Consider the following 55,773-nt stretch of genomic DNA (forward strand, 5'->3'; position numbering starts at 1 on the left):
AGGAGACCATATATGGGTATAGGTAATGTTTTTTATACATCCATTTCTTCTTGGCTCTATTAGATATAATGTTTGGTAAATAAAATTATTTTATATAATAATCGGTCACTTAAATTATTTTATATAATAACCGGTCATTACAATTATTTTTATAGATTATTAAGTTATTGGCACAACTTGTTGCAGTGAGTTAGGATCTTGCTCGTTTCTGAATGCTCGTTTAGTAAACCAGCTATAGGCAACGGGAGGTTGTCATGAACATTTTTATCAAGCTCAGTTTTTCTTTTCCTATCATTGTGGCAAGTAGTTTAGTCACATCAGCACTTAGTGCTGCCCCCCAAGCGTTAGTCCCCCCAGAAGTATTCTTAGAACAGCACAAGATAAAAATTGGCTTAAACAATGGTTGTTTAATTCCGAGTGCATGGCCAGTCGACAAGGCTGGTATATCTGACTGCGGTCGGTTAGACACATATTGGACCTACACAGAATATGGTCAGCTTATTACAAGAAGGAATTTAGCGCATGAATGGCAGTTTGGGTACGAATGCTTGACAGTGCCAGAAGGAGGTGGGGTGTTGTACACGGATACATGTGACATCAACAATACGCGTCAAAATTGGTACACCGATTATTCTCGGGTTGGTATACGCCTAAAAACAGGCAACGTAACATTGAGAAATCAATCGATATCGGTAACTCCGGAAGGGCTGGTTTCGATAAACCCGAGCTACCCTTTGGTCGTAGTACAAAATATGCAAGAAATGATCACCAAGCAATCACCAGGCTATACTCAGTTTTCATTAGATATCTATGCCAATAAACCCATCCCTGAAAATCACAGTCTTTATCCAACCTCTGCAGGCAATGTCTATTTTGGCAAAGACAGCGAATTGAGGACGTATAAAAATTTCTATAATGTCCATAAAAATACACTTTTTTCCAATTGGGGAGGTACCGTACGGTATACAGTTTGTTACATCAATCCATTGACAGATATTACGTCATGGGCGTGGGCTAAGGCGGGGGAATGCTCGATTGATGAACCAATCAGCGACAATTTACGCTGGGCATTTCGTCCCGATCCGAATACAAGTGGCTCAACACCACTTTACCACATCGAGCCTTCTCGCTTTTCGGGTAGGCTGGTTATGCAAAACTCGGGTACATACGCAAACTCTGGTTATGTTTCAGGTTCAAGGTATTCCAACCCATATAAAGTCGAGGAGTTTTACATTAGCTCACCGGGTGAGCTCGTAGCTAAATACTACGACAAAGTTGGTGTCGAGATTGGCGACATTCCTGCTCAGGAAGCGGCAAACGCTAAGATAATCCACGATGTTAAACAGTATTTCCTTGAGGACATTATTGGTGACTGTAATGCACAATGTTTGCTGAGACAGGTATCAAAGCGGTTGAGTCGTGTTGGCTACGCTCATACATGGCACCTTTTTCCAGTGACGTCGATTGAGGTGATGTCTTCTCTTTCAGGCAGAGAGAGCAGCGTAGCGGATGTTCACAGAAACAACGAAGTCTTTCGGGACAAAGTGATCAACACCATTAAGAATGGTCAACATATTATTGATCTGACAGTACTAGCGAGAATCGACGATTCTTGGATCACGAGGCTGCAAGATGCACTAAGAACGATTGAGATAAATGCACAACGAAATGGAACATCGCCTGTTGTTCGGATCTATGTGGGGCTAGGTGGTTTGGCGACGGGGTGGCCAGATTATGTGATTGATATTGTAAAACGGAAGCTCATCGGTCAAGGCTTTGTTTCTGAATCCGGGATCCCCGAAACACAGTGGAATACTCATCTGCAGGGCATATTAACTCAATTGGTTTCGAGTTTAACAGGTAAAACCAACATGCAGGTGTTCATTAGTGGGGGGAGAAAGAGCTTTTTGGTGCCAGATACAGGGCTCTTTGATCTCACATGGAATCACAGCAAGATTGTGGCGGTTGACGGGATAGAGGCTATTACTGGAGGGCACAATTTATGGGAGGAATATTTCGCAGAAACACCAGTCATTGATACATCCGTTAAGGTACAAGGTACGGCTGCGTATTTTACGCACAAAGTCGTCGACAAGATGTGGCGAACAGGGGACTTTAGGCACATGTTGAAATGGCAACACGGAGCGATAGCGTTAACTGATACTGTTCCATACGTTGAGCAACTTTTGCCCCTCCCACCTGTTATTTCTGGTGATATTGATGTGTTGATTTTGGATCAAGGAAATCCAATGACTATCGATGGCGCTGATCGATTTGATATGAAAGTAGGAGTTTTAGCGATGATATCAGCGGCTCAACAAGAGATCCTTCTTTCACAGCAGTCTCTCGTCAATCCATACAGTAAAAGTTGGTTCGGTGCATTGTTAAGAGATATCGACGAAGAGTTAGCCTACATGTTAGCCAAAAAATCGATTGAAGGGGTCGACGTGAAAGTAGTGATATCGAACTTGGTTGCCCCCTTTGATACCACATCTAATGCTTCGAATACTGATATTATTGGAGCCCTTTGGACAGCGGCAATCGACTCCGGCGTTACAAATGATGCAGACAGTCGACAAAAATTTTGCTCGCACTTTAAGCTAGGGAATCTCAGGATCGACCGTCAAAGTGAAACGTATCCCAACACAAACTACTCTTTTGCGAACCACTCTAAGGCGATAATGATTGACAAGAAACTCTTTTCGATTGGATCGCATAATGTTTATGAACAAAGACCCGCTTCGTTGATTGAAATGATGTATATTATTGCGAGTGAAACAGAAGCTGTGAAATACTACCAAGATTACTGGGCTCCATTGATCGGTAACTCTCAAAGAACTTTTGTGAGTAAAGAGCAATGCGTTAGGGCGATAACTTTCTAAATATATTGCGGTTATTGTGCCTTAAAGCGAAGCATATATGAAAGCCAGCAGAGATTCTGCTGGCTTCAGGGCTTCTGCTCTAAATTCAGGGGAGTGTTTAATTCTAGATTTCTTAGTTGCTATTGTTCATTTTGTAGTGATTGTACTCGCTATATACATCTAACTCGGTGTCCAAAACTGCTGGTACGGATCATTTTTCAATGTGATTCTACCAGAGATCGCAAGTACTCTGACGTCTCGAATAAATAACAATTTTTATGTGCTCAAACTTGTATCTTCAAGTTAATTGATTATAGAAAATGTAAGAGCCGCGATTGCGGCTCTTTAATCTTTTCTAACCTTATGAAACTACAAATAACGCCCTTCTAGATGCGCTCTGAAGTGATCAGCATTCAGCACTTCACCTGTGGCACGCTTCACCAAATCGTCGGTGGTGTGCAAGCAGCCTTGGCTCCATACTTTTTCTTCCAGCCATGTGAAGATTGGCGATAGGTCTTCGCTAGCAATAGCGCCTTCTACATCGACACTTTGCTTCATGCTTGCCATCATCTGAGCCGCGTACATGGCACCTAATGTGTAACTTGGGAAGTAACCAAAAGCACCATCTGTCCAGTGAATGTCTTGCATACAGCCATTGGTGAAGTTACCGCGAGTATCCAAGCCTAGGTAAGCTTGCATTTTCTCTGCCCAAAGCTCTGGTACGTCGGTGTGTTTGATTTTGCCATTCATCAAATCACGTTCGATTTCGTAGCGAAGAATCACGTGTGCAGGGTAGGTCAGTTCATCGGCATCCACGCGAATAAACCCTTTTTCAACACGGGTGTACAGCTTGTGGAAGTTCTCTGCTGAGAAAGTAGGATCGTCGTTACGTTGGAACTGCTTACGCGCTTTGTCTGCCAAAATTTGGATGAATGGCGTGCTGCGACCAATCTGCATTTCAAAAAAGAGAGACTGTGACTCGTGGATTCCCATTGATCGAGCTTCACCTACTGGTAAACCTGCAAATTTCTTAGGCAGACCTTGCTCGTAGCGTGCGTGACCCGTTTCGTGCACGGTGCCCATCATAGATTGGATAAAGTCGTTCTCATCGTAACGAGTTGTGAGGCGAACATCCGTTGGTACACCACCACAAAATGGGTGTGTACTTTCATCTAAACGACCATGGTTAAAGTCAAATTGCAGAAGCTTCATTACATCCAGCCCAAGTGCTTTTTGGTCTGCTGCACTGTATGTGCCAGTTGGCATGATAATATCTTCTTTAGCTTGCTTATCGATGACTTGGTTGATCAAGTCTGGAAGCCATGTTTTTACGTTGCTGAACACGGACTCCAGTGATTCCGTTGATACACCCGGCTCGTAGAGGTCTAGCATTGCATCGTAAGGTGTTTTCCCTGTCGCTTCAGCACGGATCTGCGCTTCTTCCTGAGAAAGTTTAACCACTTCAGCCCAGTTTTTTTCAAAGCCGTTCCAGTCGTTTTCGCCACGTTGGGTACGCCATGCGTGTTCACATTTTGAACCTGCTAATGATTTGGCTTCTACCAGTTCTTCAGGTAAGACGGTTTCTTGCTGCCAAATGCGCTTCATTTCAGCTAGGCTGGCTGTTTCGTCCGCAGACAAGGATTCAGATCCTGCTTTATCAAACCACTCAGCTAATTCTGGTTTATTAGAAAGCTGATGCAGGTGCACCGAAAGCTCGGCTAGCGCTTCAGAGCGTGCTTCACTGCCACCAGCGGGCATAACGGCTGCTGCGTCCCAGCCACAGATTGCCTCTAGGTGCTCAAAGCGAGAAATTTTTTTATTGTGTTTTACCAACTTGTCGTAGTAACTCATGGCTGTCCTTGTTACATAGGGGCTTGTTATTGTTGACGCCAACTATAGCAAGGCTTTAGCCTCAAATCATCGGGCGAAATGGTAAATAATTATTGTCCTGTGAGCTGAGCCAAAATGCTCAAAATTTGGGACTGAGCGCGATTTGCGGTATAAATTCAATGTCGTTGAATTTTTATGGAAAAGTCATGCAAATACTGAACATTGAAGCCTTTTTAGTTGCGATTACGATTCTTACATTAACACCGGGTCTGGATACTGCTGTTATAGTCAGAAATACAAGCCGCTCGGGTACGCAACATGGGCTGTTAACCAGTGTTGGGATTTGTTGTGGTTTGTTTGTTCATGCGACGTTTTCAGCGATCGGTATTTCTGCGATTTTATTGCAATCCGCTGAGTGGTTTATGGCACTCAAGCTTATAGGGGCAGGCTATCTTATTTGGTTGGGAATAGGTTCAATTCGCTCTTTGTTTCAAGCTCGCACTTCTTTGCCTAGCGAAATAGAAAACGTGTCGGGTATCACCCGTTTGGCAGTGTTACGAGAAGGCTTTCTTTCTAATGTACTGAACCCTAAAACCGCAGTTTTTTACTTGGCATTCTTACCACAATTTATCGACCCGCAAGGCAGCGCTGTCGCTCAATCCATGTTTATGGCAGGAATACACTTTGTTATTGCCATGGTTTGGCAGGGTGGCTTAGTGGTTATGGTCAACAAAGCCAAGGAGTTACTGAGCAGCGACACATTTCTAAAAGCGGTAGAAGGCGCAACTGGCGCTGTCTTAATAGGCTTAGGTGTTAAGTTGCTTGTCGACGAGAGTTAAGGCTCTCGCCAACCCAAAGCGACTACGTTGAAGTAATAACACCTGTATTAGAACGAGCTGTCTTCTCAAAGAAGAGTTTGGTTTCTTCCACAACCACATGCCTTAAAGCGATGAGCCCTATTAGGTTAGGTATTGCCATCAGCCCGTTCACAATATCGGCAATCAGCCAAATCATGTCCAGCTTTAAGAAGGCACCAGAAGCTACCAACACAACGAATACTATTTTGTAGGGCAATACGGCTTTAGTGCCCATTAGGTACACCACACAGCGCTCGCCATAGTAGTTCCAGCCTAAAATCGTGGTGAAAGCAAAGAAGATAAGCCCAATCGATACCAACATAGGTCCGAAAGTGTCGGAGTTAAGCCCCATGGCGAATGCCGATGTTGTCATCTCTGCGCCAGCGAGATCACCTTGCCAAGCTCCCGTCAAAATAAGCGTTAATCCTGTCATTGTGCAGATGATGATCGTGTCGAAAAAAGTGCCTGTCATCGAGATCAGCCCTTGCTTGACACAGGAATCTGTTTTGGCCGCTGCCGCTGCAATTGGTGCACTTCCTAAGCCCGACTCGTTTGAAAAGACACCGCGAGCGATACCAGATTGAATAGCCAACATGATGCTTGCGCCTAAAAAGCCGCCAGTTGCTGCGGTATTTGTAAACGCCGATTCTAGAACAAGCTGAATAGCCGGTATTACTTGGCTTGCATTCATCAGTAATACGCTGACACAAGCGCCAATGTACAGTAATGCCATGGAAGGAACGACTTTACCCGCTACGCGAGCAATGGACTGAATACCGCCCAAAGTAACAAACGCAACGAGTAGGGTAAGTACAACGGCTGCTATTTCTCGTGGCAAACCAAATGAAAGCTGAGAAGCGTCTAAAATCGCATTCACTTGTGGGAATGTGCCGATTCCAAAACAGGCAACGCCCAGCGCAAAGATGGCGAACATTGTCGCTAAAAACTTAGATCCCACGCCATCACGCAAATAATACATCGGGCCGCCAACCATCTGGCCGTTGCTGTCTTTTTGGCGATATTTTACGGCGAGTAAACATTCTGCGTATTTAGTTGCCATTCCAAACACGGCAGCCAACCACATCCAAAACAGCGCGCCCGGCCCGCCTAATTTTATGGCTGTTGCGACACCCACAATGTTACCGGTGCCGATGGTGGCCGATAAAGCGGTACACAGCGCAGCAAAGCTAGATACGTCACCAGAGCCCGTATCTTTGCTAAACACCATTTTTAACGCCTTGGGTAAATAGCGAAATTGAAGAATGTTCAGTTTGAATGTGAAATACACGCCTGTTCCTACTAGCAGGATCAGTAGCGGTGGTCCCCAGACCAAGTTATCAATGGTCAGTAAAATGGAATGCAGTTCTTGCATGGTTTCCCCTTAATTAATAAAACATAAGGAGAAGAGAGAAAGGGGGCGTCTACTCACAAGAGCAGATCCCAAAATGGGTTATTCACCAAAAGGTTTGGTTGAAATGGTTGCCTTTCACTCCTCTGTCCTTTTGCCTGAGAGTTTCACTTCTGTATAACCAAGTAATCTTTAGATCACTTGATAGAGAAGCTTGCTCCTTCGGCGACCGATTTAACGGTTCTCTCCAGAGGTTCCTCCAACAACAGTCCTCGCCAATTCAAGATTGAAAATCTGGAATTTAGCACCTGAAAGATTTACTTCTTCGGCGGGTTATACTCACTTAAATTGAAAAGTTAGAGTAAAACCTCTCTCCTGCTGTCTTCACTGGAACAAAAGTCTTTCGACTTTAAGCTGCGCATCGTACAAAAAGAAAAAGACGATGTCAGTAGCGGAAAATCTGTTTGCGCAAATAACGAACAAAGCAAACGATTAGTGAGGAAAGAAATGATGGAAATCAAGTTGTAATGAAATCTTGACCGAAGCCGACTAGCACTAATGTGGATTAAACCTATTATTAATTCAGCAGTAAAAACATGGAACGCGCTGTTTTCACGTCGGACTTTAAGCCCAAACCAACGCCAGACGGTGAAATGCGTATTAAATAGCCCACTAGAGGACACTCAATGTTTAACAATAAAATATGTGTTGTAACCGGTGCCGCCCAAGGTATTGGTAAAGCGGTTGTCGAACGGTTTTCTGAACAAGGTGCAACAAAGGTTTATGCCCTTGATATGAACGAACAAGTGCTGAGCGAAGCCTTTTCAAGTCATGAGAATGTACAAGCCGTCACGGTCAATATATGCGACCGAGAAGCAATAGCAGCACTGGTGAACGACATTAAATCAGAGTTTGGTCGAATCGACGTACTTGTGAACAATGCCGGTATCACGCGGGATGGCTTAATAGACAGAATGACAGAGCAAGACTGGGATCAAGTCATTGATGTGAATTTAAAAGGGGTATTCAACCTCACCCAAGCGATTGCACCAATAATGATGGAAAATGACTACGGATCCATTGTGACGATGTCGTCGGTTGTCGGAACAGATGGCAACATTGGTCAAACCAACTACGCCGCAACCAAAGGTGGCGTGATAGCCATGACGAAAGGATGGGCGAAAGAGTTTGCACGCAAAGGTGCGCAAGTGAGAGCAAACTGCGTTGCTCCAGGCTTTGTAGAAACGCCGATGACGGCGGATTTACCAGAAAAAGTATTGGATATGATGAAAGCAAAAACGCCACTAGGTCGGATGGGTAAACCAGAAGACATTACCAATGGGGTGGAGTTTCTAGCCAGCGATAAAGCCAGCTTCATTACGGGGCAGGTGTTAAAAATTGATGGGGGGCTAGTGATTTAACGCTTTCATTGATTCTAGATATAAGGTGGTCTGTTAAACGACCACCTCTTTTTTAACCATATTGGTTACATTTCAAACTAGCATTTCATTCGGTCCATAGTGGCCGCGATATTTCGGACATTGTGTTTACGCTCTAAGCTCAAAAAAGTGGTATAACTAACTGAACAGGAGGAAGTTATGACCAGACTAATTGCAATTGGGGTGCTTATTGCCATCGCCGTGCTACTTTTTCGTTATCGAACCAACGAAAAACTGCAAAAAGGCGTCATTCTTGCATCAATAATTGGGTTTGTAATCTACGTTGTGTCAGTTATGACCATGGAATTGATCAACTGACGTTGGAGCTAAAGAATGGTAGACAATAATATCCAAGACGAACGCGATGACGATCAGGAAGAAGTCGTCATTATTGAAGAGCGTAACAAATCCTCTTACATCTACATCACAGTTGCGGCCATATTAGGGCTAGCGATTGGTGGACTGGTTGGTGCCGTAGTTACGCAAAGCAGTTGGCAGGATGCCTACCTATCTCAAGATAAAGAAACTCAAACGTTGGCTGGTGAAAATGTACAGCTTCAACAAACAATAAGTGCCTATGAAGTCGACTCAGCCAAAGCGATTGAGTCGGCATTGATTCAGCAAGCAGATGAACTGAATGCTAAGTTCCAAGCACAACTTCAACAGCTACAGACGACGGTGACAGAGCTTGAAAAGGTGAACCTAGAGCAAGAAGCGTTGATTGCCCAACAAGGCTCACAACTTGAAGATTTGGGTATATCAAACCAAAGACTCAATCGACAAGCCGATTTACAAGCCTCTGTGTTTGAACGTTCAAGAGAAGTATTTCAGCGCGAAATGGCTATCCGACAAGAGTTAGACGGGTTGCTTAAAGAACAGAAAGAGCTGCTGCCTCAGAAGGAAAAACTCAGTAAAGAATGTGACGAGTTTTTGGCAGGCACATCTTGGGATGCGTCTTCAGATTCGTGTGATAAGAGTGACGACGTGAATTCCAAACTCAGCCAAATCGCACAAATGATTGAGGTTCATAAACTGGATCTTGAACAAATCAAAGCGCTGTCTGAAGGGTTGGGTTTAGGTAACTGATCTTTCTCGCGCAAAGCTAGTTTGATTTGAAAAGAAAACTGATTCGAAAACAAACCCTGCCAATGTTGTTGGCGGGGTTTGTTTTTTATAGGCATTTTTATCCGGCTAGACTTTGCGCATCCGAATTACGCATCCGAATCCAAGCGATACCAAACCAGATAAACGCAAGCCCCCAAAGCTGTGTGACCAAGTCTTTAATTTGCCAAAGCTGTGCGCCCATTTGATTCAGTTTTAAAAAGCCTTGAATAGCTGGCGTACTCGGGAGTGCATTTGCTATCCAAATCAGAGGTTGCGGCAGGCTTTCAACCGGCCATATAAACCCAGCGGTGAAAATCAGTGGCATTGAACTCACCAGCACAATTAACGTAACCAGCTCCGTTCTAGGCAATAGGCTGCCCAATACAATACCAACTGCGCCAGTGCTTATTAAGAAAGGGATAAGCAAAACGAACACGTTGGATATGCTGGCTAGCCTATTGATCTCGTAGAAATCAAAACTGAATCCGAAGTAATACAAACTGAGAGCAAGATATAAAACGCCGAACACAAAAACACGATGGCTTACGAGGCTTAATGACGACATTTTATGCCAGTACGCTGATGGGGTATTTGTATTCTTTTGGTGCGCAGTCAGAAGACCTGCACCCATGATCAATGTTTGATGAAGTATGAGTACAAAGACAGCGGGGACGACATAGTCGACGTAACCCATTTCGGGATTAAACGTGGGTTTAATGTTTAAGTGCACTGGTGAATACAGTTCACTGGCTTTCGCTAGTGGTATGCCATCAGCAAGCAGTTTTACCACTTTTGCTTTTGCTGCCAAAGTACCCGATGCTTGTGCCAGACCTTCAACAACCGCACCATAAACTAAAAAGTATGATGCGTCTCCAGCGTAAGACAGCACGGGGCTTTTACCTAGCATGAGATCCCGATAAAAGTGCTCTGGGATCACCAAAATACCGCTTACCTGTTGCGACAAAAACAACGATTTTGCGTCTTCTATGGCGTGTACTCGATGGGTAATGGCGACTTGGGGTGTCGCATCGACCATGCGTTCGAGCTGATAACTGGTTTGGCTTTTGTCTAAGTTAACCACCGCGACGGTTTGTTCCTGAGCCACTTGGTTAGCATAGGGGAGTGGATATAGGAAAGAGTAAAACAGAGTGCCACCAAACACCGTTAAAACAATCGCTGGATGCTTCACAATAGCGCGTAATTCTTGCCAAAGAGACTGAGGAAATAACCATTGAGTGCTCATGAGGTTACCGCCTTAGTCGAAACACTGTTCTTACGAATTAGCAATAACATCAGTATGAAAGGCACAATGTAGCCCGCCATTGGTATAAGTGTGTTCAACGTGTCTGCCCAAGTTGCCCCGTAGTTAGACTGGTAAACTTGCGCTTCAATGTAGTGGCTAACAGGCAACATAGAGCGCCAAGCTTGTGCGATACCATTCATTTCTGTAACGGGAAAAGTGATCCCCATAAAGGCGAAGCTGGGGGCGGTGAATGCGCCAGCGAAACTCATGGCTCGCGTGGCATCCAGACTCAAAAAGAAAAATACGCTTCCCATGATCATACAGGCAATAACCATCAATATCTGTGCAAGCAATAAAATGGCGATGTCGCCATGAAATGGCCAGCCCAGTCCAATGTAAAACCAGAAAAGCATCAAAAAGCCTTGGGCGACAAACACTAAAGAGTAAGGCGCAAGTGTTCGAAACACGTTTAAAATAGGTGCGTCATTGAACCACTGCTCCTTGCCTCTCAAACGCAAGTTCGCGGCTAATGCCATCACGGTGCCAACCACAATGGCAATTTGCCATATTGCAGGTACCACAGCGCCAAGAAGAAACTGCGAATAGTTGGTATTACTGTTAAACAGAGGCGTGATTTGGCTTCGCACTGGTACCGCTTGCCCTAGAGCTTGCACAGGCGTTATATCGCCTCCTAACAGCACTTTTCCAGCTTCAAGTTTTGCATTAAACGTCCCTTGAGCTTGCAACAATGCGGAATTGATTAATCGACCGATAAGTATGTATTGCGTGTTTGTAAACGCCGAAATTTGCGGTGGCTTGCCCTGCAAAACATGCTTGAAGCTGTTTGATGGTATCACTATGTAGGCATAGATCTCGCCAGACTGAAGTGCCTCTTTAGCCGATAGCGTATCGGTGTAATGGCTTTGTACATCAAGGCTTGGGGAGGCATCGTAATGACGTACAAGCTCGCGTGAAAACTGAGTGTGGTCGTGATCGACAATACCAATCGCCATATCTCTTGCGAGCCCTTGATTGAACACACCCCAAATGATCACCGCAACCAGAATAGGAATCCACGTTAACGCAGACAAAAGCCATTTGTCTGCTTTAACTATTAGGCATTGTCCAGAGCCCAAGCGTTGCTCAGAAAACAAACGTTGCCCTGAGAAGCGTTGCCCTGAATCCGATGAAGATTGAATCATGGATTATAAACTCTCTATGACGACACTCATGCCCATACGAAGCCCTTCTGTTGGCTTGGTTGGGCGCGCTTCAACTTCAAACGTTCTCATATCAAAACCCTGAGAAGAATCGGTAGAGCGCCACGTTGCGAAATCACCCATTACGGATACGTGAGAAACTTTGAAGGTAACGTGCTGTTCGATCGCTGGAACCCATGCTGAAAACTCACTGCCTTTAGAAAACTGACTCAGTAAATCTTCACGAACATTGAACACAGCCCAAGCATCTTCCATATCCAATACGGTCACAACAGGGAACCCTTGAGGTGCTAATTCACCTGGGCTTAGTAGAACTTGTGATACCTCACCTTTAAACCAGCTTCGGATTTTAGTATCGGCGGCAAAGGCTTCGACTTCAGCAACGGCACCGGCGGCCATTCTGGCTTTCTCCGCAGCAGCGCGTTTGGTTTCATCGCGCGCGCCTTCGTTTGCCATTTCATACATTTGGTATGCGGCACTTTCCGTGTATTTAGCGGCTTGCCACTGAGTTAACGCCTCATCACGTTTTTGTTCCGCGACAACACCATCTTTGTATAGGTTGTTAATACGGTTATAGGTTTTTTCCATCAAGTCTGATGCGGCTTTGGCTTTTTGCCACTGATCTTTGGATGCTTGAATTTGCTGATCGCGTGCGCCTTTTTCTGCTTCTTGAGCCAGTGCGCCGGCCGCTTCTTTACTCGCCACCGCTTGTTCTAACTTGGCGTCTAGCTCTGGGCTGTAGATAGTGAAGATAAGATCACCATTTTGAATCTCATCGCCTTTTCGAACCAATACTTTGTCGATACGACCAGCGACTTTGGATGAAATATTGTATTGCTGCGCTTCGATTTGCCCTTGAAGGCGCAGGGGCTGTTCTTCATAGGCCGCGTTGAAACTGTGAATCAGCCATCCACCTAAACCTAAGGCGATGACGCCAGCGAAAACAGGTTTTAATAGGTTTGATTTCATGATTGAGTCTCCAGATTGGCTCTATGTTCGTATTGATGGAAAGTGGTCATTTCATTGCTCAGTGCGAGCAGTTTATTCAGTGCGATAAGGTAGTTGAAACGTGCGGCATGTTGCTGCGTTTTAATGCTGGCTAAATAAAGCTGAGCATCGACGACTTCTAATGAGTTAGATAAGCCTTGCGAAAACGCACGTTGGCGAAGCTTAAGGTTTTCTGTTGCTAGGTTTAAGCTAGAGGTGAGCCCATTGACTTCTTCCTTGGCTTGCTCGGCTTCTAAATAGGTTTTCTCCACTAACACTTGTAAGTCTTTTTGCGCTTGTGCCTTTAAATGTTGAACTTGTTGAACGGCGCTATGAGCAGCCTGAGAGCGGTCAGAGCGACCAGAAGAGTCGATAAGTGGAATGCTGACTCCGACACCAACGAGCCAGTCTGGCTTCATTTGGCTTGCCAAGCTGTCATGTTCATATACGGTGTAATCGCCATATAGGTAAACATTCGGGAAGTATTTCCCGTCTTCTGCTTTCACCAAATTGCTGGCTTGTTGCTCCTTGGCGTCGAGCAATTGTAAACCCGGGTAGGTATTTAAGGTTTGATCAACAAAAGCCGACATTGGCGGTAGGCTATCGTTAATGAATAAAGCGCTTTGCAACTGAACGTCTTGTACATTTAGCATTTTGGCTAACGCGGTTTTTGCGATGTCCAAATCACGCTCTGCTTTTTTCCGATCCACTTTGGCTTTGTCTAACGAGGCTTCGGCTTGTAAGCGTTCTACCTTAGCGATTTGCCCTTGTTTTTCCATTTTCAAAGCGAAGTTGCGGTGTTTTTCTAATCCATCCTCAACGGCGTGCCTTGTTTCAACCACTTTTTTGGCAAGGACGACGCTGAAATAAAATTTGGTCAGGTCTTCAAATTTTGCCTGCCTTTCCATCTCAAGTTGGCTGCGCGCTTCTTCAGTTTGACCTTTCGCTATTTCTTGAGCCGCTGTAATTCTTCCGCCTGTGAATATCGGCCAAATGGCGCGGATAGACGACGAAAAAATGTCTTTCTCGGTAATAGTGGAACTCGCACCTGCTAGGCTTTGAATAACACTTGGGGGCAACATATGACCCAAGCCCGATAGGTCGACATTAGAGCTATCAGCAACTTGCCCAGCCGATAATGTCACATCGTCATCTAAGCGAGTGTAGTTAGCAGAAAGGGTGACTTTGGGTAAGTTTAAACTGTCTTTCGATGCTTGAAGGTGTTGGTAACGCTGAAGATTGGCTCGAGAAGCAGATAAGGCGTCGCTTTGTTGCTGCACGATTTGCCACGCTTGATCAAAGCTAACTGGCTGAGATTGCGCGGAAAAGGGTAGGGTAATCAGTGTCCCCAAAAGAAAGGCAAAAGGTCTCTTTTTCATCATTAACTGACCGCTGAAAATTTAAAATAGAGTTTATACTCTAAAAAATGGCTGTGCAACCGAGTCTTTTTGATAAAGGAGTCAATTTTTTGCGACGCCTAACGGAAGAAATGTTTCTTTTTTGTTATGTTCCGAGCTCAGAATAAAGGGGAATGACATTGTTAAGTTGGAAGAATCTGAGTTTTCGCCGCAGGCTATTGATAATTATGACATTGTCTGGCTTGATCGAGCTGCTGATTTTGACGGCAGCCGGATTTGCTTACATCAAACATTCCCAGCAAGAAGAAATGGGCTACAAAGCACTCGGAATCGCCCAGTTTTTGGCTCAGTCCCAATCGGTTGTCGATATGGTAACCACGGAAGAGGTAGGGCTGCTCCCACAAGAATTTAAAGAATTGACGGATTTGATCGGGGCAACTTTTATTGTGATAGGCAATAAAGAAGGCATTCGATTGATTCACCCCGTGAGCGAGCGCGTTGGGCAGCCAATGAAAGGGGGAGATAATGTTAGGGCGCTGGAGTTAGGGCAATCTTACGTTTCCTATGCGGAAGGCTCGCTGGGCAAATCGGTCCGCGGTAAAACCCCTATATTTGATCGCGATGGCAATATTATTGGTGTTGTTTCAGTGGGTTATTTATTGGATAGCCTGCAAGATAGAATTGAGCCATATCTTGCCTTTCTCATTGCGATGGCGCTGCTGGTGGTGATTGCCAACGCCATTTTGTCTAATTACGCATCAAGGCGTTTTCAGAAAGCAATTTTAGGCTTTGAGCCAGAAGAAATCGCTCGGTTGTATGTCGAGCTTGATGTCACGATGAGCACGATTAAAGAGGGGGTTATCAGCATAGACAACAAAGGGCTGATCCGATCAATCAATCGCAGTGCATGTGACATTCTTAAAATTAGGCGCGGCAGTGTGATGAACATGCCAATGAAAGAGGTTCTGCCAGACAGTGACTTAATTGGCATTCTTTCCACTAAAGAGCCTCAGCATGATATTGATCTTTATTTGAATGATCAGCGAATAGTCGCCAACCGCAATCCAATTATCGTAAAGGGAGAAGTGGTTGGAGCGGTGTCGAGCTTTCGCCGTCGTGATGAAATAACCGAACTGACAAAACAGCTTTCACAAACGCGCGAATACGCCGATATGCTTCGTTCTCAAACCCATGAACACCGGAACAAGCTCAATACGATAAGCGGCCTGGTACAACTGGGTGAATCGGAAGAAGTGCAGAAACTGATAGGGCAAGAGACCGCGCACTATCAAGCGCTGATCGGTTTTATACGAGAAACAGTGAAAGACCCATTAGTCGCCGGTTTATTGCTAGGAAAAACTGAACGTGCACGTGAGATTGGGTTAGTTTTGGAGATTGATAACGGTACACGACTAGAACCACTACCAACCAACGTGAATGCTGAAGACCTCGTGACAATTTTGGGTAATTTAATTGATAACGCATTCGACGCAATGATCGTAGAGCGCGGGAAAATGCCCAATAACCACATTTTTGTTTCGATCAGCGATTACGGTACTGAAATTATTTTAGAAGTAGAAGACAGCGGTTGCGGTTTGCCAAGTGACATTGATGTAGCCAAACTTGTAGACAAAGGTGTTTCAAGTAAGGCGAAAAACAATCGAGGTGTTGGGCTATACCTTGTTGACAATTTGGTGAAGCAATATGGCGGTCAGCTGGATATTGGAAACGGACCGACTCAAGGAGTAAGAGCAACGGTGTATATACCAAAGGAAAAGAAATAATGGTGGCAAGTACAAAAGTGATGATCATCGAGGACGATGAAGGTATCGCTGAGGTACATCACAGATATCTTAATCAGATTGGTGGGTTTGATGTAGTCGCGATCGCCACCTCCCAATCTGAAGCGGAAATGCAGTTGGATCTGCTTCAACCGGATCTTGTGATACTTGATGTCTACCTACCAGATGGAAATGGGCTTGAAATCCTCAGCCAAGTACGGCAACAAAAACAACACTGCGATGTGATTTTGGTAACCGCAGCGCGCGATGTTGATACGCTGCAAGAAGCCATGCGAGGTGGGGTGGTGGATTACTTATTGAAGCCTGTCATTTTTTCACGACTTGAAGCGGCGTTAAAAAAATATCAAGCGCAGAAACAAGAGCTGGAAACAGTATCAGACTTGGATCAGAAACTGGTCGATAAAATGTTGCAAGCATCAACGTCGCAAGAGCCTTCAACAAACCGATTACCCAAAGGTATTGACGGTGTAACACTGGATAAGATCCGCCAGCTTTTTGGGGGAGATGCACAATTCACCGCCGACGAAGCGGGCATTAAAATTGGTGCAAGCCGAACAACGGCGAGGCGTTACCTTGAGTATTTAATTAGTTCCGGTGAGATCGAAGCTGATGTCCATTATGGGTCTGTGGGGCGACCTGAACGCACTTATCGCAGAATCTTCCGTTAATCAATTTCTTATATACCCAAGTAACCTCAAGATGCTAGGTTCAGCGAGAGTTAACTGGCTTTCAGGCAAGGCATCGATTTGAAGATATAGTCGTTCTAAATTAAAAATCGGTAACGCAGTATGAAAGCCAGTTAAACTCGCCCTTGGGAGCCCATATTCTGCCTCACTTCATCGTCTAAGAACTTGGAAAGGACTCGTCATTCCGCTGCGTTCCTGATTTTGAAGTAGAAAGGCTTGAATTGAAACAGAATATGAGGCTCTGAATCCTGCACCTTGAGGTCACTTGGGTATAAGAGCTTTAAACGAAAATTAGCAGGTCCTAACAAATTGTCTAAACTTGAATAAGACAATGTGTTAGGGCTTTCTTATGAGAAAAATCTTTTTGCTGCTGATGACCATGCTATTTGCAAGTAATAGTATTGCTAAAGAACTTGTTTTTATTCATAGCTACCATTTTGAATATCCTTGGGTTGCGGAGTATCGAGAGGGCTTTAACAGCGAAATTGGGGAGATGAACATTCATAATTTCCAAATGGATACCAAACGTAAGCCTGTTAAGCAGTTTCCAGCGATAGCCGATGAAGCATGGGAGTTTATCCAACAGCACGATCCAGACATCGTGGTGGTTTCTGACGACAATGCCCTCAAATACCTAGGTCCTCGTTTAATAGAAAACAATATTCCCACTTTCTTTTTAGGCATCAATGCCAACCCTCGGAATTATGTTCCAATTACTCCAAGTATTTCTGGCGTGTTAGAGCGACCCCTGATGAAGCGCTCCGTATATATGATCAGTAAAGTGTTACCCGACGTCGCTAAAATTCGTGTATTAATGGATGGGGCTGCTACGTCTCATGCCATTCTCGAAACGTCTTTCAATAATAAACTTTCTCAAAGCATCAATGGTATTAACGTCCATACTAGTTTGATTCAGAATTACGAAAGTTGGGAAAGTAATATTTTAGAAACCAAACAACAAGGTTACGATGCCATTATCATTGCCAATTATGCTGCTCTTAAAGATAAATCTGGCAAACACTACTCATTGGATGAAGTAAGTTCTTGGACAAGTGAAAATTCTCCCATTCCCGTGTTTGCTTTTTGGTCATATTCCGTCGGTAAAGGAAAGGCAATAGGGGGGCTAAGTATCAGTGCTCTTGAACAAGGAATAGAAGTAGCAAAACTCATTAATCAGTTTGTTGCTTCGGGAGAAATGCCAACGATAACGACACCGAAAAAAGGGGCATTTATATTCAGTAAGAAAGAGTTGAAACGTTGGGAATTAAGTGTGCCTAGCGATATTGAAAAAAAGGCTGAAATGCGTGATTGATGAGCGTGTATTAAATAAACCTAGCCTTTAAAATTTGATTATACCCAAGTAACCTCAAGATGCTAGGTTCAGCGAGAGTTAACTGGCTTCCAGGCAAGGCATCGATTTGAAGATCTAGTGGTTCTAAATCAAGAATCGATAACGCAGTCTGAAAGCCAGTTAAACTCGCCCTTGGGAGCCCATATTCTGCCTCACTTCATCGTCTAAGAACTTGAAAATGACTCGTCATTCCACTGCGTTCTTTTCCTTGAATTGAAGCAGAATATGAGGCTCTGAATCCTGCACCTTGAGGTCACTTGGGTATATTATTTGAATCAGGAAGCCTCGTTATTATCACGAGGCTTTTTCGTTTTATTCGCCTCGTACTACGTATATCACTTTCAGTCTCACTGTATTTAGAAGCAATATCACATACGTTCTAAATGACATAAACGTTTATTTCTAAAGGTAAAAGTAGCTATGTGTCAATCAACAAAAATTTCTAATTACTGAATCTGATAATACAATTCCAATATTTTATAAAATACAGAGTGTTTTGCTTGTTTAGTGTTCTTTCTTGAGGTTACAAAGGAGTTAATGATGACCCTATAAATAACGCTGTATGGGTTGTCAGTTTCCAACCCTACAAGGAAAAATAATGAAAAATATAAACGTGAAATATCTAGGTGCCTGCTTGGCCATCATGAGTGGATTTGCATCCGCAGCAAACACCAGTTTATCTCTTGGTGACGTTAATTCGAGCGACGCAGCACTTCTGAATTTACTAAGCAGTGAATACACAGTAGTTGAAGGTCTTTCAGCCGTCGATTTTAATGCAGATAACGTCTTGCTTATGATCAATGGTAACCATGTCGACTCTAGCCAAGCGGTATCTAGCCCTCTGATAAAAATGGCAAAAGAGAAAAATCTCCCCATTGTTATACAAAACAACGTTGAAGAATTGTCTTTAGAGTTAACCGGAATCGGATCGGAAGGTGATGTCGTTGTACTTTTCCCTATCGATGGCAATTTTGCAAAGCGCATGACACTTAGAAACGAAGAATCTTCTAACAGTTTAAGCTTTGCAAATACGTCTAATAACATCATTCAAGAACAGCTAAGCGCGTTTTTTAAAGACCAATCAAGCAGAGGAGATAAATAATGACAAAGACAATCAATCTTCGCTCTTTAATCACTGTTTCAATGCTTGGGATGGTCGGAGCATCTACGTTTACTTCTGCGCCAGTACACGCTGAGTTTTTTACGCCGTCTAATTTGTGTTCAGTGCTGAAAACACGTTGGCAGGTAGAAGACGGTACTTGTTTGAATAGCGAAGAAATTATCTACTCTGTGAATGGCCGCCGTACCATCAATACCAAAGTCGAAGTGGTCGCGTATCGCGATGCTTCTGGTCACAAGTATTTAGCCACCCAGTGGGCAGGGCAAGGTTTAACCCGAAACAACAATCAAAAACCTTACCACGAACAAACGGGCGGTATTCAATCCAAAGCTTATCGCTTGCTTGATAAACTAAATTTTGAAATCTGCTTGGTTCCAGAAGCTGGGCGAGCGTGTGAATTGAGCTACAACCCAGATAACGCTTTCTTCCTAAGACGTTCAGGACCTGAAGCCGTGTCGGCAGCAACCAGTGTCTCAGTTCCTATTGGGCCATCGTTCTCTGTTTCAGGCTCTGCCGGTGCCCCTAGTATTTCTATTACGCCGCCACAGCAATCTGTTTCCTACGGGCATTCTGGTATCACTCGTAGTGGTGGTAATGCCGGTAATAAATGGCAGCTGTACACACTATGGAAGAAAAATTGGTACAACTGGTTTTACGCGGGTGCTGATTGGCGTATTTATCGCACCGATGAGCCATTCCCACCAGCATGGGGGGGAGATACGGCGATACCGGGATATGTTTTCTGGGAAATCGACAAAAACTTCAACAAGCCCGTTACCGTTCGTTTCCACTCTAATGCTCTCGATTACGATATGGGCATGGAAGCTTTTTGGTGGACAAGATCAGAGTTTCCTTCTTTAGGCAGTGAAGTTCGTCATAGCGATTTTACTCGTTACTTGAAGGTCGATTTCGGAAAAATTAAATAACCTAACTAAACTCGTTCAAAAATAAAAAGGCTTCTGGTTTTCCAGAAGCCTTTGGGTTTGTGTTTATGTCGAATGACTTTCGATCGCTAAATCTAATCTTAGTGAGTCGGGTTTGCTGCATTGCGTTGCTTTAAGTACCCAAAAAGCTTAGCAATAATAGGGCTTAGAAGGACAGCGACTGCCAGCGCACCGAATACTCCCGTTATAGGTCTTTCCCATAAAAAACTCAGTTCACCGTCGCTGATCATTAAGGCTCGGCGAAGATTTTCTTCCATCAGCCCGCCCAGAATGAATCCGAGTAGTAATGGGGCGAGGGGGAAGTTAGCCAACCTAAGCGCAATAGCTGCCATGGCGACAAGCAACATAATGAACACATCCATCGTATTGAACGATACCAAGTAAACCCCAGTGATTGAGAAGAACAAAATCATTGGAAGAAGTACGGTGCGAGGCACCATAAGTAGCTTCGAGATGTATGGGATCAGCGGTAGATTTAAGATAACCAATACAATGTTACCAAAGTACATGGAGATGATAACCGACCAGAATACGTCTGGATGATCCACAAACAGGCGTGGACCTGGCTGAATACCGTAAGCAATCAGGGCACCAAGCATGATGGCGGTGGTTCCTGAGCCTGGAATACCCAAAGTAAGAAGGGGAACAAACGAGCCGCTAGATGCTGCATTATTCGCCGATTCAGGTGCAACCAAACCTCGGATGCTGCCTTTACCAAATTCTTCGCGTTTCTCTTTTGGTGCTAAGTTACGTTCCATACCATAACTTAGGAATGCTGCGATTGTTGCGCCCGCACCCGGAAGTACGCCAGTAAAGAAACCCAGAACAGAAGAACGCAGAGAAACAGGAGCGACCTCTTTCACTTCTTCTTTTGTTACCTTCATGCTACCCAAGTTATTGAGCTTGTTGCTTTCATCGCCTCGGGTATCTTGTTGGGGTTTCAAAATCCCCATTAAGGTTTCACCTAAGGCGAACGTCGCCATAGCAAGCAGTAGGAAGCTAAAGCCGTCCATGAGATCCGTCAAACCAAATGTAAAGCGTTCTACACCAACACCTTTGTCGATACCAACTGTAGATAGCATTAAGCCCAGAATCGTCATCATCCAAGCTTTCAAAACTTGGCCTTTACCTGCAAAGGCAGCTACCGCAGACAAACCAAGAAGCATTAGAGCGAAATAGTCTGAAGACTGAAAGCTCAAAGACACGCTTGCTAGAGCAGGAGCGGCAACCAAAAGCATGATTGCTGAAAGCGTACCACCAGTAAACGATGAGTAAGCGGCGAGTGCCAGAGCCTTTCCAGCCTGACCTTTTTGTGCCATTGGGTAGCCATCAAATGCGGTAACAACCGTTGAAGAGCAGCCCGGAGCATTGATTAAAATAGAGGATGTGGATCCACCAAAAACGGCACCATAATAAACACCGGCCATAAGAATAAGACCAGAAGCTGGGTCTAAACCATAGCTGATGGGGATCATCAATGCGATTGCAGAAATGGGACCTAATCCCGGCAACATGCCAATAAAGGTTCCTACAAAACAACCGACGATCACCATCATGATGTTCATCGGCATTACGGCGGTAGAAAGACCCGCTAATATTCCATCTAACATGTCAATCTCCTACCAGATAGAGAACAAAACACCGGGTTCTAGATAGATATCTAAACCCTGAGTCAGTAGTAAATAGAAAGCGATAACAAACGGGAAAGAAGCGCCAAATAAGATAGATTTCTTACGCTCTCCAAGCATGTAGAACCCGATCATTAAGAACAACCCCGTTGCTAATACAAAGCCAACGTAAGTGAGCCCAACGCCGTACATTGCCATTAATATCAAAAAGCCGATGAGCAATTTCCAGTCGAAACCCAGCAGCGAACCGTTTTCTTCATCAGGGCGAGCAGTTACAAGCAACATCAAAGAAAGAATAACGCCGACGACGGTAAGTAATGTTGGGAGTGTTCGAGCAGTAAAGGGTTCGTATTCATCCCCTGGGAATAGAGGGATTTGCGTGGTTTGATAGCCGTAACATAAGCAGACGACGAGAAATATCATCGCGCCCACGCGGTCACGACAAAATAAGTTGGTGGGCTTAACAGACATATCTTCATTCCTTTGTTCTAAATGGAAGGAAAAAAGCCGTGCACGCTCAGTTAATCAATTTAGTTGTGAAGATGCCGTTTAAGGCAGCCTCACTGAGGGAATAACTAAATAAACAAAGGAGTTTGGCGTTTTACAGCGTACACAGCAAAGGGGCAGACCAATTCTAGTGAGTCGAGCAGATCAAACACACAGAATTGGTCAAACTTTTACTTAAGGAAACCAAGCTCACGCATTAGTGCACCCATTGTTTCTTCTTGTTCCTCAAGGAACTTGTAGAAATCTTGGTCTGGCTTGTAGTTGTCAATCCAACCGTTGCGGTTTCTAACCGTTGCCCACTCTTTAGTGGTGTACATCTTAGATAACGCATTGTTGTATTCATCAATTTTTGCCTGTGGGGTATTAGGTGCAGCGAAGAAGCCACGCCAGTTAGCGAATACGGTGTTATTTCCTGTTTCAACGAGTGTCGGAATTTCAGGAGCAGCTGGAAGGCGTTTAGGTGCGGTCACTGCCAGTATTTTTACTTGACCACTTCTAGACATCTCTAACACTTCACCAAGACCAGTAGAAAGAAGCGGCGTTTCACCAGAAAGTAAAGCAGCCATTGCTTTACCTCCTGCATCGTAAGCGATGTAGCGCACGGCTTTGGCGTCGAAACCTTCACCTTTAAATGCCGCTGCTACTACAAGGTGATCCATGCTGCCACGAGCCGATCCACCTGCAATTTTTACTTTACGTGGGTTTTCTTTGAAATCCTCTACGACTTCTTGCCATGTGTTGTACTTAGAATCGACGGATGTAACGATTGCGCCGTAATCAGCAATGGTCGCTGCAACTGGTGTTAAGTCACGGAAAGATTGAGGGAATATACCCGTTAGGGAACGGACAACGATGGGCGTTGAATTCACCATGAGTGTGTCTTCTTGGCGCTTTGCTGTTTCGATGAGGTGTGCGATTGCTTTACCACCACCGCCACCAGAAAGGTTTTGGAATGAAACTTTGTCGACAATGTCAGATTTAACTAATGCATCACCAGTACCACGAGCGGTCATATCCCAACCGCCACCAGCGCCGCCGGGGATTAAAAAGTGAATCTTTTCCATGTCAGCGGCAAATGCGCTGAAAGAAAAGCTAGCAGCAATTACCGCAGCCGCTAATGTGGGTTTCAGTACCTTAATCATGTCACGTTCCTTATGTCGTTGAGCTTATTCATAGATGAGCCCATTTGTTATGTTTATGTTGCTATTTGGTGCTAGTTGTTAACTTAGTGTGCTGAGGTGTGAAAGCCCAGATAGAGGACTTAAAAAGAATAAAAAACAAAAAGTGAATTAAGTTCATATTGTTCATGGCGAAATGAAGTTAGCTTGATCGCATCGTCGGAGTAACGAGAAGGGTAAGGCGTAACTGTATGTATAAAATGAACAAAATTAGTTTATGGGGAGATGCAATTGTTTAATCTTTTTTATCTTGTTTCGTGGCTTTCAGCTGTTACAGGGTTGTGGTTAGTTGGTTTGAATGCTCGCCCATACTTTTTGCAAATTGCTCCATTTGTATTTGCTCTCATATTGGTATCACTTGTTGCAAAATATAGGAAAAAGCGGCTACTTATTGTTCTATTCGGTGCTGCGATGCTTGGATTGATCGTTGGTTTCCTACAAGTAAATGGATATATCTCCATAGGACACACCGGTGTCATGGAAATACCAACAGATAGAACCTAGTCATTTCTGTACCTGTTAGCCGTGTTCACACGTCGAAAGTGTGGTTGTTCTTCCGCTTCTTCATACGAATCTCTCTGCTCATTTCTCAAAAAATACGCAAATTGAATGAATTTACTCATTCGACATTAGTCTAAATTGTCGACAATTTTATTGATCTATTAGATTTTAGTGGCTAAATTATGATCAAATCTTGAATATTGTTGACAATGTAGAGCGAGTCGATGTCTGTAGTTACACCTGAGAAAGAAGCGACAAAATCAGAAAACCTCACCAGTAGCTTGGTAGAAGCGATTGTGGAAGGGCACATCATTCCTGGAAGCAAAATCTCTGAGCCAGAGTTAGCAAAACGATTTAATGTAAGCCGAGGTCCGTTAAGAGAAGCGATAATGCGCCTTGAAGGACTTGGGCTGATTGAACGGATCCCGCATGTTGGTGCCCGAGTTATCGAAATATCGTTAACTCACCTATCTGAACTGTATGCCGTTCGTGAAGCTTTAGAAGGTATGGCAGCAAGGTTAGCGGCGAGATACATCACCGATGAAGAAATAGAAGGTTTGAGTCAGTTATTGTCGACACATTCCGATCATATTGAACAGGTAGAGGGCTCTTCTTACTTCCACCAACACGGTGATTTCGACTTCCATTACCGAATTATTAAAGCCAGCCGAAACAGCAAGCTTGTCACCTTATTATGCGATGAGTTGTACCACCTACTTCGAATGTATCGATATCAGTCTCCACGCTCGCATTCTCGCCCCGAGCAAGCGCTGGAAGAACATAAATTCATACTCAAAGCCATTCAAAATCGAGACGAAGAGTTAGCGGAAATGTTGATGAGAAGACACATCTCGTGCAGCCGCCAGCTTATCGAACTACAAATTCAACAGGAGAGTGACGCATGACGGCAAGTAAGGTCTCACCAGGGAAGAAGTTTCGCTTAGCGGTAGAAAATCATCACCCACTACAAATTGTCGGCACCATCAATGCGTATTGCGCCATGATGGCAAAAAATACCGGTCATCAGGCGATTTATTTGTCTGGCGGTGGCATTGCCAATGCTTCTTATGGTTTACCCGATCTGGGTATCACTACACTCAATGATGTTCTGGTGGATGTGGAGCGAGTCACTAACGCTTGCGATTTGCCTTTGTTGGTGGATATCGATACCGGTTTTGGCGGGGCATTTAATATAGCTCGTACCGTTAAATCGATAGAGAAAGCCGGCGCAGCAGCGGTGCATATGGAAGACCAAGTCGCTCAAAAACGATGTGGTCACCGACCAAATAAAGCCATCGTATCCACGCAAGAAATGACCGACCGAATTAAAGCGGCTGTGGATGCAAAAAGCGACGGTGATTTTGTATTGATGGCGAGAACGGACGCGTTGGCAGTAGAAGGAATGGACAGTGCAATTGATCGTTGTATTGCTTATGTGGAATCGGGTGCTGACATGCTGTTCCCGGAAGCTTTTGTCGAACTGAATCAATACCAAATGCTGTCTGATGCACTAACGCAGCATTTTGGCTACAAGGTGCCAATACTGGCCAATATAACCGAATTTGGACAAACACCACTCTATAAGGGGGAAGACCTTGCAGAGCATTCTGTGGATATGGTGCTTTACCCTCTCAGCGCCTTTCGCGCCATGAATAAAGCGGCAGAAATGGTTTATTCCCATCTATTAAATGAAGGCAATCAAGAAGCATTGATTGGCCAAATGCAAACCCGAAAAGAGTTATATCAACACCTAAATTACCACGACTATGAGGACAAACTCGACGAGTTGTTCGCCGACAAAACATAGTCGTACACAATCCAATAACGTGAAGCTGCTGGCGCACTGTTCAACTCATAAAAATAACGAACAGGCAAAAGCATAATGACAAGGAGTCTGTCATGACAGATAAACCACTTGGTGGTGCAGGGCTGCGTGGGCAAAGCGCAGGTTCAACAGCACTATGTACCGTAGGAAAAAGCGGTACGGGGCTGACCTATCGTGGGTACGACATTACGGATTTAGCGAATCATGCTGAGTTTGAAGAAGTCGCTTATTTGCTGCTGCGGGGAAAACTGCCAAACCAACGAGAGTTAGATGAATATAAGTTAACCTTAAAGCGTTTAAGAGGGTTGCCGGAACCGTTAAAAGAAGCTCTGGAATTGCTACCTTCAACGGCGCACCCAATGGACGTAATGAGAACAGGTTGTTCAGTTCTTGGGAACTTAGAAACAGAAGAGTCCTTTGAGGGTCAACTTGCTGCTACAGAACGAATGTTGGCTTTGTTTCCTGCGATTATTTGCTATTGGTATCGCTTCTCGCACGATGGCGTTCGGATTGATACGGATGATGAGGGTGAAGACAGCATTGGTGGCTACTTCCTAAAAATGTTATCGGACGAACCCGTTTCTGAACTCCATAAAAAGGTGATGCACTGTTCTCTGATCTTATACGCGGAGCATGAATTTAATGCCTCTACATTCACCGCTCGCGTATGTGCCTCCACACTTTCTGATATTCATTCCTGCGTGACTGGCGCAATTGGAACATTGCGTGGCCCATTGCATGGCGGTGCAAATGAAGCGGCGATGGCGATGATTGAGAATTGGACATCAGTAGAAGAAGCGGAACGCGAGACGCTAGGCATGTTAGAGCGTAAAGAAAAGATCATGGGTTTTGGTCATGCTATCTATCGTGAAAGTGACCCTCGAAATGCACTGATAAAAGCATGGTCAAAAACGCTATCTGATTCGGTTGGCGATACCCACCTTTATGCCGTAAGCGAGCGAGTCGAATCGGTCATGAAGCGTGAGAAAGATTTGTTTTGTAACGCGGATTTCTTCCACGCTTCGGCGTACCACTTTATGAACATTCCCACCAAATTATTTACGCCTATTTTTGTGATGAGTCGCTTAACTGGCTGGTGTGCTCATATTTTTGAGCAAAGAGAAAACAATCGAATCATCCGACCCAGTGCCGATTACACAGGTCCAGAACACCAAGACTGGCTGCCAATCGACAAACGTCTATAGAATTTAAGGAACAAGAAATGACACAAAATGTAGAAGTAAATGAACGCCCAGCACCTGACGACCTGCTTGTCCAAATAGCGGAATACGTTAGCAATACCAATATTCAGTCTGAAGAAGCGTACAACACAGCCCGAAATTGTTTAATGGATACGCTAGGTTGTGGGTTACTGGCGCTTAGATTCCCAGAGTGTACGAAACATCTTGGACCAATCGTCCCGGGAACAACCGTCAGGCATGGTGCGCGAGTTCCGGGTACTAGCCATGAGTTAGATCCAATCACTGCTGCTTTTAACATTGGTTGTGTGATTCGTTGGTTGGACTTTAATGACACATGGTTGGCAGCGGAGTGGGGGCACCCGTCAGACAATCTAGGTGGTATCTTGGCTACGGCCGATTACCTAAGCCAAGTTGCTGTTGCTGAGGGGAAAGCGCCTCTCACTATGAAAGATGTTCTGACAGCCATGATCAAAGCTCACGAGATTCAGGGTGTGTTAGCGCTTGAAAATTCTTACAACCGGGTTGGGTTGGATCATGTTCTTTTGGTACGCGTTGCATCGACTGCGGTTGTCACCAAAATGCTAGGAGGCAACAAAGAGCAAATTATAGATGCTGTCTCCCAAGCTTGGGTCGATGGTTGCGCGCTAAGAACGTATCGGCATGCCCCTAATGCAGGTTCACGAAAATCGTGGGCGGCTGGGGATGCGACTTCACGTGCGGTTCGACTTGCGATGATCACGATGAAAGGTGAAATGGGCTTGCCGTCTGTGTTAACGGCTCCTAAGTGGGGATACTACGATGTACTTTTCAATGGAGAACAATTTAGTGTGAATCAGCCATTTGAAAGCTACGTGATGGAAAATGTCTTATTTAAGATATCTTTCCCAGCAGAGTTCCATTCACAAACCGCTGTGGAATGCGCAGTGGCGCTTCACAATGAAGTTAAAGATAGAATCGACCAGATCATCAGAATTGAAGTGGCGACTCATGAATCTGCGATTCGTATTATTTCCAAATCCGGTAAGTTGGCGAATCCTGCGGATAGGGATCATTGCCTACAGTACATGATTGCCGTTCCATTAATCTATGGAGATTTGGTGGCAGAGCATTATGAAGATGGTTTCCACAATGGCGATCCGCGCATCGATGCACTGAGAGAGAAAATGATGATTATTGAAGACTCGCGGTATAGCCGAGAGTATTTGGAATCGGATAAGCGTTCAATTGCCAATGCGATCCAAGTCTTTTTCGATGATGGTTCGGCGACTGACAAGATCGAAATTGAATATCCGATTGGTCACCGCCGTCGCCGTGAAGAAGGCATTCCTGTGCTGGAGCAAAAATTCCTTCGAAATCTGCAAACCCGTTTCCCTGTGATGCGTTCTCAGCAAATCTTTGATTTATGTAAAGACCAACAAGCACTTGAACGCACACCTGTTCACGAGTTCATGAGTTTGTTTACTATCAATTAACTGAAAATGGAGCCATGATCGGCTCCGTTTTTATATCGGAGGAAGAACGGATGTCTACCTACGAAAAAGAGTATCAGTTTTCTTGCAATGAACCCGAAGCGTTTTGGAAAAAACAAGCCCAAAACCTAGATTGGTTTCAGTTCCCTCAAACGATTTTAAGCAAAGACGAAAATGGCATCGACCGTTGGTTCGCCGACGGAGTTTTGAATACTTGTTGGCTTGCGCTGGACTACCACATTGAACAAGGTAATGGTGACAAAACCGCGTTGATCTATGATTCACCGGTTACTGGAGTAAAGCGCAGTTACACTTACGCTCAGCTGCAAAAAGAAGTGGCTAAAATTGCGGGTATGCTTGTGGTGCAAGGGGTCGGTAAGGGCGATCGAGTCGTTATCTACATGCCCATGATCCCCAAAGCCGTTATGGCGATGTTAGCTTGCGCCAGAATAGGGGCAATTCACTCTGTAGTTTTTGGTGGCTTTGCGCCAAACGAGCTTGCGGTGCGGATTGAGGATGCGGAACCAAAAGTGGTGATGACAGCATCCTGTGGTATTGAAGTTAACAAAATACTGCCATATAAACCCATCGTCGACCAAGCCGTTATGGATAGCCGCTGGAAACCTTCCTCTGTGATTGTTTTTCAGCGCCCTGAGTGTGTTGCTGCGTTGAACCAACCGCGTGATATTGAATGGCAATCCGCGCAAAGCTCAGCACCTATCGCCGACTGCGTGCCCGTAAAATCGACAGACCCGCTTTATATTCTTTATACATCGGGAACAACTGGAAAACCCAAAGGCGTTGTGCGTGACAACGGTGGGCACGCGGTTGCGATGAAATATTCCATGTCTTGTTTATATAACCTTCCGCAAAATGGAGTTTTTTGGGCGGCATCAGATGTGGGGTGGGTAGTGGGGCATTCTTATATTGTATACGCTCCCTTAATTCATGGTTGTACAACCGTACTGTTTGAAGGCAAACCTATAAAAACCCCCGATCCTGGCGCATTTTGGAGAGTCTGCGAAGAGTACAATGTGAATGTACTTTTTTCTGCCCCCACGGCGTTCCGAGCGATTAAAAAGGAAGACGCAGAAGGTAAACAGATAGGGAAATATGACCTATCCAATTTAAACAGTATATTTATGGCAGGGGAAAGGTTGGATCCTCCAACTCAAGAGTGGGTGGAAACCTGCACTCGAAAACCTGTGATTGACCATTGGTGGCAAACGGAAACGGGTTGGGCGATTGCAGGAAACCCATTAGGGGTGGAAGCGTTACCGGTTAAACACGGCAGCGCAACAAAACCCATGCCAGGCTTTGAAGTCGCCATTCTTGATGATTTTGGTCATGCTAAGGCATCGGGGCAACAAGGTTATGTCGCAATAAAACGCCCACTCCCACCAAGTTGTTTGCCTACAATATGGCGTAATCACGACCGATTTGAGTCAGGTTATTTGTCTCAATTTCCTGAGTACTACGTTTCAGGGGATGGCGGATATTTGGATGAAGATGGTTACTTGTTCATTATGGGTCGAGTAGATGATGTCATTAATGTTGCAGGGCATCGTTTATCAACAGGGGAGATGGAAGAAATTGTTGGTGGTCATCCTGCCGTTGCTGAATGCGCTGTAGTAGGGATACACGATGATCTTAAAGGTCAAACACCGCTTGGTTTTGTGGTTCTTAAAGATGGGGTGTCGATAGCCGACGATAACATTGAAGAAGAGCTGGTTGGTAAAGTAAGGGATGAAATTGGTGCCGTAGCTTGCTTCAAGCACGCCTTAGTTGTAGACCGTTTGCCAAAAACGAGGTCAGGGAAAATCCTTCGACGAGTCATTCGCCAGATTGCAGATGGAGAACAATACACCGTGCCATCGACAATAGACGATCCCACCAGCTTAAATGAATTGGAAGACGTACTTAATCGACCCAAATAACGGTTACTATTTGAGCGCATCCATTGGGTGCGCTTTTTCGTCACAGCCGATGCTGTTTGTCTTTAGTTATTCTTCTCTCTGAATTGAGGTAGCAGATAGGGTTCTGAACTCTGCACATTGAAGTAGATTGAGTATATACTTAGCGCATAAGCTTTTATTCCCATAGACTTATGAGCCTCATTAAGATTCGTGCTGCCCAAACATCCGATTTGGAAGCACTCAACGATTTTATGTATGAACTTCACGATTTTCATCACAAAGTCACCCCGGAGCTGTTTAAAACGGCTGAAGATGTTGAGCAAGAAAAAAGTATTGCTCGTTATCTCGATAACCCAGAATGTTTTGTTTATGTCGCCGTGCATCCAGAACATGGAGCTGTTGGCTTTATCTCGGGTCACTTCTGCGAATTACAATCTTCCATAATGAAACCTGTGCAAATGGGCAGCATTGATGAAATGTATGTTGAACCAGATTTTCGTAAACAAGGCATCGCGAGGCTACTGTTCTTACGCTTGGAGCGCTCTTTTAAAGACTGTGGAGTGAAACAAATGTTTGTAGAAGTGTGGCAGTTTAATGAAGCTGCCTTAAACTTTTATAGCAACTTGGGATTAGAGCATCATATCCATTGGATGCGAAAGCCTCTAATCGATTCTTAATTTTAGGGATACACATTGTGACATTTCGTCGTCTGTTTTCATGTTTCATTTTTCTAGTATTCATCTCTTTTACCAGTTTGTCCGTATCTGCGACTGCCTCTGCTAGCACGGATTCTCCCCAGAAATACAAAGGCGCACTATGTTTGATAGCAAGCCATGATGGGCGCATTGTCATGGTGCGAGAGGCCATCACTGGGCAGATTTCAATCCCAGGTGGTCATGTCGAAGAAGGGGAAGATCCCGCGAAAGCGGCTGAGCGAGAGGCTTGGGAAGAGTCGGGTTTGGTTGTTACTGCTCTTGGGAAGTTAGGCGTTTTAGGCAATGCGGCGTTATACGATTGCGTATCAGATTCTCCCATCGTCGCGTTCAACCACACTGATGAAGCTGGTCATCACATCGTTCCGGCTTGGTTTGCACCCCATTATGGTATTGAAACCAAACAAGTGGTGCTTGCGAAAGTGGGTGAAGTAAATAAGGCGACGTACCGATACCCGTCTCAAATAGAAGCTTTGCAATACTACTCCGGAAAAGCGACAAGACAAAAAGTGGCGTATATCGATGATATCGTCGAAGCGGCACCTCCGATTCACCAAGCGGAAATTAAATACATCAAAGCGCTTCAAGATGGCGTTTTAAGTGCTCCACCAGCATTGGTTCCGTATATCCATGCTTTTCTCTATGTTGGAGACACGCTAGCAAGTCCTTGGATGCTGATTTTATTGATACCAACGGCATTCATGGTGTTTGGACGTTACTTTGGTGCGGAATTACTCTTCGCTGTGGTCAGTGTCGCGATTTTGGCGTTGGTTGCACAAGTTGGAGTAGGGTTTGCTCGTCCTCACGCCTTTATGCCGGAATTGATGCTTGGCGACACGTTTGGGTTTGGAATGCCGAGCATGACGAGCGCACTCATGGTGACGGTGTTAGGTCTGTTTTATTTGCATGCTACTCGTGAATACCCAATTGAAGTCGTGCGACGTTACTTGCCATCGATTATCACTATTGTGCTGTTCCATGGTGTGTCCAGTGTTTATCTTGGAGCGCAATACTTCTCAGACGTTTTGGTCGGTATTTTACTAGGGGCAATGGCCGTTTGGCATTTTAATCGCCTAGATAAAAAAGACGAGGTGCATACGGGGCAAATACTAAGCAGTGCCTCTGTTTGGTGGGTTGTGGTTGTAATTATCGCAGGGTTGGCGACATTGTGGCCAAGACCAGACTTTGCGAACTGGTTTGCCACTTCGATTGCTATAGCGGCAGTTTTCACTTTCTTAAAACCGAAAGTAGAATCTCGTCATCGCAGTGTAAAACACATTGTGAGTGTATTAGCCCTGTTAGTGCTGACCAATTTATTGTTTGGGGTCGTGCAGGGGATTTTGAATTACAGCTCTATCATTGCGTTGGCTCTAGAAGCGCTTAGATACCCAATCCTTGTATTGATATTTGCAATCACACAGCTTCGTACGGGCAAAGACCAAAGAATGTAGGTCATTCATGGCATTAGGATAGGATCTTTCGAGGTCCTATTTTTTGTGCCTTTTACAAACACTGGTATGTTCTACAGAAGTGCGTATAATCCGGCAGTTTGCTGTTCGCTAGGCGGTATTTGTCCAGCAGTAAACCCTATTAAGAATCCGGATTAAGAAGTGTTCACGTTTTGAGTAGCCAGTACAAAATCAACGAAATGTTTGAAACCATCCAAGGTGAAGGTACTTTTACAGGAGTGCCTTCGGTGTTTGTTCGTTTGCAAGAATGTCCTGTAGGGTGTGCTTGGTGTGATACAAAACAAACATGGGAAGCCGAAGAAAAAGATTTGGCGCCAATTGGCGATATCATGGTGAAAACAGAAGATTCTCCTACATGGTGTTTCGTTTCCGCTGAGCAAATTGTCGAGCAGTACAAATTACACGGATTTAGCGCTAAGAATATCGTGATAACGGGTGGCGAACCGTGCGTATACGACTTGGTGAACTTAACAGAAGCTTTCGAGAAAATTGGTTGCCAATGTCAGATTGAAACCAGCGGAACTTTTGAAGTAAAAGCAACGGATTCTACTTGGGTAACGGTTTCCCCCAAAATTGCGATGAAAGGAAAGCTACCTGTTCTCAAGTCCGCATTGGAACGAGCCGACGAAATAAAGCACCCGGTTGGAACGCAAAAAGACATAGACCAGCTAGATGAACTGATCGCCAGCGCTAACGTGTCTGAGAAGACGACGATAGCCCTTCAGCCAATAAGCCAGAAGCCAAGAGCAACCAAACTGTGTATCGATACCTGTATTGAACGAAATTGGCGTCTCTCTGTTCAAACTCATAAGTACTTAAACATCGCATAGGGCCGTAATATGAAAAAAGCCGTTGTCGTTTTTAGTGGTGGCCAAGACTCCACAACTTGTCTTGTTCAAGCGATAGAAGAATTTGATGAAGTACACGCGATTACGTTTGATTATGGTCAGCGTCATAAGCTTGAAATTGAAGTGGCTGAAAAACTAGCCAGTGATCTCAATATTGCCGCTCATAAAGTGATGGATGTCGGCTTACTGAACGAGCTAGCAATCAGTTCGTTAACGCGTGATGACATTCCTGTCTCACATGAACTGCAAGACAATGGATTACCTAATTCGTTTGTTCCCGGTAGAAACATCCTTTTCCTGACTCTAGCTGGAATTTACGCTTATCAAATTGGCGCAGAGACTGTCATTACAGGCGTGTGTGAAACCGATTTTTCTGGTTACCCTGATTGCCGCGATGAGTTTGTAAAAGCAATGAACAAAGCACTTGTTTCCGGCATGGACAAAACTCTAGACATTAAAACTCCGTTGATGTGGCTGAGTAAGGCAGAAACGTGGGCAATGGCCGATCAATATAAAGCACTGGAATTGGTACGTTCTCAAACGCTGACGTGTTACAACGGGATCATTGGCGATGGTTGCGGTGATTGTCCTTCTTGTGACCTGCGCTCGGCAGGGCTTAACGAGTATTTAGATAATCAAGAATCAGTTATGCAGTCATTGGTTTCGAAGCAGGGTGAGGAACGTTGTCAATAGGGTCGGTATACGCATCGACAATACAGTTTCTGCCATTTGTTTTAGCCTGATATAACGCTTGATCGAGTATCGAATACAAAATATCAAAATCACTGAGCTTTTCTGATGTCGCAAGATAAGAAAAGCTCGCTGTTAAATTCAGTGATTGATGGTCTTCCGACATAAAGTGACTGATTTCAATCGTCTCTCGCATTTTTTCTACGCGGTGCCAAATTTGTTCTTCCGGCACATCGCTCAGTAAGACTAAGAATTCCTCTCCCCCAATTCTTCCTACACAGTCCTTTTCTTCGAGCTGTTCCTTAATTGTTTTAGCAACGTGCTTCAGCGCAATATCACCAGTTGGGTGTCCATAGCTGTCATTGATGTCCTTAAAATTATCCAAATCAAAGAGGACTAATACGTGTTTGTGGCTACCAGAAGAGGATTGTGGATGCCTACGGATTTTATCCAAAATAGTTAATCGATTGAATGTTTGTGTAAGCGAATCTTTTTCGGCGGTTTGTCTTGTCTTTTTATTGGCATACAAGATGCCTCCAATAATAAAAAACAGGACAACCATAAACATTCTGTTCATCATATCGCGTTGTGTTAGGTTATCGAGCTGGTGTTTTTGTTCGGTATTTTTCAAAACCAACTTCGAATTTTGAAGTTCCTCTTCTAATTTGCTTTTACTCAAATCTAAGGCTTCAAAAGCGTTTTGATTTTCGATATCACGCTTATTGATTTCGAGTGTATGAAACTGCTTATAGTGCTCTAATGCTTTCTCGAAATCGCTTGTCTGTTCATGTATTTGTGATAGTAACGAGTGCGCTGAAGCTTCAAACAAGGGTAATTCGTCATTTTGAGCAATTCTTACCGCAGTTTCAGCATATTCAATGGCTACGTTATAAACCTTTCTGGCTAGATACTCTTCGCTGAGGCTTAACGCTATTTTTATCTTCATTTCACGGTTGTTTTGCTCGGCGGCCATATCCATTGCTTGATGAAGGTAAGCATTACTTAAATCATGATGACCCAGTTTTGTATTGAGTTTTCCTAAGCTTATGTAGGAAAGGGCGATTCCGTACTGGTGATCGAGTTCCTTCAATATTTCTAACGACTTTTGAAAAAACTGCTGCGATTTATCAAATTGATCTGTAGTGAGATAGAAATTGCCAAGGTTGTGCATTATTTGAGCTTTCGCTAGCGGTAAGGTGTTTGGCTCACTTCGCAATTCTAGAGATTTTAAAAGGTAAGTTTCGGCTTCTTCGTATCTCCCCATATCAACAAGAAGATTACCTATATCGTTGTAATTACCAGAATTATCATGGTAAGGCTTGGAGTTTGAAATGATTTCGAAGTACTTAACTAACGCCGTTTTGTAGTCTCCAAGGTATGAATAGTTATTAGCAAGTAGACGATAAGCGACCCTTAGCGGTATGAATGGGTCTTCCATTTGCTCTAAGTGGCTGACGACTGATGCGCAATAAAACTTCGCACTGTGGTGTTCACCCATTCGACTAAGCAGTAAGCACAACTGATATTCAATTAATGTTCTGCTTTGATAGTCGTGAGTGACTTTTGTTTGGTTTATTAAGTTCTTAAGTTTTGCATAAGAAGCTTGATTGTTACCACTTGCTTCGTCGTTAAGAGCTTCAATTAGCGTATGTTGAAATTTGTCGAAACTGGTTGGGACATCTGGTAATTGGCTGTAATAAGGCTGCTTGCGAATGGAATAAAATCGGAAGATTTGCGTCGAGATATAGAGTTTTTCAGCATTGTCAGGAAGTATGATATGACGTTCTTGAAGCATCATTAACGCTGCATGTTCATTGCTTTTTAATTGATTAGCATACAGCTCATTCCAGCTCTCGCGATCAAACGCCGAAGCAGTAAAAGTGACAAATGCGGTGATAATAATAGCGAGTAGATTACTCTTTCTCACTTATGCTCCCAGGTGAATATTGGATAAGGGAGTTATTGTACGTGTGCAGACATATGAAAATAGTACAAATGTCACCTTTTGAAACAGAAAATGAGATTTGTGCAAAAGAAAAACAGAATTAGTGAAGTGAGCCGAAAATTATAGGAATCGAACTGTCTAAAATCATTATCTCTAGACTAAGAATTAGATGTTTTTTTAAATGTAAAAAAGCCTAGAGATATTTAATCTCTAGGCTTAAGTTTTTTGAAACTTGAATATCTTTTAAAGGTAGAGTTTCGCTAGATCGGAAGGCTCCAATTCTTTACCTTCCAAAGTTGCATTCCAATTTGTTCCAATTAGGACGCCGTCTTCAGCTAACGTGATTAACCAGTCTTCGACAAAAATATCTAATGGGATTTCTAATACTTCGAAATCGGCCCATTCTTCAACATTGTGTAATTCTGCATCTTCACGAGAAGACCAAAATGGCATTACTTCACTGCTTTCAAACTCTGTTGAATCGCAAGCTAGCCAACCCTCTTCATTTCGCAAGCTCCAAACCAATTTGGTTTGCTTGGTTTCTTCAACGAATAGTTTTAGGTTAGATTCGATGTCTGAAGTTAATTTTGTCATCGGGGTATCCAATAAGATTAGTAAATTCGCCGAAAGGGTAGCACTTTCCGCGTATTTTGACACGGTAAAGATGGAAAAATAAAAAAAGCCAGATTCATTAGAATCTGGCTTCTATTTGGGTATAGGTCGTTACTTTTTCTTAGTGGTAAATATATTCCACTCATTGATAACTGACCCTTTATAACCGACTACAGTGGCAACTACACGGCGGTTTAGCGCATGGCTAACCTGGCTTTCGCCTAAATCATCCAGTACTGAATCACCAAAACCGATTGTTTTGATCCGAGTGTGGCTGACACCATAACTCACCAAAGACTCTCTCACAGCCTTAGCGCGTCTTTTTGACAAATCTAAGTTATGTTTTGCGTTACCCGTCTTACTTGCAAAACCCTGCAGTTCAATAGAGGTTTCAGGGTACGCATCTAGAAACTCGGCCATGGTTCTAATTTGAGTAATGAATGCAGGCGTAATAACATCTGAATCATTTGCAAACAATACTTTAAGTTGCTTTTTCTCTTCTGACTCAATGTAAGTTTCACACCCGTCATTGTCTACTTGAGAACCTCGTGGAGTGCCTGTACATAGGTCACGAGCATTAACCACACCATCGTAATCGTCATCACTAAGATCCGCGACCTGATCAGATTTAGGCATTTCGATGTAGTCGTATTCATCGTTCTGATTAGCATGAGCTTGCCAAGATAATGCAAGCAGTGCGGAACACGCTATTGCTAGAAACTTCATTAACTTCAACCTTAATATTCTACAGATTCTTTCCACTCGTCTGGTATTTCAACCAGAAGAGAGTCAAGCAATACGCCAGAGGCATTCATTACACGGTATTTAGCTGACTGTTCGGCATAATGAGCATCAATGTACGCTTTACGGGCTTCAAACAATTCATTCTCGGTATTCAGCAAATCAAGAAGAGTACGCTTACCGATTCGATATTGTTTTTCATAAGCAATAACGGTTTCAGCAGCAGAATCAACATGGTCAGCCAAAAACTCTTTTTGTTGTAAAGTCAGATCCAGTGCGCTCCAAGACAACTGTAAGCTCTCTTTGATAGTACGGTAGGTTCTGTCTCGCAAATCTTTCGATTTATTTAACTGGTATGCGGCACGTTCAGAGTTTGCGGTATCAGAGCCACCATTATATAGGTTATATCTCATACGAAGCATAGCACTCGCTTCATCAGCTTGACCACGTACGCCGCCTGCATCTTCACGCCAAGTGCCTGAAGCTTCAAATGAAAACGTAGGGTAGTTTACGCCTTTAGATTGGTCGTATTGGAAGCGTGCAGCGTCAACATCTGAAATGGCTATCTTTATTACAGGATGACTTTGATATGCGTGATTTATAGCGTCTTCGAAAGTAAGAGGAATAGAGGTTTCATCAGCACGAGGGAAAATCAAACCTTGTGGTGTTTGACCAACCAAACGTGTGAACTGAGTGTGTGCATCGAAGATATTGTTTTGAGCGGCAAGCAAATTACCATGTGCTTTTGCTATACGCGCTTCAACTTGAGACACATCGGCAACAGAACCAATTCCTGATTCTGCTCTGCGTTTTATATCTTTATATATCTTCTTGTGGACTGCTAAATTGCTTTCAGATAATGCCAAAATTTCTTCAGACTTTACTGCTTCAAGATAAATCTGTGCAACTTCTAGTGCTTTGTCTTGTGCATTTGCAAGGAGTTGAAGCCTCATTGATTCAGCTTCAGCGGCTGTTCTATCAATGTTATTAAGTGTGGATGAACCGTCCCAAATTAATTGAGTAAATGTTAGTGTGGCTTCTTTTCTGGTTAAGTCTGTTGTTTCGCTGTTTTCGGGAGCAGGGTTTACGTGCTCAAATCCGATACCTGCATCCAAATCCAATTTGGGAAGGTATGCACCAGAAGCGGCCTCATTATCTTTTCGATAACTCATGTAGTCACTAAATGCACTCTTAAGTTCTGGGTTGGTGGCGAGCGTAATGGCCACGGCTTGCTCCAAAGTTTGAGCAGAAACACTTGTGGCGATCGAGCCAGCAAGTAAGCAGCCTATGGCACCTATATAACGTCCTTTCACTTTACCTCTCCAGTTAAGTTATTTCTTTATCTATATGTATTTTATCGTAATTATAATCTCATTTATGAGATGCATGCAAAATACAAATAAATGAGCGAGCTACATATTGCGACATTTGTCCTCTATAAGCTATTGAATGTTTTCGAAGACAATAAGTTAAATAGTGTCATTCTCACTTTTGAAACTGATAAGTGTTAATAAATACATATACTTAAAATGGTCAAATAATATCGGTTGAGATAAATAGAATCCAAATATAAGCATCGACTCTGTAAGCTTTTAAATAAATTATAGTTGCTTATTATCTCAGCGTTTATCAGTTCATTTTAAGTTGCGTAATTTAGTCATAAGTACGTGATGGTTTGCTTCTCTGGGAGTTGTAAATATGGCCGCTTTTTCTCCTTTATTTTCTGCAGGCTTGTCTGCACTGGGTAAAGTTATCGTAATAGACACTCGAGGTGATTTAAAAATTGTCTCTGAGGATTATGCACTCCTACCTGGGGAAGTCTTTGTTGCTATAGATGATGAGGTCGTCTTGGCTGAGCTTCCTGTGAAAGAGGCTGAGCCGGAGTTTTCAACAGATATTGACCAAATATTGGCGACAATTGAATCAGGTCAAGACCCTACGCTACTTGTGGATTTCGCCTCCGCTGCTGGGGTTGAACCACCATCACAAGAAAAAATTCTAATTATCGATATTGCGGGCAACATCAAAATTGTACCTGCAAATACGATACTGGTTGCTGGAGAGGTCGTTCTGCAAGATGAAAGCGGGTTGTTGCTATTCTCAGAAAGCGATCTGCCAGCGACTTCTATTGTTGGTGATGATGGTGAGCTGATTGCTCTCGATACCGATCCAGAGATTGACCAAATATTCGCAGCGTTAGAGGCCGGAGAGGATCCGACCCAAATTGAAGAACTTGCTCCTGCTGCTGGTGGTGGGGCTGGTGGGTCGTCAATTGGTTTATCAGGTGAAATTGAGCGAACAGACGCACAGGTCTTAGCGTCAACATCTTTTGATACGTCTGGAATACAAAGCCAGGGTTTATCTGAAACACAGAGCCTTTCTTTACTCAACCTTTTGCAAATTGCTGCGATCAATCAGTTACCTTCTGCTCAAAACTTTAATGCCGCTTTGGATGAAGATACGTCTATTGTTGGTCAAGTATTGGCGACAGACGCAGACCTTCCATCTGGAGCTAGCCTGACTTACTCAACAACGTCGACTGCTGTTGGTTTAACTTTCAACACGGATGGCAGCTATACGTTTGATGCTTCGAGTTACGATTCACTGTCTGAAGGTGAAGAACTGGTTATTACTATTCCATTTACTGCGACAGATAATTTGGGTGGTTCTGGTTCCGGTACGTTAACAATAACAATTACAGGCACAAATGATGCCCCTGTTGCTCAGGCTGAATCTTTTTCAGTAAACGAAGATGAGACTTTTTCAGGGCAAATGGACGCCACCGATATCGACCTACCAACGGGCAGCGTTTTAAGCTTCTCTATTACCGACACAATTGAAGGGCTGACCTTCAATGATGATGGTAGTTATACATTTGATGCGAGTAGTTATGACTATCTTCAGGAAGGAGAGACGCTTGCTATTCCAGTAACGGTCACCGTTACTGATGAAGCGGGTGGAACAGACTCGACGATCCTCACTATCACAGTGATCGGAACTAATGATGCATCTATCGTCTCTGCTGATACCAGAACTCTGACAGAAACAAACAGTGTTCTTACTTCTTCAGGAACACTGACTAGCACAGATGTAGATGGACCGGATAACAGTTTTACTGCCAATACCATAACTAACGACTTTGGCACATTTGTCATTGATGCAGATGGAAACTGGACGTTTTCATCCAATGGTGCATTTGATCACCTTCGTGTTGGAGAAGAGGCCCGCTTTACCTACCCAGTCACCACCACCGATGGTACAGCCAGCTCAGTTGAAATCACCATTCAAGGTACTAATGACCTACCCGTAGTAGAAGAGCGCTTGGGTGGTTGGACCCAAGAAGACAGTACGACTCGCATTGTTAAAAATCTTGTGGTGCAAGATTTAGATAACGACAATCATACTTTTGCCGTAGTAGGCGGAACCGCACCGGCAGACAGTGTGGGTATATTCAAAATAAATGCCGAAGGGGTCTGGACGTTCGAATTGATCCCCGGCAAAGCAGACTACCTTAAAGAGGGTCAGAAGCTGTTTGAAACATACCAAGTCAAGGTCACGGACGAAGATGGCGGTGAAACGACGGTAGAAATTTTGATCGGTATAAAAGGCACCAATGATGCGTCGGTTGTGTCGTCAGATTCGGTCACGCTCGTTGAAACCGACAGTGTATTAACCTCTTCAGGCACCTTAACGAGTACGGATGTTGATGGCCCAGACAACAGTTTTACCGCCAATACTATAACCAACGACTTTGGCACATTTGTCATTGATGCTGATGGAAACTGGACGTTTTCATCCAATGGTGCATTTGATCACCTTCGTGTTGGAGAAGAGGCCCGCTTTACCTACCCAGTCACCACCGCCGATGGTACAGCCAGCTCGGTTGAAATCACCATTCAAGGTACTAACGACTTACCTGTGGTAGAAGAGCGCTTGGGTGGTTGGACCCAAGAAGACAGTACAACGCGCATTGTGAAGAACCTTGTCGTACAGGATTTGGATAACGACAATCACACCTTTGCGGTGGTAGGCGGGACTGCACCAGCAGACAGCGTGGGTATCTTCAACATTAATGCCGAAGGGGTTTGGACGTTTGAATTGATCCCCGGCAAAGCGGATTACCTGAAAGAAGGTCAGAAACTGTTTGAAACTTACCAAGTCAAAGTCACGGACGAAGATGGCGGTGAAACGACGGTAGAAATTTTGATCGGTATAAAAGGCACCAACGATGCGTCGGTTGTGTCGTCAGATTCGGTCACGCTCGTTGAAACAGACAGTGTGTTGACCTCTTCTGGAACACTGACTAGCACGGATGTAGATGGACCCGACAACAGTTTTGTTGCCAACACCATTACCAACGCCCTTGGTACGTTTGTTATCGACGAAAGCGGCAATTGGACCTTTACCGCCAGCAGCACATTTGATCATTTAAGAGTGGGTGAAAATGAAAGCTTTACCTACCCAGTCACAACCGCCGATGGCACAACCAGCTCGGTTGAAATCACCATTCAAGGCTCTAACGACTTACCCGTTGTAGAAGAGCGCTTGGGTGGTTGGACCCAAGAAGACAGTACAACGCGCATTGTGAAGAACCTTGTCGTACAGGATTTGGATAACGACAATCACACCTTTGCGGTGGTAGGCGGGACTGCACCAGCAGACAGCGTGGGTATCTTCAACATTAATGCCGAAGGGGTTTGGACGTTTGAATTGATCCCCGGCAAAGCGGATTATCTGAAAGAAGGTCAGAAACTGTTTGAAACCTACCAAGTCAAAGTCACGGACGAAGATGGCGGTGAAACGACGGTAGAAATTTTGATCGGTATAAAAGGCACCAACGATGCGTCGGTTGTGTCGTCAGATTCGGTCACGCTCGTTGAAACAGACAGTGTGTTGACCTCTTCTGGAACACTGACTAGCACGGATGTAGATGGACCCGACAACAGTTTTGTTGCCAACACCATTACCAACGCCCTTGGTACGTTTGTTATCGACGAAAGCGGCAATTGGACCTTTACCGCCAGCAGCACATTTGACCATTTAAGAGTCGGGGAAAGTGAAAGCTTTACCTACCCAGTCACTACCACCGATGGTACAGCCAGCTCGGTTGAAATCACCATTCAAGGAACTAACGACTTACCCGTTGTAGAAGAGCGCTTGGGTGGTTGGACTCAAGAAGACAGTACGACTCGTATCGTTAAAAATCTTGTGGTGCAAGATTTAGATAACGACAATCACACGTTTGCCGTAGTGGGCGGAACTGCACCAGCAGACAGCGTGGGTATCTTCAACATTAATGCCGAAGGGGTTTGGACGTTTGAATTGATCCCCGGCAAAGCGGATTACCTGAAAGAAGGTCAGAAACTGTTTGAAACCTACCAAGTCAAGGTTACGGATGAAGATGGTGGTGAAACGACGGTAGAAATTTTGATCGGTATAAAAGGCACCAACGATGCGTCGGTTGTGTCGTCAGATTCGGTCACGCTCGTTGAAACAGACAGTGTGTTGACCTCTTCTGGAACACTGACTAGCACGGATGTAGATGGACCCGACAACAGTTTTGTTGCCAACACCATTACCAACGCCCTTGGTACGTTTGTTATCGACGAAAGCGGCAATTGGACCTTTACCGCCAGCAGTACATTTGATCATTTAAGAGTGGGTGAAAATGAAAGCTTTACCTACCCAGTCACCACCACCGATGGCACAACCAGCTCGGTTGAAATCACCATTCAAGGCTCTAACGACTTACCTGTGGTAGAAGAGCGCTTGGGTGGTTGGACCCAAGAAGACAGTACAACGCGCATTGTGAAGAACCTTGTCGTACAGGATTTGGATAACGACAATCACACCTTTGCGGTGGTAGGCGGGATTGCACCGGCAGACAGCGTAGGTATTTTCAACATTAATGCCGAAGGGGTTTGGACGTTTGAATTGATCCCCGGCAAAGCGGATTACCTGAAAGAAGGTCAGAAGCTGTTTGAAACTTACCAAGTCAAAGTCACGGACGAAGATGGCGGTGAAACGACGGTAGAGGTCTTGATCGGTATAAAAGGCACCAACGATGCACCTGTCATTGATTCGACGGTGGATGTGACAGGATCTGTTGTAGAAGATACAGTAGGCAGCGGTCTTGCTACGGGGCAATTGGTCGCGTCCGACCCTGATAACGATACCTCACCTAATACTGATTTAACTTGGTCTGATGTTAGTACTCATCCATCTCAATTTGGTCATTTTGGCGTTGATTCTGCTACTGGGGAATGGACTTTTCAAATCAATAATTCACTCGGTTCCGTTCAAGCATTGGCAAAAGGGCAAGTCGTTACCGAAACCTTTACCGTTCAAGTAAGCGATGGAAGTGCGACAGATACCCAAGATATAACGGTGACCATCACGGGAACCAATGATGCTCCTGTAGTAACGGGTGGTAAGTTTTCAGATACAGTCACCGAAGACACTCAAACGACCGCTACCGGTGCCATCAGTTTTACAGATGTTGACACCATTGACGTACACACATGGGCGGTTAGTGGTGGTGGAACGGGAACATATGGGAACCTAACCATCGACAACAACGGCAACTGGCAGTATGTGTTGGATGCTGTGAAATCAAACAGCCTGCATGAGAATCAGCAGGAAACGGAAACTTTCACTGTTACCTTGAGTGATGGTAAAGGTGGAACCGTTTCTAAAACCATCGAAGTTTCAGTGGTTGGTAGCAACGATCTACCGACTGTAACCGGTGGAACAACGGGTGATGTTGAAGAAGATAACGCGTCACTTCAAAAAGCAACAGGTACGATAGCGATACAAGACCCTGACGTACCTGATAGCACAGAGTTTAAATTGCTCGGTAGCGATACTCAAACCTACGGCACATTTAAAATTGACGCTGCGACCGGTGAATGGGAATTCGATATAAACAACACCGCAGCGCAAGCTTTGGCTGAAGGTCAGGAAGTCACGCACACGTTCACCGTTGAAATTACCGATGACTACAATGGCGTCATTACTCAAGACGTTGTGATCACCATAACGGGTGACAACGATCAGCCATTTATTTCAGGTACACAGTCTGGGGACGTAAAAGAAGACACTACGCTAACTACAACAGGTTCACTGGATGTGGCGGATGCCGATGTGATTGATACTCACACTTGGACGGTGAGTAATGCTGGCGTGGGTAAATACGGCTCCATTTCTATTGATGCAAATGGAGACTGGACGTATACCCTAAATAACAGCAGTAAAAGAGTGCAACGACTGCTTGAAGGACAGGAAGAACATGATTTCTTCACTGTAACCGTGAACGATGGTAATGGTGGAATAGATACCAAACAAATTACCATTGAAGTTACGGGTACAAATGATATCCCACGTATGACAGGTTCAAGAGTGGGTACGGTAACTGAAGACGGAATGCTATCCGTATCCAAGAGATTAAAACCTGGCGATGCAGACCAAAACGATACTCATACTTGGGAAGTGACTCAGTCTCATCCTGGTAGCTTAGGTACATTCGGTGTCAATGCTTATGGGTGGTGGACATTCACTCTCGATAATGACAAAGCCGATCATCTCGATGCAGGTGACACTGTTCGGGAAGAATATTGGGTGAAAGTTACTGATAGTGAAGGGGCTTCCACCACGAAAAAGGTAGTGGTGACGATTGAAGGAACGAACGATATTCCGGCTCTAGACGGTGATTTATCTGGTACGGTTACAGAAGATACTCAAGTGACCACATCGGGTACATTGCTCGATGGTGACCCAGATGCCGACGATACTCACACGTTTGCCGTATTGAACCCTAAAGGGCTGTTTGGTGAATTGACGATGAATTCCGATGGTAATTGGGATTACGCGCTAACAAATTCAAATAGCCGAGTACAGGCGCTTGCCGTTGGTGAAACGTTAACGGACACCTATCGGGTGACTGTAACGGATAGCCATGGAGAGAAAACAGAAAAGAACCTAGTTATTACCATTCAAGGTAGCAACGACGATCCGTCGATAACAGGTAAAACTTCAGGAACTGTGATTGAAGCGACTGCTGGTCAGCAAGAAGCGGAAGGGCAACTTACTGCACTTGATATCGATACAACGGATACGCACACTTGGAAAGTCTTGGCTCCGGCGGGCACATTCGGGACGCTTGCCATTGACGAGAATACTGGGAAGTGGACATACCAACTTGATTCAACCAAAGATGCGACGCTTAAATTGGACGCGGGTGAAATAGCTCAGGATACATTCACTGTTGAAGTGGATGACGGCAATTTAGGAAAAACCACGCAAGAAATCACCATCAATGTGGTTGGGACCAACACCGATCCTAGTATTATCGGCGACGATACTGGCAGCATAAAAGAGCTTGCAGGTACGGGCACACCACCAACCCCTAATACCACGACAGGCACATTAGAGTCTGGCGACCCTGATGGGAGTGATACACATACCTGGATCGTTTTAGACCCATCTGGTAGCTATGGTTCTCTTTCTATTGATGGTAATGGTCAATGGACGTTTACTCTCAATGATTCATCTAATTCAGTGAACCAATTGGATGAAGGCGACACTGCAACTGATACGTTTACAGTGCGAGCGACAGATAGCTTTGGTCAACAAAGTGAATCTCAAGTAGAGATAACCATTACAGGCACCAATGACGCACCAACACTCTCGGGCAGTCAATTGTCTAAAACGATCACAGAAGATGGAGCAACCGCTGTTTCCGGTCAGCTTCAATCAGGGGATCCAGATAAAGATGATGGTGCAGAGTTTGGTATATCAGGTCCTTCCAACGCTGGAGAAGGAACATACGGCGTTCTTGTTGTAAATCCGACAACAGGACAGTGGAGTTATACCCTAAACGATGCCAATTCAACCGCCATTCAACAGCTTTCACCGACGACAAGTTTGACGGAGACGTTTACGGTCTTTGTCGAAGATGATGCGGGAGAAAAAGTAGAGAAAACGCTCACTATTACGATTGCTGGGACCAATGATGAACCAGAAATTATCGGTGATGTTGCTGCAACGTATACCGAAGATAGTGGTTCAGGTACAAGTGTCTCGCTGACCGGAAATCTTGATGTACAGGAAATCGATATTGATGTTGCTGATGGGACTGACACAGATACTGTCGATACAGTTAAGTTTGCTGCCGCTACGTTTACGGGTAATTTAGGTACGCTGACTGTTGATGAAAATGGTCAATGGGAGTATCTGATCAACAATGATTCTCCGCAAGTTCAAGGCTTGCGTCAGGACGATACTTATGTAGAAACATTTACCGTACTTGCTGAAGACGAATTTGGTGCGATTGTGAGTAAAGATCTCACCATAACTGTCAAAGGAACCAATGATTTGCCTGTAGTGAGCGGCGATGATGATGGCACAGTCACAGCAACGAAGTCCGAATCCGCAAAAGGTATGGTTGTTGCCACTGATGTTGATTCTCTTGACGATGTTAAGGAATGGACTGTTGTAGACGGCGATGGAACCTACGGAACATTAAGTATCGACTCTGCAACGGGTAAATGGATTTACACTTTAGATGCAGGAAAAACAATGCCTGCAACAAACGCCACTGCCGATGACGTATTTTATGTCCAAGCGAAAGATTTAGACGATGGTTTGTCGGCACCTTTCCCAATTATCATTAAAGTGCAAGGTTCTGGCTTTCCGCCAGTTGGAGGTGGTGGTACGCCAAACAACGATCAGCCAGACATTGTCGGAGATATCTCAGGCTCTGTGACCGAAGACTCTCTCACTTCTGAATCTGGTCAGCTAATAGCCAATGACCCTGATGTCGCGGACTCGCATACTTGGAGCTTAATTAATAGCGGCGGTACTGCTGAACCCGATAACAAGCTTGAAGGTACATACGGCACGTTGGAGCTCAATCCAGCAACCGGTAAATGGCACTATGTTTTAAATAACAATGATCCTCTGGTTCAAGCATTGGAGCCTGGGCAAGTTGTTCAAGATACGTTTACTGTAAAAGTGACAGACTCTTCAGGAGAATCCAACGACTCAGATACCCAAACTATTACGATTGATGTAGTGGGGAGCGCTGATCACGTTGAAGTAACTAACCCAGTTATAGAAACGGCACAAGTTGTTGAAGAAACAACGGAAACGGATTCAGGCACACTTACCGTGCCAGCAGGGCTCGGTGCAGGAACATGGCATTTGCCTACGGGTGAAGGTCAATACGGTACATTAACTCTCGATTCATCAGGAAACTGGAGCTATAACCTCAACAGTTCAAACGCGGCTGTTAATCAACTAAAAGAAGGTGCAAAGCTTACCGAAACTTTCGAAGTTGTTGTCGTCGATGAATATGGAAAGACCACCGTTGACGCAAGTGGTAATCCAATAAAGCTTCAAGTTGAAATTGATATTACAGGCACTAATGATTCACCAAACATAACGGGTGAACTGACGAGTAGTATTGCGAATACTGATAACGACGGTAAAGTCGCTGGATCGCTTAATTCTGGTGACCCTGACGTTGGTGATGTACATGAGTGGCGACTGTCGAATGAGACAGCAGCGAATGAAGAGCAGGGATCTTACGGGAAGCTGGTGCTTAACGCCGTGACCGGAAGTTATGAATATCAGCTAGATCAAAGTAATGCGACGGTTCAAAACTTGGGGCAAACAGACACGCTTACAGAAACTTTTGATGTCATTGTTCGAGATGCGCTCGGGCTTGAGTCTTCGGAAACGATCACAATTACCGTTACGGGTTCCAATGATGCTCCGGTAGTTTCTGGTGATGTTTCTGGAACGTCAGAAGAAAACAGTAGCACGCCAGCTTCAGGAAAATTGGATGCGACGGAATCCAATTCTGATGATTCAGCTTCCTTTATACCTAAAGAAGGAGGTAATGCACTTCAAGGGACGTACGGAACATTCGAGATTGATGCTGCCGGAAACTGGGTTTACAACTTATATAACGGGCAACCTCATGTCGAGAAGCTTTCGCCGGATTCATCTGTAACGGAAACCTTCGTGGTAACAGCGGTCGACAGCTTTGGCGTGACCACTCGTGAAACTGTGACAGTGACTATTACGGGGACGAATGACGACCCTGTCATTTCTGGTGATGCAACCGGCGTTGTTGCGGAAACGGCAATCACTACAGCATCTGGAAGTTTGGTAACAGCAGACGTCGATGAAGCAGATACTACGAGTTACAGCGTAACCACTGCATCGTCATACGGGACAATGACAGTTAACCCTACTACAGGCGTGTGGGAGTACGTTGTCGACAGCAACAACGCAACTGTGAATAGCTTAGGCAAAGGCTCTTCAATTGTAGATACAGCGGTTGTGACCGTTACCGACAAATTCGGCGGTACTGATACCATGACCATCAATATCACCATCAATGGTGAAAATGATGCCCCAGTTATTGTGGGTAATCTTCCGTCAGACACAGATGCAACTGCGCAGGAAGAATCTGCAATAACGGTGACAGGTCAGCTCAACTCCGGTGACCCAGATGTCTTAGATACTCCTGACTCCCATATCTGGGAGGTGCTGAATGACAACTCTCCATACGGAAGTATGTCTATCGACCAGAGTGGAGAATGGACATTTGATTTGGACAATAGTCATTCCGACATTCAAGAGCTGGGTGCAGGAGAAGAAATTGTTATTGAGTATCAGATTAAAGTGTCTGATCAACACAATGAGAGTGATACACAGACTGTTTCAATCACTGTTAAGGGAACCAACGATACTCCAACCGTGAGTGGTCCACTGACAGGCAGTACATCCGAAGACGGAACGTCAAGCGCGACAGGTGATCTGAACGTAAGTGATGTAGACGTGAGCGACACACATACTTGGAGCGTGACTGGTAGTGATACGGGGACGTATGGTTCTATCACGGTAGACGCTAATGGCGTATGGACATACACGCTAGCAAATAGTTCGGATGCCGTACAAAATTTGGCTGCTGGACAGACAGAACAAGATACCTTCCAGATCAGTGTTTTTGACGGTACTGAAACGGTAACAAAAACTGTAACAATCGACGTACAAGGAAGTAACGATACACCATCAATTACTGGTGACGTATCGGGTGGAATCTCTCAAGATTCAGCTTCAAGTATCACTGGTGACTTGAACGTATCAGACAAAGATTTAACGGATACGCACTCTTGGTCGCTAGTTGGTAGCGCTGCTGGTCAATATGGCGAGATAGCGCTTAATGCCTCTTCAGGTGAGTGGGAGTACACCGTTAATAATGCGTTGCTTGGCAGCGATGCATTAGGAGAAGGTGAGACAGATACTGAAACCTTTACTGTGCAAGTATCTGATGGAAATGGCGGTGTAACTAACCAGAACGTTGTTATTACAGTATCTGGTAGAAATGACGCACCAACGGTGACTGCTGTGAATGTTGCAGGTACGACAACACTTGGGTTTACAGCGTTAGCGTCTGGAAGCCTTACAGCGTCAGATCCCGATTCAAACAATACTTCGCTACTTTGGTCTGTATCCGATCCGAACGGAACGTATGGCAACCTTAGTATCGATCAGTTTGGGATGTGGTCTTACGTTATTGACGAAACCAAACCCAATGTATCTGACCTTATAAGCGGCGTGACAAAAACGGAAACCTTCACAATTGAAGTTGAAGATTCACATGGTGGTATTTCTACTGAAACAGTGACTGTAACGGTTAACGGTGCGTTGTTCAGCGGTTCTGTTACTACGGGTAATGACATACTCATCGCAACCGATGAAGATGAAGTTATTTATGGTGATCCGAAAGGGAGTGGCGTTGCTTCTCAAGATTCTTTTGTATGGCAACCTGGCTCATTAAGTTCGCCAGCAGGGCACGACATAGTTCGAGAGTTCGATGCTAACAATGACCAGTTGGATATTAGCGCAATTGTAGAAGCAGATAACTTGCTAGGGCTTTCTACGTTAGCATCCAATATTGCTCTCTCAGAGAGCTCTGGTAGCAGTGTACTCACCATAAGTGATGTTAGTGGTGTAATTCAAACCATTGAATTAGAAAATGTTGGACTGAGTGAATTACTGGATCATGCCTCTCCAAAAAGCTTATCTTCTGAAGAAAAAATCGAACGTCTGCTGGATAACGGTAGCTTGGTCGTAAGCGATAATATTGGTGACAGTAGCGCTAATGCCATCGGTGGCGGAATTTTATCTGACAGCTTATTTGGTTTGTCTGGAGATGACATACTTGATGGTGATAGCGGTTCGGATATTCTTGTAGGCGGTAGTGGGAACGATATTTTAACTGGCGGCAGTGGGAACGATTTGTTTATCTGGTACAAAGGAGAAACAGACAGTGCCTCAAGCCATGATCAGATTACGGATTTTACGTTGTCTACCGATACCAGTATCGGCGATAAGATGGACTTAAGAGACATCTTGCCTGATTCAGTAGATGGCAGCGATCTTTCTTCTCTGCTTGGTCATATTTCCGCTTCTGTTTCTAGTGATAGTTCGACTCTAGAGCTTGTTGTAACGCCTGAAACCGGAATGACTCAGGCTATAGATGTAGTCATTGGAAATGCTGGTGATTATGGTTTATCACTCACTTCAACCTCAAGTGAAATAGTGAGTGAACTTATGAATCAAAACGCTTTTAAATGGGATTAATATAAAATTCACTACTTTCAAAGGGCTGGAATTCTCCAGCCCTTTTTTATTTTTACTTATCTACCCATCGAATTCATTTCCACATGTAACTTAATATCGTTGAATATATTAATACTTATCTAGTACTTTTAACGATTGCGTATTGACCAAATTTTTTTGACGCTTCGTATCCTAGCTAAGAATGCGTTTTGATCTAAAGGTGAGTCAATTTTTGTCAAGCTGACTAAAAGGTAGACATAAAAGATAACTGACTTGATGAGATATTCTTTTGGCTGGTTTCGGAAATTAAAATTGTTGTTAATCAGTTAGATGTGGTTGGGCATTGATTCTTAGGTTTTATCAAAAAGAAAAGTTAATAATTTGATTCAAAAACGAGAATGAATTCTCTTTATTGAGAATATTGGTTGAATAATCATTTAATCAGTCATATGTAAATTGAGTGGAAAATGGTTTGCTAGCGATATACTTGTCAATAAAGCTCTTGCTGAAACTTTCAGAGTCGGAATTAATTTTCCTTAAAAATAAACTTTGAGTTTAAATTTGGTTGTTTAATCATCGATTTAATTTCAAATTGTTTAAATTGATTGGAAATGTAATTTTAAGGCTATCAACTTTGAGAGCTGGCTCATAAAGTCTGTAGGGACTGTAAAGAGATATTGAATCAGCTGATGGGTTTTGTGGAGTTAGTTCCATATAGGTGGTAAATTATTAGATTAACTAATAAAAATCTAATGCGTCATACATTCTGGCACGTAATGATGCAACGAAACGAATAACTTTGGGGTTAGCATGGATTCTATTCAATCTCTTTTGTCATCAGCGATCGCAGGTATCAGTCAATTAATTGTTATCGATCAGGAAGGCAACATTCGAGTTGTTCCAAAAGGAACACCATTACTTCCAGGTGAAGTTGTTTTTGCATCAGATGATGTTCAAAACCAAGCTTCTCCAAAAGCAAGTATTGTTGATAATGATCAGAACTTGAATGAATTGGAGCTTGATGAAGATATTCAAGATATCTTTGCTGCCTTGGAAGGTGGCGATGACCCAACTCAATTAGGTGATGAATTTGCAGCAGCGGCAGGTACAGCTGCTTCTGGTTCAAGCTTAACGACTTCAGGCGAAATTGAGCGAGTGGGTGCTCAGTCTATCGCGGAAACCTCTTTTGATACAGGCAGCCTAGAAAGCCAGGGGCTGTCTCGAACCCAAAGTTTAACTTTATTAGAATCCTACCGAATTTTACTTACGACAGAACCTAGCCCAGAAGGTGCCCCTACATTATCCATCCCAGAAGCTATTAACTCAGTTAATGCAGAAGAAGCACAAGATGGTGTTGATGTTCTTGTAACTGTTCCTGCAGGTACAACTATTGAAGATACTATCTTCCTTGAAGTATCAAGACCTACTGGTGGTTCTGTCTTTATAGAAGTGCCTGTTCCTGATGATTGGGATGGCTTCTCTCCAATAGTCGTTACCATTCCAGCAACGGATTTGACAACAGACGGTGATTACACCGTTACCGCTGAAGTTGTTAAACCAAATGGTGATTCAACTTCAACCAGTTCGCCTATCACCTTTGATCTTGATACTACGCCTCCATCTACACCTATTGTAACGATTGAAGATGATCTCAACGACGACGGTTTGCTCGCGGATGATGAACTAGAAGGGCAAGTCACTGTTACGGTTAGTATCCCATCAGATGCAGAAGTTGGTGATGTGCTTTCAGTGACGGGGCAACCTGATACTGTTATCACACAAGAAATGATCAATAACGGTGCGATTTCTTTTGAGTACGATCGCCCAGAAGATGGTGAATCACTGAATATCACGGCGACGGTGACCGACCAAGCAGGTAACACCTCAGCTGAAGGCAGTGATAGCGTTGTTACTGAAGATAACACACCGACAGGTGCGCCTGTTGTCCAAATATTGGACGATGCGAATGATGATGGAATCCTAACCTCGGATGAAAACGATGGGACAGTGGATGTCAGAATTACGCTTCCTGAAGGCGTTAAAGTTGGCGATACGCTAAAAATCACTGGACAACCCGATCTAATCATCAACCAAGAACAAATCGATGTTGGGTTTATTACCGTCTCATATCCAGCTCCAGGTGAAAATGAAACTCTTACTGTAAATGCCACCATTACTGATACATCAGGCAATGTTTCAGCGGAAGGAATAGACTCCGTTACTGGTGAGAATATCAATGATAACCCAGTCATCGCGGATGAAAATGGGAACCCACTTGGTGACTCTCTGAGCGTGTCGACGAATGAAGACACCCAAGTTGGTGGAAGACTCACAGCGACAGATGCCGATGGTGATGTGTTAACTTTTGCAAAAGGCACAGAACCCTCTAACGGCACGCTAACGGTGGATGCTGACGGAAATTGGTCTTATACACCTAACGAAAATTACAATGGTAACGACAGCTTTACTGTAATCGTAAGTGACGGTAATGGTGGAACAGATACGATAACTGTGAATGTTGGTGTTGCGGCTGTTAATGATGATCCAACAGCGACAGCAGAAACAGCATCAGTCAATGAAGATGCGACGGTTAGCGGACAAATTGAAGCGTCGGATGTCGATCTTCCTGCTGATAAATCGTTAGTATTTACAACAAACGAAGTAGTGAAAGGGCTAACACTTAATTCAGATGGCTCATATACCTTCGACGCAAGCGAATATGATGATCTGAAAGAAGGGCAAGAACTCGTTATCACGGTACCAGTTACTGTTGAAGATGACGCAGGTGGTAGTACAACGACTTCGCTTACCATTACCGTTATTGGTAGCAATGATCCTGCAGATGTGACTGCCGATGTAGCAAATTTGACGGAGTCTGACTCTGTACTTACTGCAAGTGGTCAACTTGAAAGCACTGATCCAGATGGTAATGACAACACATTTAAAGCGACCACTATTAGCGGCACATATGGTGTATTGACGCTTCAAGCAGACGGTAGCTGGAATTTTGAATCTCACACTGCATTGGATGAGCTTGGGGCGAATGACCAAGTTACAGAACAGTTTATCGTAGAAACGGAAGATGGAACGAAGTCAACCATCGACATTAATATCCAAGGTACTAACGATGTTCCTTCCGTGGAGTTGCAAACACATATTTGGATACTTGAAGGTGATACATCAAAAACAGTAAAAAGCCTGACAGTTAACGATGCTGATGCAAACGACAGCCATACTTTCACTGTTCTTTCTCAACCAGACACAAGTTTGGGTGATTTTGAAATGCGTGCCGACGGCAGCTATACGTTCGTTATCACAGACACTGAAGGCGCAGATAAGCTACCGGAAGGTTATAAGCACAATGAGACATATCAAATTGAAGTAAAAGATTCTCAAGGTGCAACAACTATTGTTGATGTTACGGTAACGATTACTGGTACAAATGACGCTGCTGAAGTGACATCGGCTACTAAAACATTAACAGAAACCGATGGTATTGTAAGAACGAGTGGCACCTTAACGCATACAGATGTAGACGGTGCGGATAACACATTCAAAGCCGATACGATCGAAAGTGATATCGGAACGTTGTACATTCATAAAAGTGGTGAGTGGCAATTCAAATCTAGCAGTGCATACGATCACCTTGATGAAGGGGAGTCTGTAACACATACCTTCAATGTCTTTACCGAAGACGGTACCCCAACCACAGTCAAGATTACAATTGAAGGCACCAATGATGCACCGGTTGCTACCGCAGATACTGCTACAACTCTAGAAGACAATTCAGTAACCATAGATGTATTGGCTAACGATACCGATGCAGAAGACAGCCCTCTATCTATCAAAGAGGCATCAGTTCCAGCGCATCAAGGAACAGTTGAGATTGTAGATGGGAAAATCGTATTCACCCCAGCCGAAAACTTCAATGGCGAGGCTACGATTACCTATACAACCACAGATGGAAAGCTAGATAGTGAACCTACCACTGTGAAAGTAACTGTTGAAGCAGTTAATGATGATGTAGGTGCGGTAACAGATTCAGACGGCAATGATAATACAGTTGCTGAGAATGCGAGCATTGGTACCGAAGTTAACATTACAGGTCTTGCAGTAGACGCAGATGGTCAAAGTGTTACGTATACGCTGAGTAACGACGCAGATGGTTTATTTATCATAGACCCAGAAACAGGTGTCGTTACCGTCAATGGCGCATTAGATCATGAAGTTTCTGATTCTCATACTATTGAAATTACAGCCACTTCCGAAGATGGTAGCCAATCCAGCCAAACTTTCACTATTAATGTCAGTGATATTGACGAAATTGCCCCAGAAGCGCCAGGCGTGGAGATCACAGAAGATACGGATAACGACGGTCTGATCAGCAAGGCGGAGTTGGACGGTGACGTGAACGTGACCATCAGCCTGACAGGCACAGGCGCGGTGAAAGGCGATACCTTGACCGTGAACGGCACGGCTATCGAACTGACACAAGCTCACATCGACGCAGGGCAAGTGTTGACGACGGTGGATGCACCGGCGGAAGGCGCGACACTGACAGTGGACGCGACCATCACGGATGCGGCGGGCAACGTGTCAGAGAAAGGCAGCGACAGTGCGAAAGTGGACACGGCGGTACTGACGCACCCAACAGACGATGGGAATGCGGCCATCACGTCCGACATCACGGACGCGACCAACAGTGGTCTGAAAACCGACACCATCACCAACGACAACTCACCGG

The 55,773-nt window shown here is 44.3% G+C and carries 35 protein-coding genes and 1 riboswitch; of the genes, 22 read left to right on the forward strand and 13 right to left on the reverse strand.

The window, feature by feature from the left end; genetic code table 11:
- The first annotated feature begins 254 nt into the window (after positions 1–254).
- Entirely contained in the window at positions 255–2,882 is a 2,628-nt protein-coding gene (locus CW749_RS21625) for a phospholipase D-like domain-containing protein (RefSeq protein ID WP_101114475.1), read from the forward strand.
- A 348-nt stretch (positions 2,883–3,230) separates the two neighbouring features.
- On the opposite strand, the gene CW749_RS21630 is transcribed toward CW749_RS21625, so the two are convergent.
- Positions 3,231–4,712 (reverse strand): carboxypeptidase M32, encoded by a 1,482-nt coding sequence (locus CW749_RS21630; protein WP_101114476.1) that lies wholly within the window; start codon positions 4,710–4,712, stop codon positions 3,231–3,233.
- Between the two features lie 185 nt (positions 4,713–4,897).
- Here CW749_RS21630 and CW749_RS21635 point away from each other — a divergent pair, with 185 nt between their 5' ends.
- Positions 4,898–5,530 (forward strand): LysE family translocator, encoded by a 633-nt coding sequence (locus tag CW749_RS21635; protein WP_101114477.1) that lies wholly within the window; start codon positions 4,898–4,900, stop codon positions 5,528–5,530.
- Between the two features lie 22 nt (positions 5,531–5,552).
- On the opposite strand, the gene CW749_RS21640 is transcribed toward CW749_RS21635, so the two are convergent.
- Positions 5,553–6,920 (reverse strand): sodium:alanine symporter family protein, encoded by a 1,368-nt coding sequence (locus tag CW749_RS21640; RefSeq protein WP_101114478.1) that lies wholly within the window; start codon positions 6,918–6,920, stop codon positions 5,553–5,555.
- A gap of 112 nt (positions 6,921–7,032) precedes the next feature.
- A riboswitch (glycine riboswitch) is annotated at positions 7,033–7,157 on the reverse strand.
- A 425-nt stretch (positions 7,158–7,582) separates the two neighbouring features.
- On the opposite strand from CW749_RS21640, the gene CW749_RS21645 reads away from it, so the two are divergent.
- From CW749_RS21645 to CW749_RS21650, 3 genes are all read left to right on the forward strand, one after another.
- Entirely contained in the window at positions 7,583–8,317 is a 735-nt protein-coding gene (locus CW749_RS21645) for a beta-ketoacyl-ACP reductase (RefSeq protein ID WP_101114479.1), read from the forward strand.
- Positions 8,318–8,494: 177 nt separating this feature from the next.
- Positions 8,495–8,653: a hypothetical protein gene (locus CW749_RS28270; protein WP_167404709.1), complete on the forward strand. Its 159-nt coding sequence runs from the start codon at positions 8,495–8,497 to the stop codon at positions 8,651–8,653.
- Positions 8,654–8,668: 15 nt separating this feature from the next.
- Positions 8,669–9,421, forward strand: a complete 753-nt coding sequence (locus CW749_RS21650; RefSeq protein ID WP_101114480.1) for a chromosome partitioning protein ParA — start codon at positions 8,669–8,671, stop codon at positions 9,419–9,421.
- A gap of 97 nt (positions 9,422–9,518) precedes the next feature.
- Here the strand turns inward: CW749_RS21650 and CW749_RS21655 are convergent, their stop codons facing one another.
- The 4 genes from CW749_RS21655 to CW749_RS21670 are packed head-to-tail and all read right to left on the reverse strand — an operon-like array spanning position 9,519 to position 14,268.
- Positions 9,519–10,682 carry an ABC transporter permease gene (locus CW749_RS21655; protein ID WP_101114481.1) on the reverse strand — a complete coding sequence of 388 codons (1,164 nt, stop codon included), beginning with the start codon at positions 10,680–10,682 and terminating at the stop codon, positions 9,519–9,521.
- Positions 10,679–11,884: an ABC transporter permease gene (locus tag CW749_RS21660; RefSeq protein WP_101114482.1), complete on the reverse strand. Its 1,206-nt coding sequence runs from the start codon at positions 11,882–11,884 to the stop codon at positions 10,679–10,681. The genes CW749_RS21655 and CW749_RS21660 overlap by 4 nt, the downstream gene beginning before the upstream one ends.
- A 3-nt stretch (positions 11,885–11,887) precedes the next feature.
- Positions 11,888–12,871 (reverse strand): efflux RND transporter periplasmic adaptor subunit, encoded by a 984-nt coding sequence (locus tag CW749_RS21665; protein WP_101114483.1) that lies wholly within the window; start codon positions 12,869–12,871, stop codon positions 11,888–11,890.
- Complete coding sequence (locus CW749_RS21670) at positions 12,868–14,268, reverse strand: TolC family protein (protein ID WP_101114506.1); 1,401 nt, start codon at positions 14,266–14,268, stop codon at positions 12,868–12,870. The genes CW749_RS21665 and CW749_RS21670 overlap by 4 nt, the downstream gene beginning before the upstream one ends.
- A 206-nt stretch (positions 14,269–14,474) precedes the next feature.
- On the opposite strand from CW749_RS21670, the gene CW749_RS21675 reads away from it, so the two are divergent.
- The 5 genes from CW749_RS21675 to CW749_RS21695 all read left to right on the forward strand — a co-directional run bounded on the left by CW749_RS21675 (position 14,475) and on the right by CW749_RS21695 (position 20,132).
- The gene (locus CW749_RS21675) at positions 14,475–16,031 is read left to right on the forward strand and encodes a sensor histidine kinase (protein WP_180958469.1); all 1,557 of its coding nucleotides are present in this window, start codon (positions 14,475–14,477) and stop codon (positions 16,029–16,031) included.
- Positions 16,031–16,717 carry a response regulator gene (locus CW749_RS21680; RefSeq protein WP_101114485.1) on the forward strand — a complete coding sequence of 229 codons (687 nt, stop codon included), beginning with the start codon at positions 16,031–16,033 and terminating at the stop codon, positions 16,715–16,717. The genes CW749_RS21675 and CW749_RS21680 overlap by 1 nt, the downstream gene beginning before the upstream one ends.
- Before the next feature lie 367 nt (positions 16,718–17,084).
- Positions 17,085–18,047, forward strand: a complete 963-nt coding sequence (locus CW749_RS21685; RefSeq protein WP_101114486.1) for an ABC transporter substrate binding protein — start codon at positions 17,085–17,087, stop codon at positions 18,045–18,047.
- Between the two features lie 637 nt (positions 18,048–18,684).
- Positions 18,685–19,188: a hypothetical protein gene (locus tag CW749_RS21690; RefSeq protein WP_101114487.1), complete on the forward strand. Its 504-nt coding sequence runs from the start codon at positions 18,685–18,687 to the stop codon at positions 19,186–19,188.
- Complete coding sequence (locus CW749_RS21695) at positions 19,188–20,132, forward strand: hypothetical protein (RefSeq protein WP_101114488.1); 945 nt, start codon at positions 19,188–19,190, stop codon at positions 20,130–20,132. Before CW749_RS21690 ends, CW749_RS21695 begins: the two co-directional genes overlap by 1 nt.
- A gap of 98 nt (positions 20,133–20,230) precedes the next feature.
- Here CW749_RS21695 and CW749_RS21700 read toward each other — a convergent pair whose 3' ends face one another.
- The 3 genes from CW749_RS21700 to CW749_RS21710 form a co-directional block, all read right to left on the reverse strand.
- Complete coding sequence (locus CW749_RS21700) at positions 20,231–21,760, reverse strand: tripartite tricarboxylate transporter permease (protein WP_101114489.1); 1,530 nt, start codon at positions 21,758–21,760, stop codon at positions 20,231–20,233.
- 9 nt (positions 21,761–21,769) lie between these two features.
- On the reverse strand, positions 21,770–22,249 hold the full coding sequence (locus CW749_RS21705) for a tripartite tricarboxylate transporter TctB family protein (RefSeq protein WP_101114490.1): 480 nt from the start codon (positions 22,247–22,249) through the stop codon (positions 21,770–21,772).
- Positions 22,250–22,455: 206 nt separating this feature from the next.
- The gene (locus tag CW749_RS21710; RefSeq protein ID WP_101114491.1) at positions 22,456–23,427 is read right to left on the reverse strand and encodes a tripartite tricarboxylate transporter substrate binding protein; all 972 of its coding nucleotides are present in this window, start codon (positions 23,425–23,427) and stop codon (positions 22,456–22,458) included.
- Positions 23,428–23,694: 267 nt separating this feature from the next.
- Between CW749_RS21710 and CW749_RS21715 the strand changes: the two genes are divergently transcribed.
- From CW749_RS21715 to queC, 10 genes are all read left to right on the forward strand, one after another.
- Entirely contained in the window at positions 23,695–23,967 is a 273-nt protein-coding gene (locus CW749_RS21715; protein WP_145997870.1) for a hypothetical protein, read from the forward strand.
- Between the two features lie 221 nt (positions 23,968–24,188).
- Positions 24,189–24,869 (forward strand): GntR family transcriptional regulator, encoded by a 681-nt coding sequence (locus tag CW749_RS21720; protein WP_101114493.1) that lies wholly within the window; start codon positions 24,189–24,191, stop codon positions 24,867–24,869.
- A complete protein-coding gene (prpB, locus tag CW749_RS21725; RefSeq protein ID WP_101114494.1) occupies positions 24,866–25,771 on the forward strand; it encodes a methylisocitrate lyase in 906 nt (301 codons plus the stop codon). The genes CW749_RS21720 and prpB overlap by 4 nt, the downstream gene beginning before the upstream one ends.
- A 92-nt stretch (positions 25,772–25,863) precedes the next feature.
- On the forward strand, positions 25,864–26,994 hold the full coding sequence (prpC, locus tag CW749_RS21730) for a 2-methylcitrate synthase (protein WP_101114495.1): 1,131 nt from the start codon (positions 25,864–25,866) through the stop codon (positions 26,992–26,994).
- 17 nt (positions 26,995–27,011) lie between these two features.
- A complete protein-coding gene (locus tag CW749_RS21735) occupies positions 27,012–28,463 on the forward strand; it encodes a bifunctional 2-methylcitrate dehydratase/aconitate hydratase (RefSeq protein ID WP_101114496.1) in 1,452 nt (483 codons plus the stop codon).
- A 50-nt stretch (positions 28,464–28,513) separates the two neighbouring features.
- On the forward strand, positions 28,514–30,397 hold the full coding sequence (locus CW749_RS21740; RefSeq protein ID WP_101114497.1) for a propionyl-CoA synthetase: 1,884 nt from the start codon (positions 28,514–28,516) through the stop codon (positions 30,395–30,397).
- Between the two features lie 170 nt (positions 30,398–30,567).
- Positions 30,568–31,053 carry a GNAT family N-acetyltransferase gene (locus tag CW749_RS21745; RefSeq protein ID WP_101114498.1) on the forward strand — a complete coding sequence of 162 codons (486 nt, stop codon included), beginning with the start codon at positions 30,568–30,570 and terminating at the stop codon, positions 31,051–31,053.
- Between the two features lie 17 nt (positions 31,054–31,070).
- The gene (locus CW749_RS21750; protein ID WP_101114499.1) at positions 31,071–32,540 is read left to right on the forward strand and encodes an NUDIX domain-containing protein; all 1,470 of its coding nucleotides are present in this window, start codon (positions 31,071–31,073) and stop codon (positions 32,538–32,540) included.
- 197 nt (positions 32,541–32,737) lie between these two features.
- Positions 32,738–33,388: a 7-carboxy-7-deazaguanine synthase QueE gene (gene queE / locus CW749_RS21755; protein ID WP_101114500.1), complete on the forward strand. Its 651-nt coding sequence runs from the start codon at positions 32,738–32,740 to the stop codon at positions 33,386–33,388.
- A gap of 9 nt (positions 33,389–33,397) precedes the next feature.
- Entirely contained in the window at positions 33,398–34,099 is a 702-nt protein-coding gene (gene queC, locus CW749_RS21760; RefSeq protein ID WP_101114501.1) for a 7-cyano-7-deazaguanine synthase QueC, read from the forward strand.
- Here the strand turns inward: queC and CW749_RS21765 are convergent.
- The 4 genes from CW749_RS21765 to CW749_RS21780 form a co-directional block, all read right to left on the reverse strand.
- Positions 34,053–36,023, reverse strand: coding sequence for a diguanylate cyclase (locus tag CW749_RS21765; protein WP_101114502.1), 1,971 nt, complete (start codon positions 36,021–36,023; stop codon positions 34,053–34,055). The genes queC and CW749_RS21765 overlap by 47 nt on opposite strands.
- A gap of 261 nt (positions 36,024–36,284) precedes the next feature.
- A complete protein-coding gene (locus CW749_RS21770) occupies positions 36,285–36,635 on the reverse strand; it encodes a DUF2750 domain-containing protein (protein WP_101114503.1) in 351 nt (116 codons plus the stop codon).
- Between the two features lie 129 nt (positions 36,636–36,764).
- Positions 36,765–37,379, reverse strand: a complete 615-nt coding sequence (locus CW749_RS21775; RefSeq protein ID WP_101114504.1) for an OmpA family protein — start codon at positions 37,377–37,379, stop codon at positions 36,765–36,767.
- Between the two features lie 11 nt (positions 37,380–37,390).
- On the reverse strand, positions 37,391–38,683 hold the full coding sequence (locus CW749_RS21780; RefSeq protein WP_101114507.1) for a TolC family outer membrane protein: 1,293 nt from the start codon (positions 38,681–38,683) through the stop codon (positions 37,391–37,393).
- Positions 38,684–39,092: 409 nt separating this feature from the next.
- Here CW749_RS21780 and CW749_RS21785 point away from each other — a divergent pair, with 409 nt between their 5' ends.
- Positions 39,093–51,050 (forward strand): VCBS domain-containing protein, encoded by an 11,958-nt coding sequence (locus CW749_RS21785; protein ID WP_101114505.1) that lies wholly within the window; start codon positions 39,093–39,095, stop codon positions 51,048–51,050.
- 789 nt (positions 51,051–51,839) lie between these two features.
- A partial coding sequence (locus tag CW749_RS21790; RefSeq protein ID WP_145997871.1) for a VCBS domain-containing protein occupies positions 51,840–55,773 on the forward strand: 3,934 nt, incomplete at its 3' end.

This window comes from Vibrio sp. vnigr-6D03 (assembly GCF_002835515.1).
GTDB classification, from domain to species: domain Bacteria; phylum Pseudomonadota; class Gammaproteobacteria; order Enterobacterales; family Vibrionaceae; genus Vibrio; species Vibrio penaeicida.

Excerpts from the sequence above, each read along its gene's own strand:
- CW749_RS21625 (WP_101114475.1), top strand. The coding sequence starts at position 255 with ATGAACATTTTTATCAAGCTCAGTTTTTCTTTTCCTATCATTGTGGCA.
- CW749_RS21630 (WP_101114476.1), bottom strand. The coding sequence starts at position 4,712 with ATGAGTTACTACGACAAGTTGGTAAAACACAATAAAAAAATTTCTCGC.
- CW749_RS21635 (WP_101114477.1), top strand. The coding sequence starts at position 4,898 with ATGCAAATACTGAACATTGAAGCCTTTTTAGTTGCGATTACGATTCTT.
- CW749_RS21640 (WP_101114478.1), bottom strand. The coding sequence starts at position 6,920 with ATGCAAGAACTGCATTCCATTTTACTGACCATTGATAACTTGGTCTGG.
- CW749_RS21645 (WP_101114479.1), top strand. The coding sequence starts at position 7,583 with ATGTTTAACAATAAAATATGTGTTGTAACCGGTGCCGCCCAAGGTATT.
- CW749_RS28270 (WP_167404709.1), top strand. The coding sequence starts at position 8,495 with ATGACCAGACTAATTGCAATTGGGGTGCTTATTGCCATCGCCGTGCTA.
- CW749_RS21650 (WP_101114480.1), top strand. The coding sequence starts at position 8,669 with ATGGTAGACAATAATATCCAAGACGAACGCGATGACGATCAGGAAGAA.
- CW749_RS21655 (WP_101114481.1), bottom strand. The coding sequence starts at position 10,682 with ATGAGCACTCAATGGTTATTTCCTCAGTCTCTTTGGCAAGAATTACGC.
- CW749_RS21660 (WP_101114482.1), bottom strand. The coding sequence starts at position 11,884 with ATGATTCAATCTTCATCGGATTCAGGGCAACGCTTCTCAGGGCAACGT.
- CW749_RS21665 (WP_101114483.1), bottom strand. The coding sequence starts at position 12,871 with ATGAAATCAAACCTATTAAAACCTGTTTTCGCTGGCGTCATCGCCTTA.
- CW749_RS21670 (WP_101114506.1), bottom strand. The coding sequence starts at position 14,268 with ATGAAAAAGAGACCTTTTGCCTTTCTTTTGGGGACACTGATTACCCTA.
- CW749_RS21675 (WP_180958469.1), top strand. The coding sequence starts at position 14,475 with ATGACATTGTCTGGCTTGATCGAGCTGCTGATTTTGACGGCAGCCGGA.
- CW749_RS21680 (WP_101114485.1), top strand. The coding sequence starts at position 16,031 with ATGGTGGCAAGTACAAAAGTGATGATCATCGAGGACGATGAAGGTATC.
- CW749_RS21685 (WP_101114486.1), top strand. The coding sequence starts at position 17,085 with ATGAGAAAAATCTTTTTGCTGCTGATGACCATGCTATTTGCAAGTAAT.
- CW749_RS21690 (WP_101114487.1), top strand. The coding sequence starts at position 18,685 with ATGAAAAATATAAACGTGAAATATCTAGGTGCCTGCTTGGCCATCATG.
- CW749_RS21695 (WP_101114488.1), top strand. The coding sequence starts at position 19,188 with ATGACAAAGACAATCAATCTTCGCTCTTTAATCACTGTTTCAATGCTT.
- CW749_RS21700 (WP_101114489.1), bottom strand. The coding sequence starts at position 21,760 with ATGTTAGATGGAATATTAGCGGGTCTTTCTACCGCCGTAATGCCGATG.
- CW749_RS21705 (WP_101114490.1), bottom strand. The coding sequence starts at position 22,249 with ATGTCTGTTAAGCCCACCAACTTATTTTGTCGTGACCGCGTGGGCGCG.
- CW749_RS21710 (WP_101114491.1), bottom strand. The coding sequence starts at position 23,427 with ATGATTAAGGTACTGAAACCCACATTAGCGGCTGCGGTAATTGCTGCT.
- CW749_RS21720 (WP_101114493.1), top strand. The coding sequence starts at position 24,189 with ATGTCTGTAGTTACACCTGAGAAAGAAGCGACAAAATCAGAAAACCTC.
- prpB (WP_101114494.1), top strand. The coding sequence starts at position 24,866 with ATGACGGCAAGTAAGGTCTCACCAGGGAAGAAGTTTCGCTTAGCGGTA.
- prpC (WP_101114495.1), top strand. The coding sequence starts at position 25,864 with ATGACAGATAAACCACTTGGTGGTGCAGGGCTGCGTGGGCAAAGCGCA.
- CW749_RS21735 (WP_101114496.1), top strand. The coding sequence starts at position 27,012 with ATGACACAAAATGTAGAAGTAAATGAACGCCCAGCACCTGACGACCTG.
- CW749_RS21740 (WP_101114497.1), top strand. The coding sequence starts at position 28,514 with ATGTCTACCTACGAAAAAGAGTATCAGTTTTCTTGCAATGAACCCGAA.
- CW749_RS21745 (WP_101114498.1), top strand. The coding sequence starts at position 30,568 with ATGAGCCTCATTAAGATTCGTGCTGCCCAAACATCCGATTTGGAAGCA.
- queE (WP_101114500.1), top strand. The coding sequence starts at position 32,738 with ATGTTTGAAACCATCCAAGGTGAAGGTACTTTTACAGGAGTGCCTTCG.
- queC (WP_101114501.1), top strand. The coding sequence starts at position 33,398 with ATGAAAAAAGCCGTTGTCGTTTTTAGTGGTGGCCAAGACTCCACAACT.
- CW749_RS21770 (WP_101114503.1), bottom strand. The coding sequence starts at position 36,635 with ATGACAAAATTAACTTCAGACATCGAATCTAACCTAAAACTATTCGTT.
- CW749_RS21775 (WP_101114504.1), bottom strand. The coding sequence starts at position 37,379 with ATGAAGTTTCTAGCAATAGCGTGTTCCGCACTGCTTGCATTATCTTGG.
- CW749_RS21785 (WP_101114505.1), top strand. The coding sequence starts at position 39,093 with ATGGCCGCTTTTTCTCCTTTATTTTCTGCAGGCTTGTCTGCACTGGGT.